Annotated in this window: 40 protein-coding genes and 10 pseudogenes (1 of these 50 running past the window's edge); 13 read left to right on the top strand and 37 right to left on the bottom strand. The window is 56.7% G+C overall.

Annotated elements, in window-relative coordinates; genetic code table 11:
- Positions 1–132 (top strand): annotated as a pseudogene (locus tag EN804_RS27885) (IS481 family transposase); the annotation flags it as partial.
- 175 nt (positions 133–307) lie between these two features.
- Here the strand turns inward: EN804_RS27885 and EN804_RS27890 are convergent.
- From EN804_RS27890 to EN804_RS27935, 10 genes and pseudogenes are all read right to left on the bottom strand, one after another.
- Positions 308–1,045 carry a LuxR family transcriptional regulator gene (locus tag EN804_RS27890; protein ID WP_082826574.1) on the bottom strand — a complete coding sequence of 246 codons (738 nt, stop codon included), beginning with the start codon at positions 1,043–1,045 and terminating at the stop codon, positions 308–310.
- 870 nt (positions 1,046–1,915) lie between these two features.
- Positions 1,916–3,322: an aminotransferase gene (locus EN804_RS27895; protein ID WP_135921814.1), complete on the bottom strand. Its 1,407-nt coding sequence runs from the start codon at positions 3,320–3,322 to the stop codon at positions 1,916–1,918.
- A 190-nt stretch (positions 3,323–3,512) separates the two neighbouring features.
- Positions 3,513–3,933, bottom strand: a pseudogene (locus EN804_RS38155) (transposase); the annotation flags it as partial.
- A 483-nt stretch (positions 3,934–4,416) separates the two neighbouring features.
- Complete coding sequence (locus tag EN804_RS27900) at positions 4,417–4,923, bottom strand: TIR domain-containing protein (protein ID WP_063169304.1); 507 nt, start codon at positions 4,921–4,923, stop codon at positions 4,417–4,419.
- Between the two features lie 9 nt (positions 4,924–4,932).
- The gene (locus tag EN804_RS27905; RefSeq protein ID WP_063169305.1) at positions 4,933–5,793 is read right to left on the bottom strand and encodes a DUF4231 domain-containing protein; all 861 of its coding nucleotides are present in this window, start codon (positions 5,791–5,793) and stop codon (positions 4,933–4,935) included.
- A 1,402-nt stretch (positions 5,794–7,195) separates the two neighbouring features.
- Complete coding sequence (locus tag EN804_RS27915; RefSeq protein WP_246693493.1) at positions 7,196–7,603, bottom strand: Lrp/AsnC family transcriptional regulator; 408 nt, start codon at positions 7,601–7,603, stop codon at positions 7,196–7,198.
- A gap of 222 nt (positions 7,604–7,825) precedes the next feature.
- Positions 7,826–9,349, bottom strand: a complete 1,524-nt coding sequence (locus EN804_RS27920) for a fumarate hydratase (protein ID WP_063169307.1) — start codon at positions 9,347–9,349, stop codon at positions 7,826–7,828.
- A gap of 27 nt (positions 9,350–9,376) precedes the next feature.
- On the bottom strand, positions 9,377–10,810 hold the full coding sequence (locus tag EN804_RS27925; RefSeq protein ID WP_063170369.1) for an NAD-dependent succinate-semialdehyde dehydrogenase: 1,434 nt from the start codon (positions 10,808–10,810) through the stop codon (positions 9,377–9,379).
- 193 nt (positions 10,811–11,003) lie between these two features.
- Entirely contained in the window at positions 11,004–11,930 is a 927-nt protein-coding gene (locus tag EN804_RS27930; RefSeq protein ID WP_063169308.1) for a LysR family transcriptional regulator, read from the bottom strand.
- 167 nt (positions 11,931–12,097) lie between these two features.
- A complete protein-coding gene (locus EN804_RS27935) occupies positions 12,098–12,499 on the bottom strand; it encodes a hypothetical protein (RefSeq protein WP_063169309.1) in 402 nt (133 codons plus the stop codon).
- Positions 12,500–13,984: 1,485 nt separating this feature from the next.
- Between EN804_RS27935 and EN804_RS27940 the strand changes: the two genes are divergently transcribed.
- Positions 13,985–14,332 (top strand): transposase, encoded by a 348-nt coding sequence (locus EN804_RS27940; RefSeq protein WP_063169310.1) that lies wholly within the window; start codon positions 13,985–13,987, stop codon positions 14,330–14,332.
- Between the two features lie 48 nt (positions 14,333–14,380).
- Here the strand turns inward: EN804_RS27940 and EN804_RS38160 are convergent.
- A pseudogene (locus tag EN804_RS38160) lies at positions 14,381–14,517 on the bottom strand (IS3 family transposase); the annotation flags it as partial.
- Positions 14,518–15,045: 528 nt separating this feature from the next.
- Between EN804_RS38160 and EN804_RS38165 the strand changes: the two are divergent.
- Positions 15,046–15,420, top strand: coding sequence for a zinc ribbon domain-containing protein (locus tag EN804_RS38165; protein ID WP_063169311.1), 375 nt, complete (start codon positions 15,046–15,048; stop codon positions 15,418–15,420).
- 55 nt (positions 15,421–15,475) lie between these two features.
- On the opposite strand, the pseudogene EN804_RS27950 reads toward EN804_RS38165, so the two are convergent.
- The 10 genes and pseudogenes from EN804_RS27950 to EN804_RS27990 all read right to left on the bottom strand — a co-directional run.
- Positions 15,476–15,600: pseudogene (locus EN804_RS27950) on the bottom strand (integrase core domain-containing protein); the annotation flags it as partial.
- A gap of 24 nt (positions 15,601–15,624) precedes the next feature.
- Positions 15,625–16,527 carry a CoA ester lyase gene (locus EN804_RS27955; protein WP_210326668.1) on the bottom strand — a complete coding sequence of 301 codons (903 nt, stop codon included), beginning with the start codon at positions 16,525–16,527 and terminating at the stop codon, positions 15,625–15,627.
- A gap of 133 nt (positions 16,528–16,660) precedes the next feature.
- Entirely contained in the window at positions 16,661–17,812 is a 1,152-nt protein-coding gene (locus tag EN804_RS27960; RefSeq protein WP_063169312.1) for a CaiB/BaiF CoA-transferase family protein, read from the bottom strand.
- Positions 17,813–17,823: 11 nt separating this feature from the next.
- Positions 17,824–19,077, bottom strand: a complete 1,254-nt coding sequence (locus EN804_RS27965; protein WP_063170371.1) for a methylaspartate ammonia-lyase — start codon at positions 19,075–19,077, stop codon at positions 17,824–17,826.
- A gap of 453 nt (positions 19,078–19,530) precedes the next feature.
- Positions 19,531–20,526 carry a succinylglutamate desuccinylase/aspartoacylase family protein gene (locus tag EN804_RS27970; protein ID WP_063169313.1) on the bottom strand — a complete coding sequence of 332 codons (996 nt, stop codon included), beginning with the start codon at positions 20,524–20,526 and terminating at the stop codon, positions 19,531–19,533.
- A gap of 319 nt (positions 20,527–20,845) precedes the next feature.
- Positions 20,846–21,019, bottom strand: coding sequence for a hypothetical protein (locus EN804_RS37375; RefSeq protein ID WP_164548525.1), 174 nt, complete (start codon positions 21,017–21,019; stop codon positions 20,846–20,848).
- 93 nt (positions 21,020–21,112) lie between these two features.
- On the bottom strand, positions 21,113–22,891 hold the full coding sequence (locus EN804_RS27975) for an ABC transporter permease subunit (protein ID WP_063169314.1): 1,779 nt from the start codon (positions 22,889–22,891) through the stop codon (positions 21,113–21,115).
- A gap of 20 nt (positions 22,892–22,911) precedes the next feature.
- Positions 22,912–24,000: an ABC transporter ATP-binding protein gene (locus EN804_RS27980; RefSeq protein WP_224570037.1), complete on the bottom strand. Its 1,089-nt coding sequence runs from the start codon at positions 23,998–24,000 to the stop codon at positions 22,912–22,914.
- A gap of 190 nt (positions 24,001–24,190) precedes the next feature.
- Complete coding sequence (locus EN804_RS27985; RefSeq protein ID WP_063169315.1) at positions 24,191–25,297, bottom strand: ABC transporter substrate-binding protein; 1,107 nt, start codon at positions 25,295–25,297, stop codon at positions 24,191–24,193.
- A 62-nt stretch (positions 25,298–25,359) separates the two neighbouring features.
- Positions 25,360–26,523 (bottom strand): M20 aminoacylase family protein, encoded by a 1,164-nt coding sequence (locus EN804_RS27990; RefSeq protein ID WP_063169316.1) that lies wholly within the window; start codon positions 26,521–26,523, stop codon positions 25,360–25,362.
- A 443-nt stretch (positions 26,524–26,966) separates the two neighbouring features.
- On the opposite strand from EN804_RS27990, the gene EN804_RS37380 reads away from it, so the two are divergent.
- Together EN804_RS37380 and EN804_RS27995 are read left to right on the top strand one after the other, a co-directional pair.
- Positions 26,967–27,137, top strand: coding sequence for a hypothetical protein (locus EN804_RS37380; RefSeq protein WP_164548526.1), 171 nt, complete (start codon positions 26,967–26,969; stop codon positions 27,135–27,137).
- An 85-nt stretch (positions 27,138–27,222) separates the two neighbouring features.
- Positions 27,223–27,854: pseudogene (locus EN804_RS27995) on the top strand (IS5 family transposase).
- 2 nt (positions 27,855–27,856) lie between these two features.
- On the opposite strand, the gene EN804_RS28000 reads toward EN804_RS27995, so the two are convergent.
- Complete coding sequence (locus tag EN804_RS28000) at positions 27,857–29,032, bottom strand: Xaa-Pro peptidase family protein (RefSeq protein WP_135921815.1); 1,176 nt, start codon at positions 29,030–29,032, stop codon at positions 27,857–27,859.
- A gap of 258 nt (positions 29,033–29,290) precedes the next feature.
- On the opposite strand from EN804_RS28000, the gene EN804_RS37385 reads away from it, so the two are divergent.
- Both EN804_RS37385 and EN804_RS28010 read left to right on the top strand, forming a co-directional pair.
- Entirely contained in the window at positions 29,291–29,446 is a 156-nt protein-coding gene (locus tag EN804_RS37385; protein ID WP_164548527.1) for a hypothetical protein, read from the top strand.
- Between the two features lie 155 nt (positions 29,447–29,601).
- Positions 29,602–31,058: pseudogene (locus EN804_RS28010) on the top strand (MFS transporter).
- A gap of 830 nt (positions 31,059–31,888) precedes the next feature.
- Here the strand turns inward: EN804_RS28010 and EN804_RS28015 are convergent.
- The 4 genes from EN804_RS28015 to EN804_RS28030 form a co-directional block, all read right to left on the bottom strand.
- Entirely contained in the window at positions 31,889–34,228 is a 2,340-nt protein-coding gene (locus EN804_RS28015; RefSeq protein ID WP_063170375.1) for a penicillin acylase family protein, read from the bottom strand.
- Between the two features lie 352 nt (positions 34,229–34,580).
- Complete coding sequence (locus EN804_RS28020) at positions 34,581–35,324, bottom strand: amino acid ABC transporter ATP-binding protein (protein ID WP_135921822.1); 744 nt, start codon at positions 35,322–35,324, stop codon at positions 34,581–34,583.
- A 94-nt stretch (positions 35,325–35,418) separates the two neighbouring features.
- A complete protein-coding gene (locus EN804_RS28025; protein ID WP_063170377.1) occupies positions 35,419–36,393 on the bottom strand; it encodes an amino acid ABC transporter permease in 975 nt (324 codons plus the stop codon).
- Between the two features lie 60 nt (positions 36,394–36,453).
- Complete coding sequence (locus tag EN804_RS28030) at positions 36,454–37,296, bottom strand: transporter substrate-binding domain-containing protein (RefSeq protein ID WP_063169318.1); 843 nt, start codon at positions 37,294–37,296, stop codon at positions 36,454–36,456.
- A gap of 458 nt (positions 37,297–37,754) precedes the next feature.
- Here EN804_RS28030 and EN804_RS28035 point away from each other — a divergent pair.
- Positions 37,755–38,132, top strand: a pseudogene (locus EN804_RS28035) (alanine dehydrogenase); the annotation flags it as partial.
- 354 nt (positions 38,133–38,486) lie between these two features.
- Positions 38,487–39,704, top strand: a complete 1,218-nt coding sequence (locus EN804_RS28040) for a serine hydrolase (protein WP_063169320.1) — start codon at positions 38,487–38,489, stop codon at positions 39,702–39,704.
- Between the two features lie 505 nt (positions 39,705–40,209).
- Here the strand turns inward: EN804_RS28040 and EN804_RS28045 are convergent.
- Together EN804_RS28045 and EN804_RS28050 are read right to left on the bottom strand one after the other, a co-directional pair.
- Positions 40,210–40,596, bottom strand: a pseudogene (locus EN804_RS28045) (transposase); the annotation flags it as partial.
- 269 nt (positions 40,597–40,865) lie between these two features.
- Complete coding sequence (locus EN804_RS28050; protein ID WP_063169321.1) at positions 40,866–42,521, bottom strand: MFS transporter; 1,656 nt, start codon at positions 42,519–42,521, stop codon at positions 40,866–40,868.
- A 581-nt stretch (positions 42,522–43,102) separates the two neighbouring features.
- Between EN804_RS28050 and EN804_RS38170 the strand changes: the two are divergent.
- Positions 43,103–43,269: pseudogene (locus tag EN804_RS38170) on the top strand (IS21 family transposase); the annotation flags it as partial.
- 400 nt (positions 43,270–43,669) lie between these two features.
- Here the strand turns inward: EN804_RS38170 and EN804_RS38705 are convergent.
- From EN804_RS38705 to EN804_RS28095, 9 genes and pseudogenes are all read right to left on the bottom strand, one after another.
- Positions 43,670–43,876 (bottom strand): SDR family oxidoreductase, encoded by a 207-nt coding sequence (locus EN804_RS38705; RefSeq protein WP_199489648.1) that lies wholly within the window; start codon positions 43,874–43,876, stop codon positions 43,670–43,672.
- Positions 43,864–44,145, bottom strand: a pseudogene (locus EN804_RS38710) (SDR family NAD(P)-dependent oxidoreductase); the annotation flags it as partial. The gene EN804_RS38705 and the pseudogene EN804_RS38710, both read right to left, overlap by 13 nt.
- Positions 44,146–44,172: 27 nt before the next feature.
- Positions 44,173–44,370 carry an SDR family oxidoreductase gene (locus EN804_RS38715; RefSeq protein WP_063169323.1) on the bottom strand — a complete coding sequence of 66 codons (198 nt, stop codon included), beginning with the start codon at positions 44,368–44,370 and terminating at the stop codon, positions 44,173–44,175.
- A gap of 739 nt (positions 44,371–45,109) precedes the next feature.
- A complete protein-coding gene (locus EN804_RS28070; protein ID WP_224570030.1) occupies positions 45,110–46,003 on the bottom strand; it encodes a polysaccharide deacetylase in 894 nt (297 codons plus the stop codon).
- Positions 46,004–46,148: 145 nt separating this feature from the next.
- A complete protein-coding gene (locus tag EN804_RS28075) occupies positions 46,149–47,552 on the bottom strand; it encodes an aspartate aminotransferase family protein (protein ID WP_063169325.1) in 1,404 nt (467 codons plus the stop codon).
- Positions 47,553–47,565: 13 nt separating this feature from the next.
- Complete coding sequence (locus EN804_RS28080) at positions 47,566–49,044, bottom strand: NAD-dependent succinate-semialdehyde dehydrogenase (protein WP_063169326.1); 1,479 nt, start codon at positions 49,042–49,044, stop codon at positions 47,566–47,568.
- A 973-nt stretch (positions 49,045–50,017) separates the two neighbouring features.
- Positions 50,018–51,196: a Xaa-Pro peptidase family protein gene (locus EN804_RS28085; protein WP_063169327.1), complete on the bottom strand. Its 1,179-nt coding sequence runs from the start codon at positions 51,194–51,196 to the stop codon at positions 50,018–50,020.
- Positions 51,197–51,597: 401 nt separating this feature from the next.
- The gene (locus tag EN804_RS28090) at positions 51,598–52,746 is read right to left on the bottom strand and encodes a M20 family metallopeptidase (RefSeq protein WP_063169328.1); all 1,149 of its coding nucleotides are present in this window, start codon (positions 52,744–52,746) and stop codon (positions 51,598–51,600) included.
- Between the two features lie 36 nt (positions 52,747–52,782).
- Positions 52,783–53,961, bottom strand: a complete 1,179-nt coding sequence (locus tag EN804_RS28095; RefSeq protein ID WP_063169329.1) for an aminotransferase class V-fold PLP-dependent enzyme — start codon at positions 53,959–53,961, stop codon at positions 52,783–52,785.
- Between the two features lie 844 nt (positions 53,962–54,805).
- On the opposite strand from EN804_RS28095, the gene EN804_RS28100 reads away from it, so the two are divergent.
- The 3 genes from EN804_RS28100 to EN804_RS28110 form a co-directional block, all read left to right on the top strand.
- A complete protein-coding gene (locus EN804_RS28100) occupies positions 54,806–55,273 on the top strand; it encodes an Lrp/AsnC family transcriptional regulator (protein ID WP_063169330.1) in 468 nt (155 codons plus the stop codon).
- 409 nt (positions 55,274–55,682) lie between these two features.
- Positions 55,683–56,870 carry a M20 aminoacylase family protein gene (locus tag EN804_RS28105; RefSeq protein ID WP_063169331.1) on the top strand — a complete coding sequence of 396 codons (1,188 nt, stop codon included), beginning with the start codon at positions 55,683–55,685 and terminating at the stop codon, positions 56,868–56,870.
- 79 nt (positions 56,871–56,949) lie between these two features.
- A protein-coding gene (locus tag EN804_RS28110; protein ID WP_063169332.1) for an amidase crosses the window boundary here: on the top strand, positions 56,950–57,671 show its 5' portion. Its footprint extends 712 nt past the window's final position; the window shows 722 of its 1,434 coding nt (coding positions 1–722); the start codon lies at positions 56,950–56,952; its stop codon lies beyond the right edge, outside the window.

The following is a 57,671-nucleotide window of genomic DNA, read 5'->3' on the forward strand; positions in this document are numbered from 1 at the left end:
CACCGCGCCGCAGAGTTGCCGGTCTGGCTGCACAGATACAATTGGCACCGTCCCCACGGGAGCCTAAAGTCCAAAACACCTATCAGTCGCCTCGCTCTAACCGAGGACAACCTGTTGAGGCTCCACAACTAGCTCGTCAGCGACGACACACCCGCTCGAGCACCCATAGACTATGATCACCGGCGCGGACTGGAAGAATACGGCTGCATCGCCCGAGCCGGCGGAACAGAAGATCTCGGCATCCAGTCAACGCTCGATACAAAGCGCGCGATCGAATGGCCCGAGCACAAGGGGATCAAAAAGCTTCTCAGACAATTGAGGACCCTTCGGACCCCAAAAGGGCTATAGCCTGATTTTGGGTTCGCACGCCTAGCTTCTTCTTGGCATTGTCCAAATGAAAAGCGATCGTGCGTGGCTTGATACCCAAGATGCGGCCGGTCACCCAGGCTGAATTACCCCGCGCTGCCCACCTCAGGCACTCATATTCGCGGGATGTCAGCGAAACCCCATCCACTGTTCGATCGCTCGGCAATTTGCGGCGAACGCAACGATGAAAGCAGGCCGCCATCAGTTGAAGAGCTTGTTCGTACCGCTCAGCGACCCGAAGAAATACTGGACGAGGCTCATCGGCGGCAAAAGTAACCGCAGCGATGCGGCCGCGGAGATCGACAATTGGGATCGTCAAACCGCAGCAGATGCTGAATTGAGCCGCCTCATCGAATAGCTGCTGTTGAGCCGGCGACATTTTATCGCCTCCCAAATTCGATCCCCAGTGAAACGGGCAGCCGCCATTTCGAGCACGCAAGACCACAGGATCGAGTTTCTCATACTGATTTTCCAGATACTGTCTGGTCCAGCGGGGTGGATAGTTTGAAATTAACCTCGGTTTGCCGGAAGGCCGTGCTGGCAAGGAGAGGTAGGCAAAGAAGATTAGGTCAAGTCGTCCGGCCGCCTCAGCCATGGCATCCCGGAAATCTGCCTCATCGATACTCTGTGACAGTCTTTCAAGGAATGTCTCGAAAACAAGTGGCATGTGCCTCGTCATCGTCGCGCTCGATTCTTCCTCTTTCTGCACGCCTTCCGGCTGCGTCGTGTATGTCCCGACAAACGTGATTGAATTCGCGGGCGTCGCTGGGCTGACCGGGCTCCAGAATGCTGCCACACTTTCGATCTTCGTCGGTCATCCCAATCATGCTGGGCTCACCCGATGGGCGTCTGGCAGACGCCTCATGATCTCAACAGCTCAATCAGAGAATCTCCATGCATTAAATCATGACCGCCCCTGCACCGACCAAATCAGGAGAAATCATCCTGCGCTGACCAAAAGCCATCATTGACCCCAGCTTTTGCAGGAATTTGGGTCGGCATTAGCATAACAATTCGGATAGCCGCTCATCCCCCACCCGGGGCGCCGTGATCCGCAAAGAAGTGTTGCGATGCTTTCTTTTCTTTGATAGGCAAATCGTCTCAACAATATTAAAATGCCTTTCCTTGTGAACGGGGTGGCGTGTGAGTATCGTCCTTCTATATACCTGACGTGATAAAATTCACCGCAATGATTATGGCCCGCTGCAATGATGTAAAGGGCACGTCTAAGCTCAATCTGCATCGGAACGTGCAGATGACCTTTACCAGACCCTCGATCCCGCACGGGCCATAATGATACTGATTACGTGGGTCAAAAAGGGCGCCCTGCCGGCGGGGAGGTACACCCGCAGGGCGCGCCGCACAGAGGTCCTGGTCGTTGGGCAACAGGACAGCGGCGGCAGAACTGATTCGGTTACAAATCGTGACTGAAATAGCCCGGAGCATGCTCAAGATCAGATATCTGGAATTCAACAGTTTTGGGTCTGCTCGGCGCAGTAGCGCGCAGGGACATGCCTGCCTCCGGACTCGCTCCTTCGCGATCGCAAAATCATACGGCACCCTCGGCCTTCAGCGCGCGATAGGTGGTATCGACCGACTTTACCGTCGCGTCGACAATGATGTCGATCTCTTTTCGGGTAATGATCAGGGGGGGGGCATAACCGAGGATGTCGCCATGCGGCATGGCCCGTCCGATGACACCATTCTCAAACAGAGCAGCTGCAGTGCGCACCCCGACCTGAAGGTCGGGTTCGAATGGTATCCTTTGTTTTGGGTCCCGCATCATCTCTACGGCCGACAGGATACCCACTCCGCGAACTTCACCAACGATGGGATGTCCCGCCAGCTCGGCCTTCATCCGGTCTTGCCAATACGGTCCAACATCGCGGACATGCTCCAGAATATTTTTTTCTTTAAGCAGTCGAATATTGGCGAGCGCGGCTGCGGCACAAAGCGTGTGCCCCGAATATGTCCAGCCGTGGCCGAGTGCGCCGTGCTTCTCAGTTCCTTGTTCCAAAACCGACCAGACACGGTCGCCAATGATTGACCCGGAGATGGGGAGGTAGGCGGAACTCAAACCCTTTGCGATGGTCACGAAATCCGGACGCATGTTATACAGGTGGGAACCGAACTTCTCGCCGGTTCGCGCGAAGCCACAGACCACTTCATCCGCGATTAGAAGGATATCGTATTTGTCGAGCACCGCTTGAATGGACGTCCAGTACCCTTTGGGGGGCGGCACAATACCTCCTGTCCCAAGTACCGGCTCTCCGATAAAAGCTGCAACCGTTTCCGGTCGTTCGGCCAGGATCAAGGCTTCAAGCTCATCGGCACAGCGCCGGGAGAACGCTTCCTCGCTCTCCTCGACACGCGCCTGGCGGTAATAGTGCGGCGTGGTTGTATGGCGCACCAAATCCAGAGGCAGGTCGAAGAAATTGTGAAAGAAGGGAAGGCCAGTTAGGCTACCCGTGACCAATCCAGACCCGTGATAGCCGCGATTTCGCGAGATGATCTTTTTCTTTTCGGGCCGGCCAAGAATGTTATTATAGTACCAGACCAGCTTGATGTTGGTTTCGTTGGCATCGGAACCGGAGAGGCCGAAATAGACCCTTCGCATGTTCTGACCGAAATACTCGACCACGGCCTCTGCCAACAGGGCGACCGGCTCCGTACCTTGGCTGGCATAGACGTGCGCGAACGGCAATTCGTGTGCTTGCCTGGCAATGGCCTCGGCGATCTCCGTGCATCCATATCCCATGTTGACGCAGTAGAGTCCTCCGAAACCGTCGAGGCTCCTTCGGCCTTCGGTGTCCCAGATATAGACGCCTTCCGCACCGGCCATAATCCTATTTGGCGTTTCGCCTCGGCTGTGCTTGGCCAGATGCGTAGAAGGATGGAAGACGAAGCTTCTATCCTTCTCCCGGAGTTGCTCGGTTCCCAGATTGCTCAAGCGCATGTCCCTCTCCTCGCGATAAATTGGCGGAGGGCACTCGGCCAGCCACCTGTTTAGCAAATAGCATACCGGAAACGTCCCTTGAGTTTCTCGGGAATGCAGGTTATTCGCCGTGAAATTCGCGGGATCGGCCCGAATTGCCGTGAAAACTAAGGCGTCACCTTCGCCTTAGCCGAGGGTCGGGGGCGCGTCCTGCAAACACGAACAGCTTACGACGCGCATGCGCCCAGCATAGTGCCCGATTAGCGGGCGATATTGACGGATGAATAGCGCTCGGGACGCTGTTCCCGCCGGCCGCGCGAGGCACGATAGAGCGCCGGCGGCCATGTTCCGCCGAACTGCCGGTCATCCCTTACATTCTGACGGTCCGGATCGGTCTTGCCCTTCCCAAGGGTGGTAATGAGGTGATCAGGGGCAAAGCACATTCGCCTCGATCAGCAGGCAGCGGGTTCCGTGCCGCGGCACAGGCTCCAACCTGGTTGGCCAGCGCTGAGAGGCTGAGGTCGTGCCCTCGCGCATATTGATAGCTTTGGCGGTGCGGCGGCTGGTGCTCGGCAGACTTCTCGAAGGAGCATAGCCAGAAGGTTCGGCCCGGCAAAGACGCGCGGCGAGAGCTCCTTGCCATTGACATCTTGATTCGCAGCCGACCAGCGCCGCCAAGTTCTATCGTCAGCGTGTTGCCTTTCTTGCGATCGCAAATTCGTGGTTGCTGCGCAGGGCGAGCCGAGCTGCGGCTCGCAGGAGGGGGCGAGCCGACAGAATTGCGCGGCCTGAAAAGCTGCCTCCATCAATGCTGGCCGCTCGTGCAGTCTCGAAACGCTGGATCAAGCCTCAAACATCGAACAGCCGCTCCTTTTCCTCGCGAAACCAGCGCCCTCGCGCGACATGATCTTGTCTGACGATCCGACGCTTCGAGCGGGGCTCCTCTAATAGGTTGCACATGACCTGCAGCTTTCAGCCAAACTCAGCAAATCGGACGTCGTGCTCTTCTTATCATCGCTCGGCAAGCTCGGAACACGCTGGCGGACGTTGCTAAGGCTAGTCGCCGCCAGCGGATGGCGAGGATGTTTGGGCGGCTAAGTGCTTTTAGGTGGCGATTATAAGCCGAGATCGCGATAGGTGCTTTCGCCATAGCTCCTGGCGCCATCGCCACGCTGAGCGTTTGAAAGCCGATGAAATTCGCTCGGCCAATTGGCTAGCGCGTGCTTGATGGCCTTCATCTTGAACGGCACGTGCACAACACATTTGTCCCTGATGATAGGCGGACAGCTCACATCTTGTTGCCGCGAGCCGTTAAGGTTTGCTGCGATTATCGGCAGACCTAGATCAAGAGCCAATTCCATTTCCCAGCGCACGAAGCGAAAAAGGTTTTTCGTCTTCTCACCGATCAGGACAAGTACCTGGCTCGATCCATTCATTCTGTTGCGAAGATTGCGTTTAACATAATCTTCGTCCTGTGCTCGGCTCGTCATATTGTCCAGATCGTGAGCGTTCGCGAATTCAAAACTCACATTCTCGCTGGCGTTCCACCCTTTCATAAAGCGGTATGCCCAAGCGTCTTCATCGCCGTCAAATATTACATAGGTCGGATCGCTGTATGCCATTGTTGTCTCTTAGTTGTTTTGACGAGCAACCCACTGGGTGTGCTCCCGTGAGAAAGCCAGTTCGGCTTCGTTCACCGCGGCGGAGAATGCCTCATCCGAGTTGGCGTCCGTAATAAGGTCGGCAGTCAAGCCGATCTCGTGAGCTGTCAACGTGTAAGCCGATGCCAATTCGTTAAATTTCTTGATCTGGGTCCACCCAATAAGGGAGGCGGCGATGACAATTAGCGGCTCGGTCGGCCAGCCTGGCATCGCGGGGTCAGCGATGCGTACTACGATGAACGAGAATCCCAGAGCGTATGCAAAAATACCAAGGCCCATCCAGACTTTCGCGGACCTCTTGTTCGAGCGCGCCTTCTTCTCGTACCACTTCCGTTGGTCGCAGATTCGTCTCTGCAGATATAGGTCTTTTCTTTCTTTTAGCGGGGAGTCCCTTATCGACATCATCTGGTCGGTTGTTTGGGGGGATGCTGAATCGGTGCCGCTCAACGCGCTACCAAGGTGACGATTGCTATCAAGGATACCTTCCATGAGCTTTCGAAAATCAGCTCTGGCGTCAGCGGCGCGCGCGTCATCGAACGGCTGTGCTCGCATCGCGAAGCGCCAAGTCAATGTCTTCACCGACTCTGCCAGAGCTCGCGCCTGATACCAGACCTGCTCGGGCTTTGTGACCGACCGGAAAATGAGGACTCCCATTGAGCAAAGAAATACCGCAGCATAGACACCGAAATAGGCTTTTGATGGCGACAAGTCCAAAGAGAGCACCGACGCTAAAAAAAGAAGAACGTACTCTGCCCGGATCAGGCGCAGAAACGTCGCCTGCTGCTCGTTGGATGCCACGTCGGCGCTATTATAGAGTCCAGGATATTTCATTTTTGAAGCACACCAGTCTATTTTGTGGCGGTAAATTCTTTAAGCCAGGATTTGGCAAACGTGAGGTTAGCAGTCGAGCTTACAGAGCCTATTCTTGAGCGAGGCGCGGTCCCTCTGTTCATAAACAGGAATGCAGGTCCTGTCCCATCAATGTAAGGGTATAGGCCCAAAAATTCTTGCCCGGAGAATGTTTCCGAAGAATTTTTTGCCACGGGCAGAACCGCTACCGCGGTCCGAAACCCATCGAAAAAGCCAAGCTCCCAAGGCATCCATCTGGATCCTGGAGAATTGTTTGAATGCACATAGATTAGCGTCTTTGACTGCCTCATACGGGTCCGCAGCAACTCGGCGGTGGCCGAGGAGACTTTTGTGCGGTCCAGTTGTGAATCTTCGACCCAATCTACGTAAGCAGTGAACCCAAGCTCCTCGAAAATTCGCTTCACACCGAGAACGATCTCTGCGTCCTTGAAAGAATGTGACAGAAAAACGTCGAATGACGATCTGGCTGTAGCTGCGGCCGTCTCTTCCTTTAGAACGATCGATGCGGCTCTATGTCCTCGACTGGCATTCGCAACTCTTTTCAGCTCTGCCTCGGTCAGTAGCACTATTCAAATCCCCCCATGATCTGTTCGCAATCTATGAACTTGACGCCCATTCGATTAAGCGACCCTTGTCTTGTGAAAACTGGCACCATGCTCTCCAGCCGGTAGCGCAACCTCCACCTTCTCAAAGACCACGTCGGGTGGCAGGAGTGACCGGCCTTGTCACCCACCTACGCGATCCCGGCACAGCCATGCTCCTCGCTTAGAAGGCTGCGGAGACCAGCAATGTCAAACAGGACAGACGATCTCCTAATCTCGAACAGCAACGAACTTAGGACGTAAAAACGCGATCTCCGAATGTCCGCAGGCGTCGAGGGCCGGGTTGGTCGCCAAGGCCGAGCGGGCCAGCTTGCACTCCCGCTACCCGTCGGCTTGCCAAACCCTCGCTGTAGATTTCGCCCCCTACACGGATGCGCTGACCGCGACTAAGCTCAATCGCCACTGATCGCCAATCCAGGGCGAAAGTTCCCCCCTTGAAGTAGCGGTAGAGGCATTTTTCGGCACTTCGCATCTTAGATATGGACGCCTCCTCAACCAGGCACGATCCGGTTTGGCTTCTCGCCGTAACCGTGCTGGGCAAGTGCGTCCGATGGCTGCTTCGATCCTCTCCTGGAATAGATCGGTTCCAGATTGCTCAAGCGCATCGTCCTTGCTCGCGATCAACTGGCGGATAGCGCTCGGCCACCTTTTTCCAGCAATTAGTATACCGCAAATGTCCCTTGAGTTTCGTCGGAATGGGTGCCTTTTGCCGACGAATCTACGGGATCCGTGCCAAACGCCGTTGAAACTTAGCTTTTGGGTTACCGTTGCCTCAGGGCGGACAAAGGTATCGGTGAATTGGACTTCACTGGTTTCGTGACGACAAGGCTATAGTATTGATCAATCCCCAAGCCTGCCTGCAGCAGTCCCTCCATGAAATCCTGATAGGCGGCCATAGAACGAGATGCGACCCGCATCAGATAATCCACGCGCCCCCCAATTGCCCAGCAGTCCAGGATTTCCGGAATGTCTTGGATAGCAGTTTCGAAGTGTCGTTGGTCCTCAAGACGATGACGATCCAGCACGACCTCCACCATCACAAAGATCATGCCGCCGATGAGGGCAGGACTCAGCCGCGCATAAAATCCCTCAATAATCCCCGCGGCCTTGAGTGCTCGGAGCCGCTCCGAACAGGCGGACGCCGAAAGATGAACTCGTTTTGCAAGCAATCTCGCTGCCGTACTTGATAGACGCGCGACTGCATTCGACCCTCGATCGCATGGACGGCATACTCAATGCAGTATTCACTCGCACATTCAACTATTAGGGTGAATTGAAGGCCTTGCTTGGCCGGCTCGCCGAGGCGCAGGGCACCGCAAATGCCGCTCGTCTTATGGCTTGCCCGATAATTTGGCGCTCGGGTCTGGCCGAAATCGCCCAACCGGAAAGACTCAAACACCGATGTTGCGTGCGATGCTGTCGGCTGCCATACGCTTACGCCACTCAAGAGGCCCGGAATTGTGAATGGAGTTTCCCTCAACATCGACAGCCATGACGACGGGCATGTCCTGCACATCGAATTCATAGATGGCTTCCATGCCCAGGTCTTCAAAGGCGACAATCCGCGCCGCCTTAATCGACTTTGAAATCAGGTACGCAGCGCCACCCACTGCAGCAAGGTATGGCGTTCTGTGTCTTACAATCGACGCGATGGCCGCCGGTCCCCTCTCCGCTTTGCCCACCATCGCGAAAAGGCCGGTTTCGGCGAGCACCTTGTCCGTAAAATCGTCCAAGCGGCTGGAGGTTGTTGGACCGGCGGGTCCAACGACTTCATTCCTCACTGCCCGGACGGGACCGACGTAGTAGATCACGCGGCCCCTCAGATCGACTGGGAGCGGCTTGCCGGCATCAATCAGTTCGACCATTCGTTTGTGGGCAGCGTCACGGCCCGTCAGCATCTTTCCAGAAAGCAGGAGCGTTTCACCGCAGCGCCACGATGCCGTCTCTTCCTTCGTAAGCGTATCTAAATTGACCCGCCGGACGCCGGCTGGGTTCAATTCGTCGGCTCCGATGTCGGGCCATTCGCGCAAATCGGGCGGCTGGAGGCTGATGGGTCCAGAGCCGTCCAAAGTAAACTTCAGGTGCCGGTTGGCGGCGCATTGCGGGATGAGCGCCACAGGCTTGGACGCTGCATGAGTAGGATAGGTCGCAACCTTGACGTCAACGACTGTCGTCAGACCACCAAGGCCTTGGGCGCCGATACCAAGCGCGTTGATCCGCTCATAAAGCTCAATCCGCAGCCCCTCTTCTGCGCTTGACGCCCCCCTTGCGATCAGTTCCGCCATATCTATGGGCTCGTTCATGGCCTCCTTGGCCAGCAGCATCGCCTTTTCAGCGCTACCACCGATGCCGACAGAGATCAGTCCAGGTGGACACCACCCGCTGCCAAGGGTCGAAACGGTATTGACCACCCAGTCGGAAACGGAGGCGGTGGGATTGAGGGTGGTAAAACGTGCCTTGTTCTCCGACCCGCCGCCTTTCGCGGCGATGGTGATCTCAATCTGGTTACCTTGCACCAGGTCGACATGGACAACTGCCGGTGTGTTGTCGCGGGTGTTGACCCGTCTAGCGAGGGGATCCGCAACGATCGATGCCCGAAGGGGATTGTCCGGATCGAGATAGGCTTGACGTACGCCCTCATTCACAAGATCCGCGAAACTGGCTGTTGACTTAATGCGGGCATCCATGCCGACCTTTGCGAAGACAACCACAAGTCCGGTGTCCTGACAAATCGGGCGCCGCCCAAAGGCCGCCATGCGGGAGTTCAGCAGAATCTGACCTATGGCATTCTTCGCCGACGGGCTCTGTTCTCGCGTGTATGCGTGAGAAAGAGACCGGATATAATCTGGAGGATGATAGTACGAGATGTACTGAAGGGCGTCGGCGACGCTCCTTGTGATGTCGCTACCGGCCATGGTCCGTGTTCTGTTTCCCACCGGATTTTATCCAAATGAACCGAGGCCATTGACCATTTTCAGAATCTGGAAGCTTCGCACCCCCTGCTCGCCGCCTTCATATCCATAGCCGCTTTGTTTGACTCCTCCATAAGGGGCATCAGCGGAAACCCCTTTCAGGTAATTCACACTAACAGCGCCCGCAGAAAGACCGCCCACAAGCCTCTGTTGCGTATCGGCCGCGCCAGTAAACAAGTAGGCGGCCAGACCGTACTCCGTGGCGTTGGCTTCATCGATCGCCTCTTCGATCGTATCGAAAGGAGCCACGGTGAGAATTGGTCCGAACGGCTCTTCATGAAGCACTCTCGCTTCCTTCGGTACGCCAGTCAGGATGGTTGGCGGCCAGTAAAACCCCGGTCGGTCAAGGGGGATGCCACCGGTCTCGATTTGGGCGCCGCCCTCTACCGCATCTTTGGTCAGGCGTTGCATGGCCTCGATTCGCCGCGCGTTTGCCATGGGACCCATCTGCGTTGCAGGGTCATCCGGTGGACCGATCCTGATTTTTCGGACCGCCTCCGTCATCCGGAACAGGAATTCCTCATAGCGGGATCGGGCGACAAGAATCCTGCTGGGCGCATTACAACTCTGGCCCGCGCACTCGAATTTGTATTCCGAAATAGCCGGTATCGCCGTTGCCAGGTCGGCATCTTCGCACACAATAACCGGGGAATGTCCACCGAGCTCAAGGATGCAGCGCTGCAGATTATTCGCGGCCAGTGTGGCCAGCTGTTTCCCAACAGCGGTCGACCCCGTGAACGTCAAGACTTTGACAATTGGCGAACTGAGCAGATGCCGTGATATATGCACAGGAACACCGAACACCAGGTTGACCACGCCTTCCGGTATCCCTGCTTGACGCAAAGATTCCACGACATGGACAGCCACGCTTGGCGTCTCTTCGGCCCCTTTGAGGATCACCGGGCAGCCTGCCGCCAGCGCGGGGGCGAGCTTGCGGGCGATGAGAACGGCTGGATAGTTCCACGGCGTAAAGGCAGCGACGACACCGAGGGCCTCCGGGACGATCATCCTGTTCGGACCCAACGGAATCGGGGTCGACAACTCATCGGCATGCCGGCCATTCCATTCCAGCGTTTCGACTGCGCGCGCGTACTCTCCTGTTGCTTCGGCAATCGTCTTTCCCTGTTCGGACGACAGGTCCCTGGCTGCGGCGCCAGCTTTCTCAGCCAGATTGCTGGCGGCAGAGACGAGGATCTCGCCACGCTCTTTGGCGGGGCGTGAGGACCACGCCTTGCGGCTGCGTTCTGCCGAAGCAAGAGCTTCATCCAAGTCTGGAACCGTAGCCGAGGCCACTGAGGCAAATACCTTCTCCGTCGCCGGGTTGATCACCGGCAAAGTGGCTCGGCTACCACCGGCTCGCCATTTGCCATTAATGAAGAGCTCGTAGCTCCTGGCGTGGGACATCGCGGGCTCCACTTGTGATTCTGGCCATGCGAGCGCCGTTTCAATTTTCGAAGCCGCTGAGCTCGCTTGAGCCAGTTTCATCGCGATGGTCGCAGCGGGTCAAATATCGATTAGTGCCTAAATCCATCTGGAATCCAGATCGATCTGTTCCGACAGGAAGGAAGTCATGCCGTTGTTTACAGATCGATGGTTCTCAGGTCGCGTCAGGAGCCGATGCTACCCAGCCCCGGCTCTCAATCAATTCTCTGGCGACCTTCGGAATGAGCTTGCGGACCGCAGAAACGGCCGCAGAACGCTCATCTTTGGGATTTACAGCAAGCACCACGGAGCGGGTAATTACCGGATCGACTATCTTGACCGTCCGGACCAGCCCTTGAGAGGCTTCTTTCTGAACGGCAGACGGGGCGAGAATAGAATGCGCTTTTCCCTCTACGACCATGTTGATGATCGTTGAGAGCGAGTCCACTTCAAACTTGACGTCCATCGCGCAACCGTGTTGTGCGACGACATCAGCCACCGAACGCCTGACATTGTTGTTGCGCATGGGAACCGCCAGGGGGAATGCATGCAGGTCGGCCAGAGATATCGCATCTTCAAACGGTGGCTCGCCGGACGGAACCACCAGACAAAGGTCTTCGCGCGCTAGCACAGTCATTCGCCCCACACTGTCCGCAGTGCGGTACAGAACCGCCAGATTGAAGCGTCCAGCCGCCATCCATTCCTCTAGCGGTCCCGTCATACCCTCGACCATCTTGAGGGACACCTTGGGCAGTTCGTGTCTTACCGTCTCAAGCAGCGGACCGCTCAGGACGCGAGCAGCTCCAGACGGAATGCCAATAGTCACCTCCCCGGCGGGGGAAGCGGCTGTGTTGGTCAATTCCACCTCGGTAATTCGAATTTCTTTGAGAATCGCCCGCGCCCGCTCCAGGAGTTTGGCTCCTGACGCCGTCACGCTCACGCCGGTCCTGTCGCGTATCAGCAGCTGAGTGCCGAAGCCTTCCTCCAATTGGCGCACATGCAGACTCAGCGCACTCTGGGCGACATTCAGAAAGCCAGCGGCCTTCGTGAAACTGCCTGCTTCGACCACGCCAACAAAGTATCTTAACTGCCTGATTTCCACGGGTACTCTTCCGAGGGCGGACTGCAATGATGTAATCTATCTCGAAATGTGATGGCGCGACAGCAATAATTGCAGAGCGACATGACGCCTAACTGTCGTGTCATCTCAGTGTGGTTTGACCAAAACCGTAACCTATGTGTCCAGAATGGACCCAACCCGCCGAGGCTTCAACCGGCCAACTCGGCGCCCTGATCCATGGAGATGATTTCTCGGACCCTTCGAATAACCGGTAGATCGACCATCTTCCCGTCCAATGTGAACGCGCCTTTGCCTTGCGCCGTCGCATCTTTTTCGCCGCGAGGACACGACGGGTCCCTCGAGTTCTTGTGCGCTTGGTGAAAAGCCCCATCGATGTTTAAATGGATCGCCTGCGGCCCCACGAAGTTATCATTGTCTAAGAATCGCCGATGCTTCCTATCGAGCCGAGACTGCCGCATGGGGAACAGAACGGAAAGGTTCGGCGTCAAAAGCAGGTCGAGTTCTGGGGCACCGCCAACAGCTGCACTGAAGTCTTCAGTACCAAGCGCCATTGCAACCAGCGGCGCTAACAAGATGGGAAAGGAGGTCATTGCTATTGCCGCTGGCGGACTTCGGCCGGCCACCCCATTTCCTCTTCCGAGAGGTGAATTGTCCAACCAACCCTGCTGACTAATGACGAGCATGATCGTATCGTCAACGTGTCACAGAATTGCTTGCAAGCTCACGGCCTCAGCTGGGCCAACGAACATTGAACTCCGTGGACGAAGCCTGGACCCGTCGTCATCCAAGTCAATCCGCGCCTCGATGAGGGGACAGATCCTCAATTGGTTCAGCTGGCTTGCAGTATTGCACCTAGCAGTCACGGCGAGGACTGGGATTTGCGAAGAAGGCATTCTCGCAGTGCGGCCGTACGGTACCTCATTCCTGGCACACTGGATTAGATCGCTGGCGACATTAAGATCAGGTGTGACCGAGGTGAAATTTTATGTCGAAAACCTGAAGGCAGGGCGTCAGGCAGGGCGATTACAGAGATCCTATCGGACATGTCATCGCAGTTTCATCCACCATTGCTCGACCGAGGCGACACTCATCGTCCCATCAACCTAATCCATTGGTCGATCACGCCGTTCACGACCCTTGGCGAAGAAGGAATCAGCAGCCCCTAGGCTCAATTGGAAAGCGGGGCGGGGTCCATACGTATCTTCGTTTCCGGGCACCTCATGCTAATGAAGCCGCGACAACAGGTTGGTTATGCACCCAGGTGCTGGCCAATCCGGCTTGACTGGAAAGTTTCATACCCAGGCCTGGCACAGGCGAGCGTGATGCCGCTCTCGCTATGTTGGACCGCAGACGCCGCGACGGCGCATCGACTGGCGCTGGCGAAGCCTAGGACGCGCCAGTCAAGGACCTGCAAAGAGCAAGATCACGCCGCGCGTTGCCTTCAACGCCCATTTGAGCAGAAAGCAACAAGCCTCGCGTATAGCGATCGATGACCGCACGAAGCGCCATCCGGGCTATGATCTCAGTCAGCACTGCCCTAAGGGGTCAGAGGAGGGTTCGGTCAGTCAAGACCTCAGACGGCATGGCCAAGGTCAAGCTGCGAGGATGTGCCACCGCGGGCGCGGCATAACTTGGCGGGCTACAATTTGGTTCGCTTGCCCAGGCTGCTGGCAGCGCCGGTAGTCGGCCGCGCCGGACTGGCACCTACGTCTGGTCCATGAACGGTTGCTTTAGCAAAACCGAAGTCCTCGCCAAAACTCTTCGCCGACGTGCGACGACCGCGCCGGTGCTCGTTCCGGGGTCGGCAAGACGAAGACAGGCCTACTCTGGATTTATGCCCGCGATGACTGATTAGGGAGGGAGCGGACCGCCGGGCGTCTTATGTCTATGCGCCGGACCGAAAAGGCCCAGCGTGCGATCGCTCATCTCGCAGGCTCTCTACCGGAACTTGCAGGTCGACGGCTATAGCGGGCCATCGCTTGCTGGCCGACGAAAAGCGGCTTCACGCTCGCCTTCTGCCATGCCGCGCCCGATCGAGGCGCTAAGAAGGATCCGCGAACTCTAAAAGATCGAGGATGACATCCGTAGCCGAGGCCAACGAGGCCTTGCTGCACGCAGGCAAAAAGTGCTCAACCATCACGGCACTGGACCCAGGGCGGCTAGAGAAGCTCGGCCAAATCAGTCAGAAGACCAAGCTCACAGCGGCGATCCCCTACACGCTCTCGCGCTGGGAAGCGCCTCTCGCGCATCCTGGACGAGGCCATATCAAGATCGACAGCAACGTGGTCGAACGCTCAATCATACGCAACTCTTTTTGCAGCTCCGGCGGTGGCGCTGAGCACTGGTCAGTCATCGTGTCGCTGGGTGATCGCCGGGATTGGCCGGATAGCCTGAAGCTAAGGCCGTCGAGCCAGACCCTCTGACCTGCCACTGAACTTTCAACCAGTGGCGATTAGCCTCGGCCGTTTCTGTTATGGCGCGGTTTGAGCAACGGGCGGAGGCGCGAAGCCTTCATTGAGTGCAGCGTCGGAGCCGGTTGCGGCGAGGGTTCCGGCGAAGACCGCCGGGGTCAAATAGCGAGCGAGGAATGCGGCCTCACGGTGTTGAACAACACCAGGAAAGAACACCCACAGGACCGAGGAACGCAAGTTTCTTTATCCGTGGCATCCTTGGGCCGGGCGTTGTGTTCACGTTCATGAGGTGATCGAGAACGCCGACCGGGAGGTTTTCCGCTGCAGTCTCTCCCGCCACGCCTCCGATCGGTGGCTGGAAGTTCCGGCCTGGATGTTTGATCGCGGTCTGCACCGCGTGGCGCATTGCCCTGCCCCACATATCGATCCCAGAACGCTTGGCGTCTTGGTGACACTGCTGCAGGACCCGACGGCCAATTCCCACACCCCATCGCAATTGGAGGATTCGGGCGCAGCATCGGGTCCTCACGAAGCGAACCGGGGAGAGGTCCATACCGCGCCAGCCTACGACATATCAGTTCGATCTTCTCCAACCCGCACGACGCGCAGACCGCGCAGATGCCGCCATTCGCTCGCGCAGCCGCCGTAAGGCGCGAGATGCTGGCGCTGATTCCGGGTGCACACGAAGGCTACGTCGGCTGGGAAAGGCGGAAGCGATCCGCAAGATGGTGAGCGACCACGTGCCCACGAGCCGGCATCACGGGGCGCCCAAGCATGGCGACGCTCTGCTCGCCGACCTTGTCCGCTGCCGGCGCTGCGGCCGCGAGCTGACGGTCCGCTACACGGGAACCAAGCACAACATTCCGCGCTATTCCTGCTGGCGTGGTCTGCTTGACAATGGCGAGCCGCGTTGCATCGCCTTCGGTGGACTCGCGTCGATCGAAGGCGTTCATCCTCTGCCGGACGGTCCATGGGTCTTCAGCCGATCAACGCTTGACGAACCGGCGGCTCAGCGCATCGTTCATCGCGCGCGGCAAAACCCAAAATACCCCATGGGATCGCATCCAGATCAGCAAAACCTATTCACTCAAATGACATAGACAGATGAGTGTTATGAACAGGATTTAGGTCCTGCCTCCATTCGGCAGTGGCACTGCGGGCGTGGTCGAGGCCGAAGAACAGGCCATCGTTCAACAGCTCGTCTCGCATTCGGCCGTTGAGGGAATCGCGTAGCCATTTTGCATCGGCTTGCCCGGCGCGGTGTAGTGCCATTCGCTCCTGTTCAGCCGCTGATAACAGGCCAGTCAGTTGTTGCCCACAAGAATCAGGATCTCGTGGGCGCGCCGCACCACTGGCGGATCTATCATTTTGCCATTCAACGAGAATGCGGACAGTCCACGCGTGGCGGCATCATTTGCCGCCGCGACAACTTTATGGGCCCACTCGAGCTCCTGGGCGCTTGGCGAGAAAGCCTCATTGAATATGGCCACCTGTGTCGGATGGATCGCCAAAGCTCCGGCAAAGCCAAGCCGCCGCGCCCGCACCGCGGCCTCACGAAGTTTATGCGTGTCCGAGAACTCGCCGATGCTTCCTATGAAGCCCAGCGGGAGCAAGCCGGCCGCGCGGGCGGCAAACAGAACAGAAAGGTTCGGCGTCAAAAGAAGGTCGAATCCTGGGGCGCCGCCAACAGCGGCGCTGAAGTCTTCAGGGCCAAGCGCCATTGCGACCATCCTTGGATGCGCCGACGCAATGGCCGCAAGCCTTTGCAAGGCGCCCGGGGTCTCAATCTGGGCAAGGAACCGGATGCCTCCCTGCGGAAGATTTCTTTCACGTTCTAGTTCCGAAACCGCATTCGCGATCTCTATAACCCACTCTGCCGAATCCGTCTTCGGAAGAACCAGTGCGTCAACACCCGCCATCACGGCTGCATCGAGATCGGCCGCCAAGGCGCGCAGACCATGATTCACGCGGACCAAAACAGATGCGCCTTTCCGGCCCACCTCTGCCACGCATTCAGGAAGCTGCTGCCGTGACTCTCCTTTCCGATCCTGGGGCACGGAATCCTCCAGGTCGAGAATGACGCCATCTGCGCCCCGCTCATGGGCCGTCTCTACAAAGCGCGGAACGTGAACAGGAACGAAGAGCAGGGATCTCCAGCGCGGTACAGACATCGCGCCTTCAACGGCCGCAAAGGTGTCCTTGATCATGGAGACGCCTTTGCGGCCGATTTTAGCGCGGGCGCTGCCAGTGAGCTTTCTAGGCGGCCGGTGCGCTGAAATGATCCGAGGTACACAGGCATTTTGTAAACCGCGAGCAGTCTCACCTTACTGAAACGCGCGCTCACGCTGACGCGGCTCTTTCGCGCAAAAGCGCCCGCACCTCCTCGCGGACAGCCTCGGTATGAGAGCCAAGAGCCGGGACTGGGCGAAGCGAGGGGAGCTCCGAGTTGAAAATCGCCGCCGGCGCTATCGTCTCGACGGCTCCATCGGGTGTTCCAACCTGCACCCTGCGAATGTGTGGATGCTTTGAAACATCCACCACTTCGTTCAGTCGGCCATATGCCAGGCCGGCCGCCTCGAGCTCCTGCATCGCATCGTGGCAGGATAGTTCAAAAAACCGCTGTTCAATGATCTCATCAAGTTGCGCACGATGAGCGAGGCGCTCCATATTGTCAGCAAAACCAGGTGCGCGTGTGAGCCCGGACTGCTTCAGGAATTTCTCGCAGAAATTCACCCATTCGCGGTCATTCTGAACCGAAAAGATGACCTCTTTGCCGTCGGCACAGCGATAGGCACCATACGGCGCGAGCGACGGGTGTTTCACGCCTGCGCGTACCGTCTGGTAGCCGCTGTAATCATTTTGCAAAACCGGCACGTTCATCCAGTCGGCGACGGCATCAAACAGTGACACCTGGATGCTGGTCCCTTCGCCGGTGACCTCGCGGTGGTACAGTGCCTGAAGAATGGCGCTGTGCGCTGTCATGCCCGCCGAGATATCGCAAACCGAGACCCCTACACGCGCAGGCCCCTGTTGGTTGCCGGTGATAGCGCATAGACCTGTTTCGGCCTGGACGATCAGATCGTAGGCCTTCAAATGGGAATACGGCCCTGACTCCCCGAAACCAGAAATGTCGCAGGTGATCAGCCGCGGATATCGTCGACGCAGATCAGCGGACGCGAACCCCAGTTTTTCTATGCTGCCCGGCTTTAGATTCTGGATGAAGACATCAGCACTGGCAATGAGCGTGTCGAGGACGGCGCGATCCGCCTCCAACCTCAGGTCTAGACAGACCGACTCCTTACCCCGGTTGAGCCAGACGAAGTACGCGCTCTGCCCCCGCACCAGCTTGTCGTAGTTTCGGGCAAAGTCCCCTTCGGGCCTTTCGACCTTGATCACCCGGGCGCCTGCGTCAGCAAGGCGAGACGATGCGTAGGGAGCTGCAACGGCCTGTTCGACCGCCACAACCGTGATGTCCTTGAGACTGTTTAGCATCAGGGCGCTTCCTACGCGGCTTTCAGGTTTTGTGCCCGACGCCGATCAAGCATGGCGAGCAACCGATTTTGTTCGTTGCCTACAATGGAAAGACCTTCGTCGATGCCCATGCCAGGCTTCGCGAGCATCATGTCCGCCTGTGTTGCCACCGAAATGTGAACCGTCGCTCGCGCGGAGAGATCCGTCTCGCTGCAGCTGCCTCCCACATAGGCGTCCACGTTGTTCTCTTTGCACAGAAGCACCGCACGGGCGCTGTCGGCGATCGAGCCCACGTCCGGCGTCTTGATCTGCACGAGATGGGTCGCCTTAGCCTCCGCAAACAGACGCACATCCTCTAAGGTGTTGCAGCGTTCATCGACAACGATGCGCGCACGTGACGCGCGCGCATTCAGAATGCCGACGATCTGCCCGTAATTTTCGACCTGCGCCGGCGTAGACCCGAAGTCGGCTGGCGATTCGATATTCACCGTGAACTCCGGAACCGCGTCAGCAACCTTACTGATGAAGTCGGCGATGCGCTGGACGTCGAGCCCGATCTCCATACCGATCCAGCCGTACACATCGAAATGCAGCACCGGAGAATAGTCTGGTTGGCCGATTTGCTTGACGCGGTGCGCCACCCATTTGACGAAATCCAGAAAGGTTTCTCCCCCAACGCCGAATTTGCTACGCGAGTTGATGAGGCCATGCGGGATCACATCCACCCCCTTCAGGATCATTTTATCGACATTGATTTCGCGCGCATCACCGCTCTGGCAATAAATTGGGACACGACGATGCGGCATGGATAGGCAAAATTCCGAACAAACCACCTCCGCCATGGTACGACGCGCAGCATGGGCAGCAGCGCTTAAAAGGGCTTGGCTGACCCCATATTCGATGCATAGTGGGAGTCGTTTCCCAGTATGGAGATCGAAGACACTGGAGCAGGCTGTCAAAAAGCTGGACGCATCAATGTTTAAGAGCCGCGGGACAACAACACGTGACGTGAGATCCATGATGGCTCCGACGTCAAACAGGGGGTCACGCCCGCCAGCCCCTGAGTATTGCACTCCCATCATATCGCCCCAGGCGACCATATCGTCTTCCAGGACAAGCCCGACGCTTAAGCAAGCTGCCGGAACACGGATATCACGGAAGCCGGGCGTCAATGGCTCGCCGACGTAAACAAAACCGTCCTGGCCAACCCCTGCCCTAATGGCAGCTTGATCGTCATAAAAGAAGGCGCCGTTGCCGGGCGTGAGAATGACGTCTTTGATCTGCACTGAATTATACTCGAGTTTGGCCAAGCTATGAGCTGCGGCCGGATTTGCGCGCTCTGTCCTAAGTTATGCCCCGTTCGGAATCGGTTTTGCCAATATAAAGCCCCGAACGTGCCCATCTCGTTTTAAGATACGATAAAGTTGTTTTACGGGCGTCAGCGGGGACGGCACCGTCCGCCTCCCCTCTTGGTCGCGGTGCGCCGGATCGTCGCCCCTGCTTCCATAACAGAAGCTAGGCGATCAATCCGTCCGGCCAGCTCCCATCTCGGACCGCCACTTTCAACCATGGTTAGTATAAACCAAGCGATCAAGGATCAAGCAATCTTTTTGGCATGATTTTGGAAGACAGGATCAGCCGCTGATCGATCCGAGGAGCTGGCCTATAAGCTCCAGTCGAGGCCAGTGCCTTCATACCGGAGTTACTACAGCTGGCCAAGGCGCGGCTAATCTGTACCTCTAGTTATGCAGCGGCCGCGCAAGGATGGCTACCCCTTCATTGCGGTCGACATGCGCGCCCGATCCTATGGCTAGGACGATTGATGGCCCAGGCGCTCGGATGTCAATGGACGGAGCGGAAACAGAATCCATAGAGTGTAGGATACCTATAAGATCTCCCGACCTCACTTCATCCAACACAGAGCAGCGAGGTTCGAAGATACCCTGCGCGGGCGATTTCAACTCGTCTGATATCAGCGTCTCAAGGGTCTGACTGGACCTTTTGTTACGGAAAGACACGTCCTCGACTTTTCCTTCGACGAGTCCAAGCATAACGAGCGCGTTGCGAACTCCAGCTTCATAAATCGCTAGAGCTTCTGCGCTAACCGTACCACCGCCGAATTCCGCGCAAACGAATACCTTCCCTAGGCTATGTGCCCAACTGTCGAACATCCCAGCCGTGTCGTCATGTTGCCAGAGCAATGTTACGGGCAGCTTAAATGCCGCTGCCATTGCGAGCGTCTTAGCCATGAGATCCGCATCAGCAATTGGATGCGTGATGACCGCCGGGGGAAAATCCCACGTTGGGCCGAAGCTGTGCAGATCGAAAACGATGTCGGCATTTGGCAACAATACGCGTGAAACCGCATCCGCGATTCGTTCCGTAACAGACCCGTCGGCACGGCCCGGAAACACGCGGTTCAGATTCAAACCATCAAGCGGAGTATTGCGGCTCCATGCTTGAACTGCCAATGGATTAAGCACTGGCAGCACGATGATCCTACCACTGGTTTGCGCTTGTGGCAGCCACTCGATAAGCCGCCGCGCGACTAATGGCCCCTCCATTTCATTGCCATGATTCCCACCGGTGATAAGAAGGCGCGGTCCATCGCCCTTATTAAGACTAAAAACCGGAAGCGAGAACTCTTCATGGTCGGCGCCTCCCGGCACAACGAGGTGTCCTCTGCTCACGCCATGCGCATCGAGATCAAACGTAAGATGTGGTGCTTCGTTCATTGCTTAACCTATTGCGGGTGATCTGGCGACTTTGACCGGGCATATGGTCTTGTACACGGCTATTTTTTTCGCCTGGAACTATGCACACGCGGTCACCACTTCGCCAATATAATGTCCGGGACGGCACCATCGCGTTTTCAGATGACCAGGGCTCGCTCTGCTGACCTGTCCCTTGGTTCGTCACCTTGATCCCGGTGCACTAAGGGAGGAGGAAGGTCAAAGTCGCGGTGGGTAGCCGATTTCAGAAATCGCGCGATCAGCCGGTTGACGTTGGCTAGCTGTTCGTTGTTCAGACGGGCGAAGGATCTGTGCGATCCGGTCAGCGCCGTTGACCTCGAATTCCATCCTGGCGCGCAGCAAGAGGATCGGCAGGTCTGAGCTTGCTGGCGAGCAAGGCCGGCCGATCCCAGACATAGTCCGAATCCTTGATCCGCATGTGCCAGATGATAATTGCAAGAGCTTTACTGGTTTCCGTTTTGGACCAGGTGGCCATTTTATCCGCCCGTTGAAGCCCCGAACAGATGCTTGTCGCCAGTCCGTAGGAATAGGTCGGACGCATCATCAGGAAGTGGATCTGCCACGCCAGTTAGGCAGCGGCTTCCTGTAATGTTCGCTGCATGCTCGGTCGAGAACGCCACCAGACGGCATAGAGGACAAGCATCCAGATTAAAGGCAGAAGCATCAAAAGAGAAGCGACTGCAGCAATCGTCGGGTCGATTTGGTGGCGGATATTCTCCAGCATCTTCAAGGGCAACGTCCGCACCGACAGACCGCCGACCAAAGACGTTATGACCGCTTCATCGAATGACTGGAGGAATGCGAACATGGCGCCGCCGATCACTCCCGGCCTGATTAACGGCAGTGTTACGCGAAAAAACGTTTGCAGTGGTCCGGCACGCATACTCTTGGCCGCCTGCTCTAACGTCCGATCGAAGTTGGCCAACGTCGCAGAAACGATCACCACCACAATTCCAACAGCGCCGATACTGTGAGCGAGGGCGATACCACCCTTTGTGCCGATTAGACCAATCTGGATGAGACCCAGATAAGTCGCGATACCGACCACGATAACTGGAAAGGTGATAGGCGTGATTATGATCATTGTCAGCACGCCGCGAAGTCTTGCGCTTATTCGGCTCAATCCGAAAGCAGCAAGTGTTCCCAATAGAGTAGAAATAACAGCTACCTCGACACCAATCTCGACGCTGGTCCAAGCTGCTCCGCTCCAAGATGCATCGCCGAAAAACGAGCGATACCATTGAAGCGACAGGCCCGAAGGCGGAAATTGCAAAAATGCCCCGGAACTGAACGACATGATGACAACGATTATCCCTGGGAATAAAAGAAAGGCCATCACCAAAACGATAAAAACGATCGCGACGACTTTAGGCCATCGCCTTTCCGCCCCAGGCACGTAGCGCCGTCCCGTCCACCGTTTGACACGATAGGGACGCAGAATTTCGCTGAAGTTTCGTTTGATAACAAGAACAATGGGTAGTCGGGACATCGAGCCCTTCGGAGCTCGAGTTTGGCTTTGCTCTTGTTTGCCGGAGAGGTCAAGCCCGACCATGGAAAGCACCACAATGGCAAACCCGAGAAGGATGAAGGACGCAGCGGCAATGCGCGGAATATCGAACGAGCTATTCACCTCGGCCGCAATGAAGGTTGAAAGCATGGCATCGCGCAATCCCCCAAGTGCCGCCGGCGTGATATAGAATCCTAGGCAGAACACAAAAACTAGGAGCGAGCCACTCCGTGCGCCTGGAATGCTAAGGGGGAGAAATACACGCCTGAAAGCGGTGAAAGGTCCCGCTCCCATACTGCGTGCAGCAGCCATCAAGGACCGATCGATCCCCATCATCGCACTAACCAAGGGAAGTATCATCATCGGCAGCATGATGTGGACCATGCCAATATAGACCGCGGTTCGGTTATAGATGAGTTGCAGAGGTCGATCGATCAATCCGACGTCCAGCAAGATGTTGTTGATGACCCCGCGATCCCCAAGAATAACAATCCATGCGTAGGTACGCGCCAGCCCACTGGTCAAATAGGGGATGATCACGAGAGCGATGAGCGTCATGCGCAGAGTCTTGGATGCCGTGACGATCAGATACGCGGTTGGATAGCCTACGATTAAGCAGATGGCAGTTGCGACCAGACTTATTTCTATCGTTTGAAAGAGCACCCGCACATTAGCTGGCTGGGCGAAAAACGCTCCGTAGTATTGGAACGAGAAATCGGGGGCATTGACACTGCTTAGGAAAAGCAAGGTTATAGGGGCACCGAAAACCACAAGCAAAAGCGCGAACGCGGGCGCGGTTAACCCAAGTGGCACCTTGGCCATTCTGCGCAAAAGCTTCATGGATATCCCTTATCAATCGCTTATGGCGAAACGAAGCGAATGTCTGACCGCAGCCACGTGAGGCAAACCTCCTCGCCTGGCTGGAAAACAGGTTGGTCTGCCGCGACATGTTCCCGGACGATGAGAACATTGTTGCCAACGCGAACATGGTATTTTCGCAGAGGGCCGGCAAAAATCATATCGTCGACCGCACCGGCAACATATTGCCGCTGGTCCGTTTGAGCCCACTCCGCAGTCTTCGGAAGTACACTGATGCGCTCTGGCCTTATCATCGCAACGGTGCCGATTTGCGGCGCGTTGCCCCCTCTGGCCAGCAACAAGGCATCCTCGAGAATGTTCGCCTCACCCAGAAATTTAGCGACAAAGCACGATGATGGCCGATCATAGAGGGCCTCTGGTGTATCGATTTGCTCGACACGTCCTGCGCGCATTACAACAATCCGGTCTGACAGAGTAAGCGCCTCCTCCTGGTCATGCGTAACGCACACCGTCGTGATACCGAACTCCTTGTGCAAGCTCTTCATCTCGATCTGCATCTGCTCACGCAGGTTACGGTCGAGTGCGCCAAGCGGTTCATCAAGTAATAGGAAGGGTGGATCGGCAATCAGCGCGCGGGCTAGCGCCACGCGCTGCTGCTGACCGCCACTCAATTGGGATGGCATGCGACCGCCGAATTCCCCTAGATGCACGCGCTCAAGCATACGGGCTACCCGAACCTTCCTCTGATCGGGAGCCATGCCCCGCATTTCGAGAGGGAATTCCAGGTTTCGAGCCACTGTGAGATGCGGGAACAGCGCATAGCTCTGGAACACAATTCCTTGATCGCGCCGGTAGGACGGGACCGAAGCCACTGAATGGCCGGCGATCATAATATCACCCGAACTCGGGGCCTCAAAGCCGGCCAAGAGCATCAGGGTAGTGGTCTTACCCGAGCCGCTCGGGCCGAGAATCGTCAAGAACTCGCCGCGACGCACGGTCAGCGACAGATCCCTGACCGCCGGAACACTCCCGTACATCTTGGTAACACTGCTGAACTGAATTTGTGGCACCGATTGGTTCACATCTGCAGCGTCAACTTCCGAACGGGGGGCGGTATTCATTGCGTGCATGTTCACTGTGGCTCCTCCACCATCGCTGGCGTGCATTAGCAGGCATTTGCCGTACCTTCTGCCGTCGTACCCGATGCCGTGAGCGGAGAGGCTAGTGGGCTACCCCGCTCCCCGTCACATTTTCAGCATCAGTTTCGACTTTAGCCCGGTATGGAGTTACCCCGACCGGACTTTCGCACTTCAACCAACCCTACTGCAGGATCCACTCATTCCACCGCTGGATAAGCATCTCAGTGTTGGAAACACCGCTGGGGCCTACCTCATTGTACCATTTGCCGTTGATGGAAACGCTGCTCTTGATGTAATCTGGGTGGGTAGGGAGCTTGCGCGCAACTTTCTCGGGAAGAAGTTTGAACGCATTGCCGTTGCTTGGTCCCTCAGGAAACAATTGGCAAAATGCTGCCTGACGTTCCGCGCGAGTGGCGAATTCGATAAACTTCTGCGCAGCCTTCGCGTTGGGTGAACCCTTTGGAATGACCCAATAATCCCACTGCAGCTTCGCCTGGTTTCGATTGATCTCCGTCGCGGCGCCCTGATCGATCAACAGTAGAGCTCTTCCGTCATACGATTGAGCGATGTCAACGACCTTATCATGCAACATCTGTTGAATCTCTGATCCGCTGCTCCACCACTTACGGATGTGCGGCTTTATTTTGTCCAAACTGGCAAACACCCGGTCGATATCCATCGGGTAGAGCTTATCGGGAGATACACCGTCCGCTAACAGGGCCTCTTCCCAGGGTCCTTCTGAACCAAACTGGCCGGACACCAAGGTGCGAACGCCGGGAAACTTATCAGCATCCCAGAATTCAGCCCAGTTTGTCGGCCGGGGTTTATCAGCTGGGAATACGTCTGTGCTATATACCATATTATATGAGTAAATCAAATTTGCCACGCCAAACGGTTGCTTGGCAAATTCATAAATTCCGTCTAGCTCTTCTTTCCTGAACAAGGAGTAATCAATTTCTTCAAGAATTCCTTTCTTAGCTGCGACCAAGCCGGACCCTTGCGTAAGCGCCCCGACATCTACCGTGACATTGCCCGATTTTACCATCAACTCGACCTGTCCCATACCCATGTCGTCGGTGATTGGGTTGACCTTGATACCGGTCTCAGCTTCAAATGGCTTAGCGTAAGCCTCAATGTTAGCCTTTCCCCAATCGCCGCCGCCTAGCACTACGTTGATCTGGTTGGGTGTTTGGGCCGCAACGCGGCCCGCAATTGAAGACAGAGCGCCAGCCGCCATGGCGGTCGATGTCGCCTGCAGCAATCGTCGGCGATTTATTTCGTATTTCATGTCGTTACCCTCTTCTTGTGATCTCAGCCTTGATTAGCCAAGGTTGTTTTGCTTGGACAATGTCATGGTGCTAGAGCAGCCTCGGCCAAGTTGACCCAGTATCCAATGCCGTATGGCAGTGCTTCATCGTTAAAGTCGTAGGTTGGATTATGGAGAGCAGCAGTCGATCCATTTCCAAGCAGTATACATGCCCCCGGCCGCGCCTCTAGCATGTACGCGAAGTCCTCTGACCCCAAACTAGGTTTGACTTTGGGGTTCACCGATGAATGGCCGACCAGAGCACGCGCCACCTCTGTTGCCCGACGCGTTTGATCGGGATGATTGACAGTGAGGGGCTCCAGGCGGCGATGCTGAAACTCGACCTTCGCCCCGGAAGCGCGTGCAATATTTTCCGCGCACGCCTCAATCTGTTTTTCAGCGAAGTCGCGCAAAATCGGTGACAGTGTCCTGACTGTTCCGGCAATCTCCGCGCGTTCGGGAATGATGTTGTAAGCTTGTCCGGCGTTCAGCTTTGTGACGGAGATCACCAGGGACTCGGTGGGGTCCGTGTTGCGTGAGACTAGTGTCTGCAAGCCTAAAATGATCTGAGCTGCAACAACGACGGGGTCAATTGTCAGATGGGGAGCGGCCGCGTGACCCCCTCTGCCTTTGACCACAATATCGAACTCGTCGAGCGCGGCAAAAATCGAACCTTCGCAAATGCCGAACGCACCAACCTCCATGCCTGGCCAATTGTGCATGCCAAAGACCTGAGATATCCCGAAACGGTCCATGATCCCCTCCTGGACCATTCTTTGGCCGCCGCGGCCATCTTCCTCGGCAGGTTGGAAGATCAGGGCAACGGACCCTTTGAAGTTCCGGGTCGCGGCGAGGTATTTCGCGGCGCCAAGGAGCATTGCAGTATGCCCGTCGTGACCACACGCGTGCATCTGTCCGGACCTTTTCGACGTCCAAGGTTTGCCTGAAGCTTCGAGTATAGGCAGAGCGTCCATGTCGGCCCGCAACCCGATAGTGGGCCCATCTCCGAGTTGACCTTGGATCAACGCAACCACGCCGGTTTCAGCTATCCTGCACTCGATGTGGTTAATCCCGAAGGAAGCCAGCTTTTCCGCCACAAATGCCGCTGTGTCATTCACCCGATAGTCAAGCTCCGGATTCTCGTGCAGGTACCGGCGCCAAGTCATCGCTTCGATCTCGATCTCCTTGAACCTGTCAACGCCAACCATAGGCACGTTCCCGCATTTGAGTAATTTGGATCAGGCGCCGGTGCGTAATTAATGATCGATGCCACCGGTGTTTTCGTCAAATGCAGTTTGGATATCGTAACCATCTAGAACCGAGATAGCCCCGCGTTCAGGCCTCGGTGTTGGCGCCGGCGACTGCGACCCGATAACAAGCCGTTTGCCCTCAAATGGATAAGCTTCGGCCTTAGAGGACCAGCTGCGAAGTGCTGGCAATCATAAACTCTGGCTCTGCTGGCAACGGCCAATGGCAAAGGTCTGAGTAGGAAGAGCTGTCACCATCGCGACACTCCTCCCCCTCCCACGACCTACTTTCCAGGACTGCATGCGCTTTGCCACTCAATCCGCAAACCGCAGACCCTAGGCGGCGTGGACAAATTCGATGTTAGCAGGGTCGCTTTCCTGCGATCGGGTTGTTAGCATTGGGAATGACACTGGAAGAAGAGAGCGAACGAGCTACGTCGATGCTGATTGGCAAGGTTGTTCGCCGTGTCATGCGCCACCGCGATGGAGAGGTGGTGATCGAGTTTGAGGATGGCAGCCGATTTTTCGCGGATAGCGACAGCCCTCTCGAACTGTCCATCACCTTGGCGGAATAGTATATCCGCCTTACGGAATTTCGGACGTCGATGCGATTGACGTAGCCCAAGAGGATTGATTCAAGGCTGCTTTTTGGAGGCAGGTTTGAGCAGGGGCGATCTCACCGAAGCAGAATGGCGTGTTCTCAAGGGCTTGCTGCCCATCGACCCTGACAAACGCGGCCGAGGTAGACCTCCCAAGCAGAATCGTTCGATCATCAACGGCATTCTCTGGCGGCTCCGCTGCGGCGCTCCATGGCGGGATGTCCCGCCCAAATACGGCAGTTGGAACACCATCTATCGTCGGTTCCGACGCTGGAGCGAGGCCGGGGTCTGGGAGACCGTGGCGGTAATGCTCGCCGAGGTCATGGCGGACAGCGGCCACTACAGCATCGACAGCACCACAGTTCGCGCCCATGTCTCGGCAGCGGGCGGAAAAGGGGGACTCGTGCACCGGACGCCTTCCTTGCGGACAAGGGCTACGATGCCGATACCATTCGCGCCGATCTCGCCGAGCGGAAGATTAAACCCGTCATACCCGGCCGATCAAACCGCCGCGTGAAGATCGAGTATGACCGGGCGCTCTACAAGCAGCGGAACCGAATCGAGCGCATGTTCGGCCACCTCAAAATCAACCGGGCCATTGCCACCCGCTACGATCAATTGGCCAATAGCTTCCTCGGAATGGTCTACCTAGCCACCGCCAGATACTGGCTCAAATTTGTCCACGCCGCCTAGCATCACGCCCGATAAAGTGTTGGCGGGATTTCGCTCAGGAGTTCCGCGCCGCGCTCTGTCACGAGCACGTGTGCGCCGGCACCAAATAGGTAGCCACTTTCGCTGCACAAAATGTTTGGCATGTGCAGGGTCATGCCAGCTCGGAGTGGTTCATTTACATCGGGCTCCAGGCTTAGGTCGCCGCGCTCAGTCCAATTGATGCCAGTTTGGTATCCTGTTCGTTGGCGGAAGACGCCCTTGCGTCCAGATCGCTTCAACACCTCGCCCCCAGCAGCGTGAACGTCCGCCGGCGTAGCACCTGGTCGAATCGAGGAGACAAGGGCCGCAATGACCTCTTCAGCCAAGCCGTGCAAAGATTCGGTTTCGGGATGTTTGCCAAGGACTGCGCATCGAACCATTCCCACTGTATACCCGTGTTTCGAAGCCCCTATCTCCAGAAAGGCAGGTTCGTTGTTGCTGAGAGGATGATGGGTCGCTGGCGCATGGGGCAACTTCACTCGCTCTCCAAACAAAATGGTACCCGGCGCAAGCCCGATATCCCCAGCGGCGTTGCTGGGGTCGTTTGTTACCGCCGCAGCTAGGGCCGCTGCCATTTCGATCTCCGTAATGCCGGGACGAAGCGATTGCTGAAAGGTTCGAATTGCCACGTCAGTGAGTCGAACAGCATCGCGCATACACGCCAACTCAAGTTCTCCTTTCACTGCTGACACTGACGAGACCAGTCGGGTGACGTCAGTAATCTTCAGATCCGGGAGCTGGTCTTGGACTGCGCGCACGTCGGCGGGCGCGAGATTCCAGCAGCCAAGCTCGAAACCGACTCGCTTATTGTCCAGTCCGAGTCGACGCAATACATCGGCGCAGACCCTGCCAAAATCAGGCTGATGTGTATAGGTTTCAATTTCCTCGATGCAGCTATATGAACGTACTGCCTGCTCGTCATATTCTCGGACAACAAATATCGGGACCCGACCCGGCATCAGAATAAGAGGGAAAGGCGCGAAATATCCACCGCTCCCATCGTAGCCGCTGAGATACTTCAAGTGGCCGTGCGCCGTTACTACGATTGCGTCCAAGCCTGCCGTAGCAACCGCATCCAGCACATTGTTTTGCCGGCGCTCATACTCTGATATCGGAAACTGTACACCAGTCAGAGGAATTGCGGAGCGTGTCGTCGCCATATCTCACCTCAATCAGTGTGTCGTGGTTTGGTTGCGCAAAACGCGCGATCGCGTCCATGTTCGAAATTGAACAAAAGCTTCGCCGGCTCATGCGGGGTGACAATCCCCTTTCCTGGCGGCTAGCGTCAAATGCTGTTTTTATATCGGCTGCATCTCGCAGCGAGATGCGCATAGTGCCTTCATCGGCCGCTCAATGCAGGCAACGCTGGTCTCCGACAGCTTTGTTCTCGCCAGAGGATCGCCGACAAAGGCGCCGAGTTGCTCGGCAAGCTCGTCAGCCTCGGCCAGAAGAACCATGCTGACGACCTTGAGCTTGGCAGCGAGTCGGCGCGCCTTCGCATTCTTGCCGGCGAAGCCGCCGACGCCGGGGGAACTGTGCCGGCGCCACGCAACAGCATGTTTGCACTGATGTAAGGCCGCTGCGACACCAGCGACGGCTCTCCGCCGCCACCTCCGCATCTCGCTACCAGATGACACTAATACAAAGACTGCATTTGGCGCATCCGACGTGTAAGAGGATCGTGTCGCGCGAAGTGGTTAAGCTTGGCGGAACCGAATCGGTCGGAGCAATGAGCAAAGCGGCGGGCGCAGATGCGGATGTAGTTTCGCCGAAGACGTTTGCGCCGCTCAGGAATACGACATTTCGCTCAATCTGGTTTAGCCTCTCAAGTCTCTTCCCTTGGCTGGCTGATGCAGACCGTTGCTATCAGCTGGCTAATGGCAACGGTTCCGACCTCCGATCTGATGGTTGCGCTCGAGCAGGCTTCGTCTAACCTGCCCGCTTTCATTTTGTCCATTTTCGCTAGGGGTTCTCGCCGACAACTTCAGCCGTCGAAGAGTCATGTTCGCCGGCCGATGCCTAATGGTAATAGCATCCGCGATGCTACGGCTTCAGTGGTGCTGGGCTTTATCGCCCCGTGGATGATCTTCGGCTTCAGCTTCTTGATCGCAAGTGGTGCCGCGCTCAACGATACCGCCTGGCAGGCTTCTGTTGGCGATATTGTGGACCGACGCGAAGTTCCCGCTGCCGTCACCCTCCTCTCCATTGGCTTCAACACTGCACGGACCGTGGGACCGGCGCTCGCGGCATCATGATTGCGTCGTTCGGACTTATGACGGCTTTCGCTATGTTTACACTCACCTATATGATCCCTTTGGTCACCATATGGCGATGCAAATGGAAGGTTCGCTCCTCACTTCTCCCACGTGAGTCAATGAGGACGGCCATCTATGACAGGCTGCGCTTCACAGCGATGTCATCGGAAATCAAGACGGCGATCGCCCGCGGAACCTTCTTTGGCCTGTCGGGCATCGCCATACTCGCACTGCTGCCATTGGTTGTCCGCGATCAGCTGGGCGAAGGACCGCTCGCCTATGGCACCATCATCGCCGGCTTCGGCACAGGCGCCGTCATGGCTGGCGTCGCCAACAGCCTATTAAGACGGAGCTTGTCAGAAGAGCAACTAATGACGCTGGCATGCGTCGCCTGTGCGGCGTGCTCCCTTTTTCTGGCACTGCCTCTTCCATTGCGAGCGGCGTCCTGTTTCCCCTTCGCGAGGGTCGCGAGGCCGAGCCCGACCCTTTGGAGGAATTCGACGCGCCGGCAGTCGCCCTCAGTCTCAAGCCGAGAAGCGGCCCCATCGTGGTCAAAGTCGAGTACCTCATACTCGTGGAAAATCTAGAAGAATTCCTCGCCATGCGCGGGTGCCGGCATGTACAGAGTCGCGTTGGTGCTCGGCACTGGACTCTCCAGCGCAACCTTCAGGAGCCTGTGCTATGGACGGAGACATTCCGTACGCCGACCTGGACCGACTACCTTCGCCTGAATCATCGCCTTACCGAGGCCGACAAGGAACTGGACGAGAGAATCATCCTCCTCCACAAAGGAAAGCATTCTCCACGAATAACATTGTCAATCGAGCGCCCCACGAGTGCTCCACGCAAGCCTGAGTCATCAACGCCTTTTTTCCCCCGCCATTCAACGAAACGGCCAGCGTGCCACCGCAGGCTGAATGAAGATACATAAGAAGGCACGTCAACTGCTAACCACATCGGGCGGGCAACAAGCATCGCCGCCTTCGGGTATATGACAGACAGAATGTAGCGGACTTGAAAAATGAAAGGCGCTCACCCACCGCCAACATTTCTCGGCTGGTTCCCGGCATTCAAGGTCCTGCGGCTATACGCGAAGGCGGCAAGCCGCGTTGAAGTCGTCGATATTCAGTCGCATCGAAGGACAATGACGTGTTGCCCTGATGCCACTCTCTGCGAGGTTAGCTTGTTTCTCGGATGAGGAGACAGACAATGGTCTGCCCCCTGAAAGGTCCTCCCTGAGGTATGTGTCCATTCTTGAACTCGGCTCGACAATGATAGCGAACCCTGTTGACCGTCGCACTGTCAGTCTCGAATCAAGTGCTCTCCTACAGCAGATGCGATTATCGCCAATGCGTACTGGTAGCGCCCGAAGCGCGCGTTATCGGCAGCCGCCGAGGGCCGTGATGCGGCCGCGATCGAGCCTTGTAGTAACAGACGCGCTCTCCGGTGGTCGGGCCAGCACCTTACCCCTCTTCCCTATGGCCCCAAGGCAGAGCAATTGCCAATGCGGGACATCCCGCTTCTAAGTCTCCTGCAACATTATTGGAGGCCGCGACGGCCCTGCTCGTGACGATCAGGGGTGGTCGCCGCACACCAGCGGGATCATTGCCCCACAAGCGCATCCAGATTCCGGCCGGGCGTTCCGCTGTCAATATCAAAGTCGGCCGGCGGGCGCTAAAGTGTCGATCCTCACCTTGCCGCCAGGTGAGTTCGACCGATATGTTCCTGCTACAATGGTAAGCGGCCTATACTGTCGCATCCTCAACAGTCAGCGGGAGACAGGACGACCCTATGTTCGAGCTCCCTCCGTATGGACTCCTCTGAATATAACAAGGGCTTGTATTCGCCCCGTTGCCAATCGTGATTGAGGTCACGATAATGACTTGAGATCGGAACACCCGACTGACCTGGATTGTTAATAAAGAGACTGTCATCCCATGACCCAACGTCCATGATTATCCGCACTGACGGTCCTTCTGAAACAGAGAATTGGCCGCTTCGGTAACTCGAAAAATTGAGCGTTGAGCTACTTCCGCCGAGGGCTATGGCGCCCAACGACCATTGTTCAGACGTCAGTGCCTGCAGAGGGTGGCGCAAATCAAGCTTATGTATACTGCCCCATGCCCATGAGGCAGAATCGTCGCCAAATCGACATATGCATTCACTCCAGGCAGAAGTTAGGGATTCCATTATGGAATGCTTCAACTTTTCACTAGGCTCTGCCTGTTCGAGCCAAGAGGCTATGGCCGAAGGCTGTAAAGGCACGAGCAGTGCCAACACTTCATCGTCAGCGCTTTCTAAGCGAGCTACTGTCGGGCCAAGGTGTTTGCTAAGCCAAATCTCAAAGAACGCGGCGGCTGGCGAACTCGCATCCAAATGCCGGTCCCAGTTAGAAAATAAGTGCAACGCAGGCATGTTTGCAACCGAACCGAGAAGAGTGTCTAGTTTCGCAAGAATACGAACTGCTATCGGCGAATACACCGAACATTGCAGCGACATGCAGTCCCGCAACGAGATCTTCTCTGATCGTGAGAGAGTTGTATGAAGGGTATCATGTCTGCTGCTGTCAGACCACTCGTAGCCAAAAGCAGGATGCGATCTACTCCATTCCTCCGGAACATTCATTGCGTTGGCAGTGGCGACAAAACCTTTGGCGGGGTTCATCTCGAACGGCCCATCGTCCGGTGACAAATACCCTTCCCATTCGAACCGACCGTCTCCTGGAACCGGAAGCAGGCCGTCCCAATTTCTTCGGACCGGAGCCGCACCTGACGGTTTCCACGCAATTACATTCGACGTGTCCGCATAGATGTGATTAACTGAAGGACAACCCCAGTTTGCTAGACTGGAGGTGTATTCTGAAAATGTCTTAGAGCGCATTACGGCCAAGCTGGCCATGTAAGGTGCCATGCCGGGATCCATCCATACGGTTCTCAGTGCGAAGGCGCGGTCTTTTTCAGCATTTTGGTTTAAAATGGGTCCATGGCGTGTGAACTGAAGCTTTACCTCCTGGTCGGTGTGGGCGCGAACTGGAATTTTCTCGTGTATAGTCTTCACCTGCTCCCAGGCCCCTTTATATAAGTATTTATTTCCCTCACTCTTGGTTTCGTAAACATAAATATCTTCTTGGTCAGCGCCGAAAATAGTCAGACCAAAGGCGGCTGTCCCGTTGTGACCCATGGAGATTCCTGGGATCATAGGCTCTCCAGCGCCAATTACATCGAGCCCGGGCATACTCAGGTGTACAAGATACCTGATGGACGGAAGGACGTGCTTGCGATGCGGGTCTAGAGCAAGGATTGGTCGCTCCGTTGTGGTTTTTGTTGCGGATATGGCCCAGTTGTTTGAGCCCTCTTGGAACACCGTCTGCATGATCTCATCACTCGGTGTTACGCGGGTCCAACGGTCAGCTTCCTGAAGACTTGCTGCAAGTCTTTCCCTCGAGAATGAGACGGGACAGATTGCCAAGCGAAAATCCTGCAGTACTCGATCTGTCATAAAGGCGAGGTCAAGGCCCTCCGCTGGTCGTGGCGCTATCGGAGGTGACAATTCTTGTCTCAACCTGTCGAGGCGGGTACCTCGTTCCACACCTGCCAATGCCATCACCCTGCAGCGCAGAAGCTCCGAAATCGCATTTCGGGTTAGTGAGTGCGTTCGCACGCGAACGACGTCTTCGGGTTTCCAATAGTCGGGAGTGTGACCGAGGAGGCCAAACTCGGGTGGCAAGGCAATCAAACCGTCATGGCAACTGTCTACGTAGGAATTGATCCCCTCGGCAAACGCTGAGCATATCTCTTCGGAATCCGGGCCGTACGCCTGCCATTCTGCACTCATGGCTCCGCGAAATAAAAAGAGACGCGCCGCCCGATCCTGCTCCAAATATCCGGGGCCAAAGTCTCGTGACAGGAGACCGAGACCTCGTTTGCGCGCAATATCAATTTGCCAGAGGCGGTCTCGAGCTGCATTCCAACCCTGCGCGAAAAATAGGTCGTGCAAGTTCTGAGCCTTGATATGAGGAACCCCCCATTTATCAATGTCGATCGTGACCTCACTCTTAAGCTTGTCGGAGCTGTGGCGGTCGAAGGTTATGTTCTTTAACATGTGTTGATCCGTTTGGTTCACCCAAAGATGGTCGGGAATCTGCCAGAGGACGACGTCTGCAGATTGTGGTCGGTTGCGGGCAGAGGGTTGAGGCCGCACTCTTGCAACCTGATCATGTGTGGCGAGCCAATCCTCAGCGCGCCTGGACGCGAACTGGCACGGTGGGCTGCGCACAAGCTCAGCGGGATCCTACTCTCGCGCTTCCGGGAACGAGGCGCTTGCCGAGAACGCTCTGATGTATGTCAGCCAATACGTACGAATACAATATCCGCACATGTTGTCTCGCTGGCCTGAGGCAACGCATTCGATACACAGTAACTCGGTCGAACGGCCTCGTTGAAGGATGGCTCCCTCAATGCGACAAGATCTGGCTGAGAAACAATTTCGTTCTTTCGTGCTGCGGGTTTCTGAAGAAGTCGTGCGGTGTACCCTCTTCGACGATCTCACCTCGATCCATGAAGATTACTCGATCGGCCACGGCGCGCGCAAAGCCCATCTCGTGGGTGACGCATACCATGGTCATGCCGTCGCGTGCGAGTCCGGTCACAGTCTCGAGCACTTCAGCGACCATCTCTGGATCGAGCGAGGAGGTCGGCTCATCGAAGAGCATGACTGCAGGCTCCATACAGAGGGACCGGGCAATTGCGACGCGCTGCTGCTGTCCCCCGGAGAGCTGAGCCGGATATTTGTTCGCCTGTTCGGGAATGCGCACGCGCTCTAGGAATTTAAGCGCGATCTTTCTAGCCTCACCCTCTGGAACGCCCTTTATCCACATCGGCGCCGCCATACAGTTCATCAGCACGGTCATGTGCGGGAAAAGATTAAAGTGCTGAAAAACCATGCCGACGCTTTTGCGAACTTCAGCTACGTTGCGCATTTTGTTATGTAACCTAATCCCAGTGACGGTAATCTCGCCATCCTGGTGCGCTTCGAGCCGATTGACGCAACGGATCAGCGTCGACTTTCCCGAGCCTGAGGGCCCACAGATGACGATACGTTCGCCCTTGCGGACGGTTAGGTTGATGTCAGTTAGTGCTCTGAAGGCACCATACCATTTGGATACATTCTTAGCTTCGATGACTTCGTCGCTCAACATTGCATCTCTCTTGTTCATTGGCGCATCTGTAAGTGCCTTGAAAATGGCCGAACCAACTTAGACGTCTTTTTTAGCTTGACCAATGAATTCACGATCATCGCTTCTTACTTCTGGCAAAATGGTCCTCGATCCGGGATTGGACCAGTTCCAGGCAGGCGGATAAAATCCAATAAATCATTGCCGCTGTTACTAGCATCTCCATAGTATGGAAGGTTGGCTGGCCGAGTGAGTGAGCTAGATACGTCAGCTCCCAAACGCCAAGAACCGAAACGAGAGAGCTGTCTTTGAGCATTGAGATGAACGTGTTTCCCATCGGGGGAATGATAACCGGAAGCGCTTGCGGCAGAATGATTCTGCGCATTGTGAGCGCAAAGCCGAAACCTAATGACCGGGATGCCTCCCACTGGCCGCGATCGATGCTGGCTATGCCCGAACGGAAGATCTCCGTCATGTAGGCACCACTGCATAGCGAAAGCGCCAACACGCCTGCAGGCACGGCATTAATAACGTAACCTACCTGGGGCAAGCCCATGTAGATCAGATAAACCTGCATGAGAAGCGGCAGACCCCGGAAGCATGAAGTGTAGAAGCTGACTATCGCGTAAGCCATGCCGTTGCTTGACAGTTTCGCAATCGCGCCGATTATTGCGATAGCCGACGCAAATAGCAGTGACATCGCTGATACGTAAACTGTAGTAACTACCCCCTGCGTAATTAGAAATGGCAGGTTTGCCCAAATAAATGGCATGCTTAAGTCAAATGCCGCGAAGAGCGAAAGGAACAGTAGCACCAACTCAAACCATACGATCCCGATTTGGATTTTGAGCGGGACAAAACCAATCAGCACGAGGTTGAGGCAGAACATTGCGGCAATTACAAAAGCGATCGCAATGCGACTGTAAAACTTCACTTGTGCGTGATCGCCAATCACGGGCCGTAGGAGTTCGCCCATCGTGGTGCCCGCTACGTTGAAGATAAGAAAAACCGCGAGCACAATTGCAAATATGCAGCCGATAAACCATGGCTTGTGGACGAGCACCTCAGATTCAACTGTATCGTGGTAAAGCATAAGCATTTTCTTCCTAAGAAGAGGCGCCCCCGGGAAGGGGACGCCCACGATTGTGTCATGTTATTTATCGACGCTGAAATCCCCCCCGAACCACTTGACCGAGAGTTTAGCAAGAGTGCCGTCATCCTTCATCTTCTTGACCGCGGCAGCGACCTTGTCGATAAACTCCTTATCGCCACGCTCGATTGTGACAGCGCCCGGGGCGTAGAATAAGGGATCGCCAATAACCTTCAATGGATAGCCAGATTTGATTGCCGCAGCCGCCGTCGTTCCTTCAGTAATGACGCCATCGAGACGAACACCATCGCCGAGGCGCAGGTCGTCAAGCGTAAGAGAGTTAGCACTTGGATAAGCCTTCACTTGGCCCGCTGTAAATTGATATTGTATTGGCTTAGCGCCGATCCATGCCGGTGTGAGCTTGTGATTGGCATACAAATCGCCAAGAGTTCCCGCTCGGACGCCGACGATCTTGCCCTCCAGGTCGGAAGGCTTCGTCGCTTTGCTATCCTTGTGAACGACAGCGACTTCGCCTTCGTAGAAGTACATGGCCGGGAAGGCGAATTTTTTGGCGCGATCGTTGGTCGGCGTCATTTGACCCATGGCCATGTCCCAACGCCCCCCCCACTGGCCTGCCTGAATGATATCCCAGCCCGGGGTCACGAATTTGATCTTCACGCCCAAGTAGTCCGCAATGCCCTTCGCGACCTCTACATCATCACCGTCGAGTTCATGTTGGTCGTTCAAGTGAGACAAGGCTCCCCAGTCGGACCCGACCGCTACCGTCAATGTCTGTGCCGCGAGCACACGATCAAGGACTTCGCCGGCGCAAGCCTTGGCTGACAAAGACATCGACGCAACCGCCATGGAGACTGCAACTACGACCGTCGTTACATGATTGTTCATCTATAGTTCCCTTTTTTCTCGTTCTTATTTTCTTGAAAGCTACCTTCGTCGCCACCGAGAGGAGTGTCTTAGCGGTGCGCCATTGCTCCCTGCTGATTGGACCCATCCCGGTCCGTCATTTAACGAACGACACCTTATCGCTCTGCATTGTTGGCATTCAGCGAAATCGAGTTCGATGATGCAGGTTTCCTGCGAACTACCCTTGGCTTTCGCCGGATCGCTCTGGCGATTTCACAAAGCACGGATACCCTGGCCTCAGAGAGGTCGGCGAACTCGCCAACTCGCTGGACTCCGAAGGCTGCAGATTGCATCGCCACAAGACGTCTTGTTTGGAAGGATCTAAACTGGACTGGCGCGTTGAATTACAACTTGCAGGGCTGACTCTGGTCACGTGGGAACTGCGGTCCAAGCCCCTCTCTCTCCCTAATCTCGACCTCCCTAATCTCGACCTCCCTAATCTCGACGACCTCTTCGCCGGCCGTGTGCGCACCCGCTACTCAACCGTCGGGGCGCTCGAGGAAGAATGCTTCTCTGCCGACATCGTGGTCGGGGCCGTGCTGATCGCCGGTGCTGCCGCGCCAAAGCTCGTCACCCGCGAAATGATGTCCGGCATGAAGAAGGGCTCGGAGCTGGTCGACGTCGCTATTGACCAGGGCGGTTGCTTCGAGACGTCGCATGCGACGACTCAAGCCGAGCCCACCTACGAAGGCGACGGCGTTATCCACTATCGCGTCGCCAACATGCAGAGTCGCCCATGCCATTTCGCGATTTCTTGCCTTGCGAGTTCGCACGTATCCCTCTGGGTCAACATCGTTGATAGACCAGAGAATTTTTGACTCATCGTAGCTCGGACAGCGGAGACGCGTTACAATTGTCAACCCGTTCGGACCCGGTTTAATCGAGATGTACTCGGCATACTGCGCATGATGGCTCATGCCTCTTGTAGCTGGAAGCGTTCGGCAAGTTAGGTCCTACTTGCCACGCGAGAGCGGGGCCGCAAGTATGCGCCGGCCGCAATACAACGCTGATTTGCTGCGTTGTCGAGGACATTTCGCATAGAATGCGCGCCTGCCGCTGCTATGATCATAACATGTTGTGATTTAGTCCAGTCCGAACTCCCGAGGTTGGGTCGCAACTCTCGATAGCCAGCTGGCGCCGGGGGCGCCTAGGCATGAAATTGGATCCCATGTATGACAGAATTCAAACAACGGCAAACCGTCGGTAACGCGTCGGAGAGCGTACTCGAATTCGACGGACAGCAATACCTGGACGGCCGTGCATCGGATCCTCGCGAATTTGGCTGGATGCGCGGTGCGCCGCCGCCGCCAGACAAGCGTGTAACATTCGAGAATGAAACTGTTTGGACCTTTCCTCAGCTTCGCTGGTCGCTATCGCATATGCGTGAGCTGCGGCCCACAGTCCAAGTGTGGCGAGGGCGGGGCGGACCGTCGCAGCTTGAGTGCAGCAACAGGTCTACCGAAATCGATGGGCTCACGTTCGTCGACATGGACGACCGCACCAACCGGTTCGAGGAGGCGCTATTCGACACCTACACCGACGGCATTTTGGTCCTGCATCGGGGGCGGATCATATACGAACGATACTTCGGCGCACTCGCGCCGCACGTACAACATTCGTGTCAGTCAATCACCAAATCGTATGCGGGCACCCTAGCCGCGGCGTTGGTGCATGAGGGCATTCTCGACGACAGGAAGACAATATCGCAGTTTGTGCCGGAATTACGAGGTACAGGGTGGGAAGATGCAACGCTCCGCCAAGTCATGGACATGCAAACTAACGTTGCTTTTACTGAAGATTACACAAGTGTAGACAAGTCATATAGATGCGAATACCTGCGTACCATACGAAAGGAAGGGGCGCACGGCAAATTTGTCTACAAAGGCGTCGATACCAATGTTATGGCTTGGGTTATGTCGCGCGCAACGGGCCGGTCGTTCGCACAACTGTTGGAGGAGCGCTTATGGTTGCCACTGGGCTGCGAAGAAGACGCCTATGTCGAGATCGACCCGACAAACGGTATGCCGAGGGCGCATAGCGGACTCAATGTGACGTTGCGCGACTTGGCGCGTTTCGGCGAGCTGATGCGATGTGAAGGCTCGTGTAATGGCAAGCAACTGGTTCCCGCGAGTGTTGTCTACGACCTTCAAGATCTCGACCACCCCGCCAAGCCGGACCTCCCATTCGGCTATACATACCGAAGCCAATGGTGGGTATCACACGACGAGCTTGATGCTATTGAAGGTCGGGGCCTTTACGGCCAGAACCTGTACATAGCGCCAAAGGCGGAGATGGTGATTGCGCGCTTCGGGTCGCACCCCGCTTGCGACCACATTGATCGGATTAGAAGGCCGCAGATGCAGGCATTGGGGAGGATGCTCCGCGCGTAACTTGATGCACTAGACGGTCACCGCGCTTGTTTAGGAATTTCCTGCAAATTCGCGGTTGAAGAACTGGGGCGCCTACGCCGAATTCCTGCGTTCGGCTAGGGGGCAATTGGCGCAAAAGGCCTGTAGACGCTGCTACGCTTATGAAGTAAATACCAGAAGCCTCGCTTCCCATATGCATAATGCAGACCGATCTGGCTCGCTTTTGCTGAGGAAACAATGATCACCGAACATTGCATATTGATTGGGGCCGTCGCGACTTTGTATTGCGAGAATGGAACCGGTGGACCTATTGTATTCTTGCATGGTGCCGCTTTCGGGCTTATCCGTCAGCTTGACCTGAAACAAAACCCAACCCAAACATCAACGAGACCCAGGATCAGACCGAAAAATGGCCGCCTTCAAATCGGAATGCTGGCCGGAATGAAATCGGAATGACTGGCCGGCTTCAAATCGGAATCGGTGGCCGGCTTCATCGGAATACGCAGGCAATGGTATCGGCATCAGTGGCAGCGCTCTTGCGCTGCTTCTGGACGGTGAGATCGGCGGTTACCTGGGAAAGCCGGGCGACCAGCGCCTTGAGCCGCTGCTGGGCCGCGCTCGGCGGCAGCGTCGGCTGCAGCCGTTTGACCTCGCTATAGCGGGCGATGACGGCGGCGTCGATCCTGTCGGTCTTCTCCAGGAAGCCCATCGCCTCGGCGAATCAGCGTACGCTCCTCGCATTGGCCATGCCGCAGGCTACTCCCAACTCCCACGACAGCAGGAAGGGAAGCCGTTCGTAGCCGCCACTGGCCTCCATGACGACGAGCTCGACACCATTGACCTAACACCAGGCAGCAAGCTCGGCTATGCCTGCCGCATCGTTGCGAAAGCGGCCCGCCGCTCCGCTCGGCACGACATGGGTATCGAGCCAGTCTTTCGAAACATCCACTCCACAGATAGTCTTGTTCACGGTAACCTGCCTTGTGCGTGCGATTGGAGCCAAGCGACTATTCGGTCGTACGTGACGAAGGCGAAGATCCCAGGCTCACCCACGGTTGTGGCCGGAGGGGTGTCGGGCGACTTCGCCTTGCTTCGAACCGGATGGCCATCCGGTTCGAGGCTCAGTCGCTTCCATCGCACAAAGTCCTCTGCGTGCAGATACAAGGGGTTAACCTCGAAGAGTCAGTGTCGGAGAAAATAACGTGCTGATTCATCGGACTTTAGGGCCGAGCTTGTTGGTCGCTCGATAAAAAGCATGATTTTAGGCGGAAGCTGTCCTGCATGCAATTTCAGCACTTGTTTACCCAATTCCTTGTCTGCTTCCGTGAGACGATGGTTCAGGCGAAGGTAGTCGGTCCAGGTCGGCGTGCGGAATGTCTCTATCCATTGCATAGGCTCCTGAAGGTTGCGCTGGAGAGTCCAATGACGAGCGCCGACGCGACTGTGCACATGCCGGCGCGCCCGCATGAGTTCCAGGAATGCTTCGCGATTTTCCTCGGGCACTAGGTACTCGACTTTGACCACGATGGGACCGCTTCTTGGCTTGAGATTGAGGGCGACTGCCGGTGCGTCGAAGTCCTCCAAAGCATCTGGATCGGATTCGCGGCGCTCGCGAAGGGGAAACAGGAGGCCCGTGGCGGCGACCAGCAGAAGGGCTCCAGCGGAGCCCTCCAGTGCCAAGGTCAGTGAATGGTTCTGGGCCACCGTGCCCCACACCCAACTGCCCGCTGCGATGCCGCCATCGATCAATGCATAGTAAATCGAGATGGTGCGCCCCACGACCCAGCGCGGGCTTGCCAGTTGCACGGTCACGCCGACCCCGGACCAGGCGGTGACCCAGCCCGCGCCACCCATGGCGAGTGCAATTGCCGCCACTGCAATCGAAGAAGTCAGCGCAAGCGAAAGGGAGCATGCCGCGCAGGCGACGCATGCGAGCGTCATCAGCCGCTCTTGTGACAAGCTCCGTCTGAACACGCTGTTCGAGATGCCGGCGAAGACGGCGCCTGTCCCGAATCCGGCCATGAGCGTGCCATAGGCGAGCGGTCCGCCTCCCAGCTGGTCGCGGACAACCAGCGGCAGCAGCGCGAGAATGGCGATGCTCGCCAGACCAAAGAGGGTTCCGCGAGTGATCGCCGTCTTAATCTCCGACGACATCGCCGTGAAGCGTAGCCCGTCATAGATCGCCGTCCTCATCGACTCACGTGGGAGAGGTGATGAGCGAACCATCCACTTGCAGCGCCATATGGTTACCAAAGGGACCAGATAGGTAAGACTGGTTACGGCGAAAGCCGTCATCAGCCCAAAAGAGGCAACTACTATGCCACCGAGCGCCGGGCCTACGGTCCGAACAGTGTTGAAGCCAACGGAGAGGAGCGTGACGGCGGCGGGAACGTCGCGTCGGTTCACCATATCGCCAACCGAGGCCTGCCAGGCTGGATCGTGGAGAGCGCCGCCGCATGCGATCAAGAAGCTGAAGCCGAGGATCATCCACGGATCGACAAAGCCCAGCACCACAAAAGCCGTCAGCATCGCAGATGCCAATACCATAAGGCACCGGCCGGCGAACATGACCCGGCGCCGGCTGAAATTATCAGCCAAGGCCCCGGCGAAGACGGATAAGATGAACGCTGGCAGGTTTGAAGAAGCCTGAACCAGCGCGACCATCAGATCGGAAGTCGAAATCGTAGCCATCAGCCAGCTGATGGCAACAGTCTGCATCAACCAGCCGAGCGAGCTGACCTGCGTGGCGAACCAGATTGAACGAAAGCTCGGATTTCTGAGGGGCGCAAATGCTCCTGGCGAATTTGGATCGGCGACTTGGTCCGCAAGACTGCTCATCAATCTAACTCTTGCCTATGAGCCAGTTTTACATTGCTCCGACAGCCAGCAGCCGCCCAACCCGTTGAAGGTCCGAATCGGCCAATGTGCGCAAATAGTTACAACGCCCGGCAGGAGATTGAACTCGCTGCCGGGCCGATGCGCCTTGGGAGGAGGCGTAGTTGGAACCTTTGTGAAGACTTGGAACCAGCCGCATCAGGCCAGCCTACACTTACAATATGAGGATCAGACCACTCCAGGATTTTAGTGCATTGAATGGGTACTCTTCCAGCAATCCTCGCCAACAAATGCAGGAGATCGGCGTCGAGCTCCTAAATCTGCATAATATCGGTGATTCGCGGGCGAGCAGTGCAGTGGGCACATTCTCCAAGCTAAACGCTGAACGGGCTTTTTGCTTCTCAAATCGCCATAACAGGGAGAGATGGGCAAATACTACTTCAATATGCTCCCAAGGACGCTGAGTTGACTGCAGCCTCAGCAGAGCTCTCCGCGTGCCTTTTTGCGGCTCCCCGCGGTGCTCGCGCCCGCCGCGCCTGCAAAGGCTTTCCTCAACAGTCGTTCAGTTCGAGCAGCCTTTGCCAACTCTGACTCAAAAGCTGCCCGACTGGATTGACGGCCTCAGCTTCTTCGGCGGGTCACTGAGGCGATCCGTCTGCTACAACCTGGTGTGGCCAAGGCGCTGTGGTTCGCGCCGACGCTGAACGCGACCGTTGCGACAATGACCGAGCAGTACGACACTGCCATATTGATCGCTGGGAAGCGCGCGAAGGGTAAATTCAACTTGCCCACCACCGCGATCAAATGTGCGCCGGGTAATGGCGCCGCTAACAGGATCGACCACCGGAACCGGTTACCGGCAGAGTCGGTCTGCATCCGGGAATTGCAGGGCCATCCTGTGTATAGGCTTAAATTGCGCTATTCTTCTCTACTGTGACAGGCGGGAGCCGCCGTCGACGGGGATCACTGCGCCCGAGACGTAGAACGCGTCGTCCGAAGCAGGAAGGCGATCACCGCCGCCTGCTCCTCCGGCGAGGAGACGCGCTCGAGCGGATTGGCGCGACCATCAGGCGTTGGTAGCTGCGTACGTGCAGCGCTCGAGTCATGTCGGTGGGGACCACGCCGGGCGCCACCGCATTCACGGTTATACCCTACAGGCCCTGCTCGCCGGCCTGCTGGAGCGTGAGATACGCGATCCCGGCCTTGGCCACCGAATAGCCTACCGTTCCGGGATAGCCCGTAAGCCCGAGGATCGAGCTGACATTAATGATCCGCCCGCCCGGCTGGCGCATCCGCGGCCGCAACTCGCGGGTCAGGCTGATGACTGCACGCAAGTTGATATCGATCAGCGGGAACAAAAGGCATCGTCAGTATCGGCGAGCGACTTCGAACCGCCAATGCCGGCATTGTTCACGAGGACGTCGAGCGTCTCGATCCTTGCGGCATCCAAGGCGGCCAGAACCCGCCCTGCGGCGTCGGGCATGGCCAGATCGCAGACGAGCGCCGTCTGGCCAAGGCCCGCAGCTGTGTCGTGCACTTTATCCAGAACATCCACTAGCAACACCCACGCCTCTTCCGAGCCAAGCCACGCCGCTGTTGCGGCACCGATCCCGCGCGCCGCGCCGGTGACGACGACAGTGTTTCTGACCGGAGCTTAGGCAAGGCTGCCTCCGTCGACCGTAAGCGCGGCGCCGATGGTGAAGCCCGCCGCATCGTCCAGCAGATAGCCGACAGCTGTCGCCACCTCGGACGGCAACCCCATTCGGCCCATCGGATGCGCAGCGATGATCTTCGTCCGGCGCTCGACCTGTGCCGCTTCTCCCCGGGCGAAGGCGACGCCGGCCTCGGCCAACGGCTGGCGATGGTTCCGGGGCAGACACAGTTTGCGCGGATATTTCTGCCGCGTGGTTCAGCGCCAGCGTGCGAGTCATCATCACAACCGCCGCCTTGGTCACCGAATAGATCGGCACGTCCTTCGAGGCCTGCAGACCAGCAGTCGAGCTGAAGAGCACCACCGATCCGCGGCCAAGCTCGCGCATCTGCGGGATGCAGCTTGCAGATTCGCCAAATGGCCCCGACGTTGAAGCTGAACATGGCTTCGTACCCTTCACGTCTATCAGCCGCTTCATCGCACCGTAATGCCAGCGGCCGCGACCAAGCCCTCAACCGGCCGGCCAAAGCTCTCGCGGGCGAGGTCGACCAGCCCTTCCAGCATCGCCGGATCGGTCACGTCGCAGACAACTCAACGGGCACCAGGACAGGCGGCCAGAGTTTGGTCCAGAGCCTCTTGCGACAGGTCAGCCAACACCAAATCCGCTCCACCCGCCGCCAGCAGTTTGGCACTGGCCGGGCCAAGCGCGCCACCCGCCGGTAATCAGCACCGTTTTTCCGGCAAAGGTCGTGTCAATCAAGATTGTAGTCCTCCTCCAAGATAAGAACTCCCACTGTACCCGCTCTGAAAGCGAATACCGGACAGCGGATGATCCGCGTCATTCCAAATCCATTGGTGACCGCCGCAACGGTCGAGGCGCAGGACGGCTTGCGCCGCCCCAAGAACACCGCACTCTACCGGCGTTCCTGTCTGAGAGTTTTCAGAGACATGAGGACGCACGCTCGGCGACCTGATGATGTGTGGCGAACCAAACGTCACCCTTTGCTTTGGCGCGTCGAATTAATTCTTCTACGATCCAGATCCGTGAGCGATATCCAATGACGTGTGGATGCAGAGTCAGCTGAAATAAATCGGCATCTTGATAGGCCCCTTCGAACTCCCGAATAAATACAGAAAGCACGTCGTCGACTGATAAATCTGGCCGTGAAGACCCATCGGGACTCATCCAAAGATAAGTGGCATCGTCTCGAATCCATTCGACCGGTATTTCAATCACTCCCGTGGGTTCCTCGTCTTCCAGCAGCTCATAGCAACTATCATCGGCCATAAGGGATGAGTCGTATGTCAATCCGGTTTCACGTATGATCCGTAGAGTTGCGTCGGAAAAATCCCAGGAAGGCGTTCGAATTCCCGTCGGGCGTTTGGAAGTGATTTTTTCAAGAGTGTCGGCACTCCTCATCATTAAAGAGCGCTCGCTCTCTGCGCTCAGTTCCGAGTTTAGCTCGTGTATCCAGCCGTGCATGCCAATTTCATGGCCTTCATCGACAACTGCGCGTTGCTCGTCTGGATACAACTGAGCGATCACAGCGGGAACGAAAAAACTCGCCGGAACGTCGTACTTTCTCAAGAGTTCCAAAGCCCGAGGCATCCCTCGTCGGCTCCCGTACTGACCCCAGGATAATCTGCTTAGCGATCGCCCTCCCCTGCGCAATTCGTTCGACTCATGATCGACGTCGAACGAGATGGCGAAGGCACAGCGTTTACCGCCGGGCCACATTGGTCTTAGTGCCTTGCCCGCTCTGACTTTGTTGATGCGCCGCCGCCAATGGCTTTCAGGCCATTCCCAGGGATTGAGTGCGGTCGAATTGGCCACCAGTTCCTCCTGAGCAGTGTCTGCATTGAATTCCGCCGAAAACTCAATGAGCGGAACGCGGCACCAGCTCAGCTGGCAGCCCCGCAAGCCGATCAGGCCGTCGCTTGAGTTTGCGCCTTGATTACGACAAGATGGCCCAACTCATTCAGATTTTCTCACTCTCGCGAACAAGCTCATCCATAACCGAGCGCACGGCGCTTTCTGCGATTGCAACAATCTCCTCCGCCTCAGCTTTGGTTGTAACCAGCGGCGGAGCAAAGCCCAAAATGTCCCCGTGCGGCATGGCCCGAGCGATAAGACCACGGTCACGGGCGGCCTTCGAGATTCGCGCACCTACCTTGAGCGCCGGATCGAAACGCTTCCGATTGTCGCGATCGGCAACGAACTCGATTGCGCCCATAAGACCGACGCCCCGCACTTCGCCGACGATCGGCAACTGCGCGAACCTCTCCTGCAACTGCGCCTGGAAAAACGCGCCGACGTCACGCGCATTGCCGGGGAGGTCTTCTTTCTCGACAATATCGAGGACCGCGTTGGCCGCGGCGGCGCCGATCGGATGACCAGAGTAGGTGTAGCCGTGCGAGAATGCCCCGACCTTGTCGGCTCCATCCTCCAGGACTTTATACACCTTCTCACCGACGATTGCCGCTGAAAGCGGGAAGTAGGCCGACGTCAAACCTTTAGCGATCGTGATGAGGTCTGGCTCGATGCCATAGTGCTGTGAGCCGAACATGGAACCGGTGCGGCCGAACCCTGTGATCACTTCATCGGCAATCAGCAGCACATCATGTTTTTTGAGGACCGTCTGTACCGCTTCCCAATAGCCTTCCGGCGGAGGCGTGATACCACCTGTGCCGAGGACGGGCTCGCCAATGAAGGCGCCGACGTTGTCCGGGCCGAGCCGCTCGATCAACTGATCAAGCTCGGCGGCGCGGCGAGCGGAGAATTCGCGCTCGGTTTCGCCCGGGGTTGCGCCCCAGTAATGATGTGGAACACCCGTGTGAACAATCTGCGGAAGTGGCAGGTCCATGTGGTCGTGATAAAAGCTCATGCCCGTCATCGAGCCCGACACGACGCTGCAGCCGTGATAGCCGCGTTCACGGGAGATGATCTTCTTTTTGGTCGGCTTGCCACGCAGGTTGTTGTAGTACCAAACAAGCTTGGCCTGGGTCTCGTTCGCATCCGAGCCGGACATGCCATAGAACACCTTGCTCATCTTGCCCGGCGCCATCTTCACAAGGCGATCGGAGAGGATCGCAAGCTCGTCGGTCGTGTGCGCCGCATAGGAGTGGTAATACGCCAAGCGATAGGCCTGACGCGAGATCGCATCGGCGACTTCCGTGCGGCCATACCCGACATTGACGCAGTATAGGCCGGCAAAGCCATCGATAAATTGGTTGCCATGCGCGTCCTGGATGCGGATCCCCTTCCCTGTCACCACGATCGTTGGGTCGCCGAGCTTGCCAGTGGCGAAATCTTTAAGCTGAGTGAAAGGATGCAAGACCGAGTTGCGGTCCTTTTCGGTGATCTCTTTGATGTTGATGGTCATTGGATGCTTCCTTTCAGGCCGCGATGTTGCCGATGCAGAGGTATTTGGGTTCGAGATATTCGATAAGACCGTGCCTTGAGCCCTCGCGACCAAGGCCGGATTGTTTCCAGCCGCCGAACGGAATGCCCGGCCCCGTAAATTTTGGAGTATTCACGGCAACCATGCCATATTCGAGCCGGTCGGAGAGCCGCATGGCTCGGTTGAGATCTTGGGTATAGACGTAGGCCGCAAGTCCCATCTCGGAATTGTTGGCTCGCGCGACCACCTCCCGTTCGTCGTCGAAGGGCAGGATTGCAGCGACAGGTCCAAACGTTTCGTCCTTCGCAATCACCATGTCATCGGTCACATTAGCAAGCACGGCCGGCGTGACGAAGTTCCCGCCAAGCGAATTGTGCTGTGCGCCTGCTACCATTCGAGCCCCGGCTGCTAGAGCCTCAGAAACCTGGTGCCTGCATTTGTCAGCACCAGACGTCTTTGTCATCGGACCGATGTCGACACCTGGCTCCAATCCGTGCCCGACCTTTAGTTTACTGGTGGCCTCGGCAAATTTTTCCGTAAAATGCTCGTAAATCTCTCGCTGCACATAAATCCGGTTTGCCGCGAGACAGTCCTGACCGGATGTCGCGAACTTGGCTGCCATGCAACCGGCGACCGCAGCGTTGATCGGCGCATCGCCGAAAAGGATGAAAGGAGCATTGCCGCCAAGTTCGAGCGAGACTTTCTTCACTGTCTTCGCGGATTGCTCGAGAAGGATTCTGCCGACCTCGGTGGAGCCCGTAAAAGAGAACGCACGCACGTGGGTATGCAACAACAGCCGTTTGGCAAGTGGCGGAGCTTCGCCCGTGATCACCTGAAACACGCCGGGCGGAATGCCAGCATCCCCGGCAAGGCGGGCAAGCGCGAGGGCCGACAGTGGCGTTTCGGGTGCCGGCTTTACAATCATTGTGCAGCCAGCGGCCAGTGCAGCTCCAGCCTTTCTGGTGATCATTGCCGCTGGGAAGTTCCATGGCGTAATGGCGACAGTCACCCCGATCGGCTGCAAATGCACGGCCAGCCTGCTTGCGGGGAGATGGCTGGGAATCGTTTCGCCGTAAGCCCGCTCCCCTTCCCCTGCAAACCAATCTAAAAAGCCGGCAGCGTATGAAACTTCGCCGCGGGCTTCAGCAATCGGTTTTCCTTGCTCGGCCGTTATGATGACAGCCAGGTCTTCGGCGCTCTCCCGCATGCCTGCCGCCCATTTCCGCAGATATGCACCACGCTGTAACGGAAGCATGTCGCGCCACTTGAGGAACGCTGCTCTTGCGCAATGGACCGCGTCGTCAACGTCGGCGTCTGCGCAAGCCGCAACTTGAGCGATCTCGTCACCGCTGGCAGGATCAAACACGGCAAGAGTATCTGATTTGGAGAGCCAGGCGCCGTTCAGATACGCATCACCACGCAAAAGGTCTGGCCGTTTGAGCCTGCGTAATGCCGTGATTGACGTACCCCTCATCTAAGACTCCAATGGTATGCTGATGCCTTTAGGTTATTGCTGCCACAGCGCCGATCGGCAGCGCAGTTGATGCCCCTTTAGCTGCATTCCTGCAAACAGCAGCCAATTCGCGTAGAATTGGACACGGCTCACAACTTCACTTGCCAGGAGGCTTAGCGACCGCGAGCGAAGGTCGCGCTGGTCGCCGGCGGCGCGGAAAGTAGTTGGTTCCAGCGCCGATCTCCCGATCCCGAGTTCCCGATCTGGCCTCGTGGCATTAAGTTCTCGACCGACACCGATCAGGCGCACTGACGCAGGCGCAACCGCCTCGAATCTTAGACGGAACTCGCCGCAAGGCTACTTTCGTCCGGCACTGTGCAGGGTGACCGCGACCGCTTCAGACACGATGGCATCGCGGACGACTTCATTCGGAAGGAGGTCTTGGGGTCCCGAAATTGAGGTCCCCGCGATAACCCAGACATTCACTTGGTGAAGTGGTGAAGTCGCACGAAACAGCAGAAAAGGATGAAGCGAGCCCCGGGCAAAAGGCGAGCTTCGCTGCCGAGCCATCTATCGGGAACAACGTGTGCTGATGTCGCGACGTGTTGCACGGACGGGGCGGACCATACTCGCGTTCCCACCGGCGCGCAGGGTTGGCAAGAGCCCGCTTCAGGCGCGCGTAAACTCGTCCTCAATGCTCCTCAAAAGCTAAGTCCTCTTGCGTCATCCGCGCATTTGTAGAATGGGGCAACGTTCACGCCGCGCTCGCGTCACAGGTGGCTCATTTCGGCCTACGGATCTTAATCTCCGCTGATGCAGAGAACTCATGTGCTAGGCGAGATTCTCCTGTCCCAGAGGTTGGGCATGCCGCACCTCTCAGACAGCGCCGTCCTTAAGCTAGATCCGTTCATCCGCTCGCCGCAGAAACAAATTTCAACCGGCTTCGAACGGACCCAGTGAGATCGCAAAACGATTTGGGTCACATCCAAATCACCTAGTCCACGACGATCAAGCGGCGATCAACATCTGCCAATCGCTCACCGCCCCTTTCGGTTACAATAAATGATTCAGAGATGGCGGCGCCGAACCCTTCGAGCCTAACCCCCGACTGAAAATGGAAGCACATTCCTGGTTGTAGGATGGTCTTGTCGCCCGCGCGAATACTAACCGTGCGTTCGCCCCATTCCGGCGGGAAGTTGAGTCCGATTGAATAGCCGGAGCGGCCTATCTTGATATACCCGTTCCGCTTGAGGATATCTTGCCACACCGCATTAAGCTCCTCAACGACGGTACCAGGCTTTGCCATCTCGAGCACAGCATCCCCGCCTTCCACTATAACCTCAGCAAGACGCGAGACCTCTGCGGGTGGCTTTCCGATGTGGACGGTGCGGCACAGCGGCGCACAGTAGCGGCGTCGGGTGGCGCCGAACTCCATGAGAACCAGGCCAGAGGTCGGCAAGGGCTCCTCGGTCCAACTGAGGTGCGGAGCGTTCGTTTGTTCGCTAGTCTGGATAAGAGGAGGACCGCTAGAGTCGCCATATTTACCGTCCACCCCTCGTGTCTGGGCCCGGTACACCTCCGCGACGACCTCATGTTGCGGCACTCCAGGCCTTAGGTTAGCGATTGCCGTCTGCATCGTATGCGTTGCAAGGTGGCCCGCTTCTCTCATGTAGACTAGTTCAAGGTCAGATTTTATAAGCCGTGCCCAATTGACTAATTCGCGGCTATCAGAGAATTTTGCATTCGGAAGGCCTTTGACGAGATGTTGATGTGCTCGGGCAGTATAGAAGTGGGCGTTAAGCTCGACACCGATTCGATCAGATCCCCAGCCGCGCGAATTGATAAGCTCGCAAAGATCGTCAAATGGATGTAATTCTGGATGTTGAAGTCTATGATCGGAAAATGAGCTTATATTTTCTCTAGGCAGATCCGTCGTTATATAAGCGGAATTTACATCGACGAAACGTCCGAACCAGAGGGGCATGTCCGACTGGAGATGCACTAAGACCACCTGAGGCACGTAGAACGAATAGCCGTCAAAGCCGGTAAGCCAATACATATTCGCGGGATCCTGGCAGATCAGCAAGTCCAGCCCCGCTCGCTCCATCCGCTGCTTCACGTCATGAACACGACGCCGAAACTCCTCGGGCGGAAATGGCTTCTCATATTTCATCTCGTCGAGTCCTTCAAAACAGGCATTCCTCGAACGGATCAGGCATTCGTCCTGTCCGCATACTTTCTCTTCGTATCACGTCACAAGAGGCTGTTTTCCCCGAGGATTTCTTCTTGTCGCGGAAAATCTGCATTTCCTAGGCACTTGCCGTACGTTATCCGCATATGAGCGCCAAATTTTCGGTGGCTCTGCGTCTCCGGTGGAAGATCATGCCCTCCCTATGGTGAAGACGCACTCTGCCTGTCGCAACAGAATTTCAAGCACGGGCGGCAAGATCTACGTGGGAAGCGCCGACGAGACCAGCGAAGATCGGGACGTTGCGGCCGCCACGCTCATGCAGCATCCGGGGCGTCCGCGGCCCAATGGACGGGGTTTGAGCACCCCCATCAGGCCGGCCACTCCTAATATGTGAGCATGATTCTCTGGTACAAATCAGCAGCCTTGGTCAGTTGATCGATTTCAACGAACTCGTTGTTCGTATGGGCTTGGGCAGTACGCCCGGGTCCGATAATCACACACGGGATCCCAGCCAATGACAGCTGATTTGCATCCGAGCCGCCGGTGGCTCCCTTCTGCTCTCCGGTCCCCGCGACGTGGGCACAAGCCGCTCCTGCGACTGCTGCAATTTTGCTCGACCCGGAACTGATTGGAGGCGGGTCTTCCAATGCGGGAAGCAATGACCGAACATTGATCTTGTCTTCGCCCTGGCGAAGGCCTTCCAGTATGCTTTCTACCTCCGCCAACGCGTCCTGCGGCCGCTCCCCGGGTATGAGACGCCGATCGACCCAGATACGGCATACCGGCGGTACAGTGGTAAGTTCCAAACCTCCTTCGATGAGGCTCACGGTCAGCTGTGATGACCCTACCAATGGGTGCTGCGCCCGAGACACAAGGGATCGATGGTGCTCATCAAGTGCCAATACCACCTTGGCCATGCCCGTGATCGCGTTCACTCCGAGATGAGGCTTCGACGTATGAGCCGGTACACCCTGAACCTCGATTTGCCAGCGGACAGAACCCATGTGAGCTACAACGAGCTCTAATTCGGTGGGTTCACCGACTACCGCACCCTCATAAGCGACACCGGAATCGGCTATAGCGCGGGCGCCAAGTTTGCGGTACTCTTCGTCAATGCTGGCTGCCACAACAACCGTGGCCCGGGGCTGCCGTTCACCAAGTGAGCTAAGCGCAATCAACATAGCTGCAAGTGAGCCTTTTGTGTCGCAGCTACCTCGCCCATATATTCGCCCGTCCCGTTGCTCACCCGAGAATGGATCTGATTCCCACCTATCGATAGGAACGGTATCCATATGAGCAATGAATAGAATACGCCTATCGGGTTCTTTCCCAGGTACCCAGGTCAGGAAATTCGAGCGACCATCGGCCACCTCCTGTATCCCGTAAGCCAGCTTCCGCTCCTTGCAAAAACCCTCGAGGAACTTGGCTACACCTTGCTCTCCACTACCTTTTGGCGACAGCGATGGATTGATGCTCTCGATCTTTATAAGATCTTGGAGAAGTCCGATAGTCTCGGCGCTCTGGGTCGACATGTACTCTCCTGTGTGCATGAACTAGCCGTGTCGCTCTTACTTCGACCAGCTCTTGGCCAGATTGATTACGCGATCGACTTCATCGGCGGTGTTGTAAAGATGCAGGGAAAACCGGAGCATGCCTCTGCGTATTGAGACGATTACCCCGTTCTTCGTGAAATGCTCGTGAAGCGACCGAATGCGGGCGTCGACTGGGCGCCCTTCAACAAGATCGCTGGAATCGCCAACGGCTACGATACTTCCAGTGTGAGCGCCTGGTGGCCCGCCGCAGACCGGAAGCCCGATATCTAAGAGACCAGTGGCCATACGTTTTGCGAGTGAGGTAACGCTCTGGTCGATCGCCTCGGTTCCGATATCAAGTAGCTGGCCCATTGATGCATATGCAGCCAACATGCCGGGGAAGTTGTAATGCCCGATATCAAAGCGGGGCGCGCCAGAGCGCAACTTTACAAAACTAGGTACCGGAGCTGATTCTGGCGCGTTTCCGAAATCTACGCTGAAGCGCGCAAGATAGGCCGGGCTCAGCCGATCGGCCCATTCTTTACGGCAATATAAAAAACCCGATCCATAAAGACCCATCAAACCCTTCACAGTGGACACTGCTACACCGTCTACGCCAAGTCGATTGACGTCGGTGTGGAGTATCCCAACAGATTGCGTCGCGTCCGCCAAAAGAAATGCACCGTAGTGCCTACAGGCTTCGGATATCTGCTCCATGACGGTCCGAAACCCCGGAACCATCGTCACCGTCGCCAAGGCAACAACGCGGGTATGAGAATCAATCGCCTTTACGAATGCATCAGGGGGAATTGAGCCGTTATCCGGCTCTACGACTCGCAACTCGACATTGTAGCGGTCTCTGATCTGAATCCATGGCAAGATATTATTTGCGTGTTCCAATTTTGGGCATAGAACGACGTTGTCTCCATCTCTCCAATCGATCGCATTAGCGATGATGTTGATGCCTTCCGATGCATTCTTGGTAATTGCAATTTCATCGTGATCTGAATTGATAAATTGTGCGAACCTAGCGCGAGTACGCTCGACGTGTTCGAGCATCCTTTCTTCGTCGTTTAGGCCATGCAGCCGATTGTTCAAATGAGGCTCGATTGAAGCCAATGTTGTGCTTGATATGAGGCCCTGGTTCGCGACATCCATGTAGATGGCGTTTGCTGTGGCTGGAAACTCCTTTCGGAGGATGTCCAAGGGAAGCATATGGCTTTCTCTCCTGGGAGTGCGGACGGCGGTTGAGCTACCTTGTTCAGGCGATCGTTCCGGCAAGGGTAAGAATGCCGCCAGACTGGTCTGCGCTGACCTGCCCATTTTACACGGTGCTCGTGCCGACTTTGGTCTAACATTCGGTCTCCCACGCCGCATTCCTGCGCCAAACCGCGATTCACGCAGAGATCGCGAGCCATTCTCGCGGATCACTGAAGCGTCTCGACGGAATGCAGCTGCAACAACTGCCTCACGAGAGATCAATTTGGGTAATTCTCAGACCGCGGATAGGGCTTCTTACCAGTGCTTGGAGCGACGTTAGCCTGACTGAGCCGACGACCTTCTCCTCCAGCCCCACACCCATGCGGATCATAGTTCACTCGCGGCCGACGCGCGAGGGCCGTAAGGCATCCGAAAGCCGGGGCCGGTTCATAGCCTGACTCTCATGGTCTCCGATTTATGCTGCAACGCCGACACCCTTGGTGATGTCGCTCCCTAACACGCTTGCCTCGAACTGATGCGAGCGTGCTGCAACTCATGTTTTCTGCGCCTGAGCAACGAGATCGGTAGGATCTTTTCGACCGGGGATCGCCCCCACCCGATCGAATCTGCCGTTCTTGCGCTGGCCCGCAACTGCTCACCAGCAACGCCCATCGATTCAGCGGCACCCCTCAGATAGTTATACTATGCCGGTATTGTGCGCAGATGGCGAAAGAAACGCCGATTTTCTGCGACTTGGACCGACTTTAGCGCCGAGAGGGCGTTTGGCACTTGCTACATTTTGGACGTACGGACTGGCGGCCTTGGCATTGGCCGATATCATCATGAGCAGAGATTGTGAATGGATCTGGATCGAATTGACCGGAAGATTCTCAACGTCGTGCAGCGCAACAATCGCCTTACGACAGAGGAATTGGGCGAACTTGCCGGACTATCGGCTACCGCTTGTCAGCGGAGATTAAAGCGACTTCGAGACGCTGGCGTCATCGAAGCGGACGTTGCCATAGTTTCACCGGAAGCCGTCGGTCGGCCCCTGCTCCTGCTGGTATCCATCACTCTCGAGCGCGATCGCGCCGATATCATCGATCGTTTCAAGCAGGCAATTCGGCGGACGCCTGAGATCATGAACGCTTACTACGTTACGGGTGAAGCGGATTTTATTATTACGGTCTCTGCTCAGGACATGGCCGAGTACGAGGCGTTTACCCGTCGTTTTTTTTACGAACATCTTGAAGTAAAGGGGTTCAAGACAATCGTTGTAATGGATCGGATCAAGGCGTCGTTTGCTCTGCCAATTGCTGAAGAGTAGCCTTCAAAAGAGCCCGCCCAGGCAACCACCACGCGCCTTCCGCGGGTCGCAGTTGTCCCGCACTTCTGAATGTCGGCTGTCCTATTTTGAATGGTCCCGCATATATACCAGGGCACCTCCTCTCAGCCTGCAGGTGTTATGCGCCAATGACCAAAAAACGATGATATTCTGCGGGACCAAGGCGCCCTTCGCGCAACCAAGCTCTTTGGCACTTGCTACATTCTGGGCGGAGCGGAATTCAGGATTGTCGGTCCCCGGCTAATTGGAGCGGCTTCAGTCGGCGGAATAGCTGGGGTGCCTACGTCGCACAGAGGATGCTGTGCTCCCGGCAGCGCGGAAACGGGTCTCCCGGCTCTCGCAAGGACAAAGCGTGAAATTCGCCTGCAACCGGCAAGAAAGGAAAGTCCCCGTGGCAATTCTCAATAGCGTCGCAGAGTTTCTCCCCGAGATAGTGGCTTGGCGCCGGGACATCCATGCACATCCCGAACTGGGCTTCGACATCCCCCGTACTTCGGCATTTGTCGCCGAGCGCCTGCGCGAATTCGGCTGCGACGCCGTCGCGACCGGCATCGGCAAAACCGGCGTCGTTGGCGTCATCAAGGGCAACGGCGTCGTGAGCGACGGTAACCCAAAGGTTATCGGATTGCGCGCTGACATGGATGCGCTGCCGATCAACGAAGCGACCGATCTGCCCTATGCGTCCAAGAACAAGGGCTTGATGCATGCGTGTGGGCATGACGGCCACACCGCGATGCTGTTGGGTGCCGCGCGCTATCTTGCCGATACTCGGAATTTCGCTGGAACGGCGGTCATGATCTTCCAACCTGCCGAGGAGATCGGTACCGGCGCCGTTGCCATGCTAGATGACGGTTTGATGGAGCGGTTCGGCATCGAGCACATCTACGGAATGCACAATCGTCCGGGCTTGCCGGTAGGTGTCTTCGGAATCCGGCAAGGTCCAGTGATGGCGGCAACTGATAGCATAGAAATTAGCATTGAAGGGCGAGGGGGGCACCCTGGAAGGCCTCATGAATGCATCGATCCGATTCTGGTCGGCGCTCAGCTTGTGACGGCCCTGCAGCATATCCTGGCTCAGAACATTGACCCTGTCGACTCGGCAGGAATTTCGTTCCACCAGTTCCAGTCCGGGCAGAGACTAGTCCCCGTCGTTCCGCAAACAGCGGAGTTGGTGGGCACCATGCGGACGCTAAAGCCGGAGGTGCGCAAGTTCGTGAAGGAGCGGGTGGGCGAAGTGGTCGCCGGCATCGCCCAGATAACCGGCGCGAAGATAGATATTAAATTTCAGAGCTTCGACGCAATTCTCTTCAATGAGGTCCAGCAGACCGACCTTGCGAGAAGCGCGGCCAAGGGCGTGGCCGGTGAAAACAATGTGCTCGAGACGCCACCGGTAATGGGGGGGGAAGATTTCTCCTTCCTGGCGCAGGCGCGGCCGGGTGCTTTCGTCTGGTGCGGGAACGGTGACAGCGCCGGCCTGCATCACCCTGCCTACAATTTCAACGACGAGGCGATTCCTTATGGAACATCGTACTGGATCAAGCTCGTAGAGAACACGTTGGGATCCCGTCCGACGTCTTGATGATCGGTCTGACAAGGGCCGCAGAACGAATGAATAACTGCCGTCTTATGCCAGGCTTGAATGTAGCGGACCTCGTAAAATGAAAACTCGTTCATCCGTGCCAACATCTCTTGAGGGTCTGTCGGCGTGCGAATGCCTGGAACTCTACCGAAGGCGGCAGCTCTCGCCTGTTGAAGTCGTCGATGACTGTCTCAGCCGCATCGACGCCAACAACCCGGCGCTGAACGCATTTTGCCTCGTCGACCACGAAGGGGCCAGGTCTGCTGCCCGGGCCTCGGAGGGTCGATGGATGAAGGGGGAACCAGCCGGAGTACTAGATGGCATTCCGGCCACCATCAAAGACCTCACCTTGACACGAGGCTGGCCGACAAGACGTGGCTCATTGTCCGGCAGCACCGAGGGACCCTGGACTGAAGACGCCCCTGTTCCAGCCCGTATCCGTGAGACCGGTGGCGTTATCCTGGGCAAGACAACCACTCCAGAATTTGGCTGGAAAGGGGTAACAGACAGCCCGGTCTACGGGATCACCCGCAATCCCTGGAATCCTGACCTGACACCAGGCGGGTCGTCGGGAGGGGCGGCAGTTGCGGCTGCGCTCAACCTTGGCTTTCTTCATCAGGGTAGCGACGGCGGGGGATCAATCCGGATACCGGCGAGCTTCACGGGGACCTTCGGCTTCAAGCCAACCTTCGGCATCGTTCCGCAATGGCCAGCTAGCGCCATGACAACGCTGTCTCATTTGGGGCCGGTGACCCGCACCGTTGCGGATGCGATCCTGATGATGAATGTGATTGCACGAAA

Source organism: Mesorhizobium sp. M8A.F.Ca.ET.161.01.1.1, assembly GCF_004792105.1.
Lineage (GTDB): Bacteria > Pseudomonadota > Alphaproteobacteria > Rhizobiales > Rhizobiaceae > Mesorhizobium.

What these genes read in the sequence shown, in the direction of transcription:
- EN804_RS28090 (WP_063169328.1), bottom strand. Translation starts at nt 52,746, where the DNA reads ATGTCGACCCAGAGCGCCGAGACTATCGGACTTCTCCAAGATCTTATA.
- EN804_RS27975 (WP_063169314.1), bottom strand. Translation starts at nt 22,891, where the DNA reads ATGAAGCTTTTGCGCAGAATGGCCAAGGTGCCACTTGGGTTAACCGCG.
- EN804_RS27955 (WP_210326668.1), bottom strand. Translation starts at nt 16,527, where the DNA reads ATGATCAAGGACACCTTTGCGGCCGTTGAAGGCGCGATGTCTGTACCG.
- EN804_RS28040 (WP_063169320.1), top strand. Translation starts at nt 38,487, where the DNA reads ATGACAGAATTCAAACAACGGCAAACCGTCGGTAACGCGTCGGAGAGC.
- EN804_RS28015 (WP_063170375.1), bottom strand. Translation starts at nt 34,228, where the DNA reads ATGTTAAAGAACATAACCTTCGACCGCCACAGCTCCGACAAGCTTAAG.
- EN804_RS28020 (WP_135921822.1), bottom strand. Translation starts at nt 35,324, where the DNA reads ATGTTGAGCGACGAAGTCATCGAAGCTAAGAATGTATCCAAATGGTAT.
- EN804_RS27920 (WP_063169307.1), bottom strand. Translation starts at nt 9,349, where the DNA reads ATGGCCGGTAGCGACATCACAAGGAGCGTCGCCGACGCCCTTCAGTAC.
- EN804_RS27890 (WP_082826574.1), bottom strand. Translation starts at nt 1,045, where the DNA reads ATGACGAGGCACATGCCACTTGTTTTCGAGACATTCCTTGAAAGACTG.
- EN804_RS28095 (WP_063169329.1), bottom strand. Translation starts at nt 53,961, where the DNA reads ATGCTTCCCTTGGACATCCTCCGAAAGGAGTTTCCAGCCACAGCAAAC.
- EN804_RS27895 (WP_135921814.1), bottom strand. Translation starts at nt 3,322, where the DNA reads ATGCGCTTGAGCAATCTGGGAACCGAGCAACTCCGGGAGAAGGATAGA.
- EN804_RS28080 (WP_063169326.1), bottom strand. Translation starts at nt 49,044, where the DNA reads ATGAGGGGTACGTCAATCACGGCATTACGCAGGCTCAAACGGCCAGAC.
- EN804_RS28075 (WP_063169325.1), bottom strand. Translation starts at nt 47,552, where the DNA reads ATGACCATCAACATCAAAGAGATCACCGAAAAGGACCGCAACTCGGTC.
- EN804_RS37375 (WP_164548525.1), bottom strand. Translation starts at nt 21,019, where the DNA reads ATGGCCACCTGGTCCAAAACGGAAACCAGTAAAGCTCTTGCAATTATC.
- EN804_RS37380 (WP_164548526.1), top strand. Translation starts at nt 26,967, where the DNA reads ATGACACTGGAAGAAGAGAGCGAACGAGCTACGTCGATGCTGATTGGC.
- EN804_RS27970 (WP_063169313.1), bottom strand. Translation starts at nt 20,526, where the DNA reads ATGAACGAAGCACCACATCTTACGTTTGATCTCGATGCGCATGGCGTG.
- EN804_RS27985 (WP_063169315.1), bottom strand. Translation starts at nt 25,297, where the DNA reads ATGAAATACGAAATAAATCGCCGACGATTGCTGCAGGCGACATCGACC.
- EN804_RS27960 (WP_063169312.1), bottom strand. Translation starts at nt 17,812, where the DNA reads ATGCTAAACAGTCTCAAGGACATCACGGTTGTGGCGGTCGAACAGGCC.
- EN804_RS27905 (WP_063169305.1), bottom strand. Translation starts at nt 5,793, where the DNA reads ATGAAATATCCTGGACTCTATAATAGCGCCGACGTGGCATCCAACGAG.
- EN804_RS27940 (WP_063169310.1), top strand. Translation starts at nt 13,985, where the DNA reads ATGACATCCGTAGCCGAGGCCAACGAGGCCTTGCTGCACGCAGGCAAA.
- EN804_RS27980 (WP_224570037.1), bottom strand. Translation starts at nt 24,000, where the DNA reads ATGCACGCAATGAATACCGCCCCCCGTTCGGAAGTTGACGCTGCAGAT.
- EN804_RS27935 (WP_063169309.1), bottom strand. Translation starts at nt 12,499, where the DNA reads ATGACCTCCTTTCCCATCTTGTTAGCGCCGCTGGTTGCAATGGCGCTT.
- EN804_RS38165 (WP_063169311.1), top strand. Translation starts at nt 15,046, where the DNA reads ATGGTGAGCGACCACGTGCCCACGAGCCGGCATCACGGGGCGCCCAAG.
- EN804_RS28030 (WP_063169318.1), bottom strand. Translation starts at nt 37,296, where the DNA reads ATGAACAATCATGTAACGACGGTCGTAGTTGCAGTCTCCATGGCGGTT.
- EN804_RS27990 (WP_063169316.1), bottom strand. Translation starts at nt 26,523, where the DNA reads ATGGTTGGCGTTGACAGGTTCAAGGAGATCGAGATCGAAGCGATGACT.
- EN804_RS28085 (WP_063169327.1), bottom strand. Translation starts at nt 51,196, where the DNA reads ATGAAATATGAGAAGCCATTTCCGCCCGAGGAGTTTCGGCGTCGTGTT.
- EN804_RS28025 (WP_063170377.1), bottom strand. Translation starts at nt 36,393, where the DNA reads ATGCTTTACCACGATACAGTTGAATCTGAGGTGCTCGTCCACAAGCCA.
- EN804_RS27900 (WP_063169304.1), bottom strand. Translation starts at nt 4,923, where the DNA reads ATGGCATACAGCGATCCGACCTATGTAATATTTGACGGCGATGAAGAC.
- EN804_RS27925 (WP_063170369.1), bottom strand. Translation starts at nt 10,810, where the DNA reads ATGTCCCACGCCAGGAGCTACGAGCTCTTCATTAATGGCAAATGGCGA.
- EN804_RS28000 (WP_135921815.1), bottom strand. Translation starts at nt 29,032, where the DNA reads ATGGCGACGACACGCTCCGCAATTCCTCTGACTGGTGTACAGTTTCCG.
- EN804_RS28100 (WP_063169330.1), top strand. Translation starts at nt 54,806, where the DNA reads ATGGATCTGGATCGAATTGACCGGAAGATTCTCAACGTCGTGCAGCGC.
- EN804_RS28050 (WP_063169321.1), bottom strand. Translation starts at nt 42,521, where the DNA reads ATGAGCAGTCTTGCGGACCAAGTCGCCGATCCAAATTCGCCAGGAGCA.